This is a genomic window from Salipaludibacillus sp. CUR1, from assembly GCF_021028955.1.
Taxonomy (GTDB): Bacteria; Bacillota; Bacilli; order Bacillales; family Salisediminibacteriaceae; genus Salipaludibacillus.
This window is the reverse complement of sequence record NZ_JAIWPE010000058.1, coordinates 57,672-108,282: the sequence shown is the minus strand read 5'-3', so window position 1 is coordinate 108,282 and position 50,611 is coordinate 57,672. Positions and strand designations below refer to the sequence as shown.

Here is a 50,611-nt window from a genome sequence, read left to right as displayed (position 1 = left end):
ATAATTTAATTATTTTGTAATATAAAAACGTTATATTTAATAAAAGCGACGTACTACGAAGCACTTATATCTTTCATTTTTTTATGATACCTGTTATTCTTACAGAAACATACGTTTGCTTTCAGGAGGGAAAATATGAATTTTTTGGCAATAGATTTTGAGACTGCCTCCCGTCAAAGAGGAAGCGCTTGTGCAATTGGACTTGTCCATGTCGTGGAAGATGAAATTGCAGAAGAAAGATATTCATTAATTCGTCCGAGAGATCCTTACTTTGACCCTTTCTGCGAAAAAGTGCACGGAATTACATGGGAAGACGTTAAAGACTCTCCGACTTTCGAAGATCTGTGGCCCGAATTATCCGGCTACTTTCAGAATAATCTCGTTATTGCTCATAATGCCAGTTTTGATATTAGCGTGTTAAGGCATGCTTTAGATCAATATAATCTCGCTTATCCCGCTATGGAATATAATTGTACAGTAAGTATAGCGAAAAAAACGTGGCCTGAGTTTTTTAACTTTAAACTGAATACGATCGCCCACCATCTGGATTTACAATTTGAGCATCATCATGCGTTAGAAGATGCCCGCGTGGCGGCCCGCATTTTAATGAAAGCGTCGGAGATACACAATGCTTTTGAACAGGAAACTTTGTTGAAAAAACTGAACATGTGGAACGGAACGCTGGGGCCTGGCGGATATCTCACTCCAGGTATGAATAAAAAGAAACAGCTTGCCGCAAAAAAGGCAGCACGCCAAAGGTAAAGGCTCTTCCTTTTACGTGAAAGCAACCCTGTCGGCCTGTCTGAACTTATGGATTGGCAGACTAATCTATTTTTAAACAGCAATCACCTGACAATATGGAGGATAGTTATGAAGTTAACTTTTTTAGGCACAGGGGCAGGCGTCCCCGCTAAACAACGTAACGTCTCTTCGTTAGCCCTTCATCTTATGGATAAAAACAACACTATCTGGCTGTTCGATTGCGGAGAGGCTACCCAGCATCAAATTCTTTATTCTCCCGTTAAGGCAACTAAGATTACAAAAATATTCATCACTCATTGCCATGGTGACCATATCTACGGTTTACCAGGCCTCTTATCCAGCAGAGCTTTCCACGGTGCGACCACCCCTCTGACTTTGTATGGTCCGAAAGGGCTGAAAGATTACATTGACATATCTCTAAAAATAAGCGGAACCTTTCTTACTTATCCGTTAATTATTGAAGAAATTGATGGTCAGGGAATTTGCCACGAAGATGCAGAGATTACTGTTTATTCTGCCGAACTTAACCATGGCATCACCTCTTTTGGCTACCGCATCTCCCAGAAAGACAAACCTGGTCCTCTGCTTATCTCCAAAGTTAAAGAAGCTGGCATTCCCGAGGGTCCTGTTTTAAATAAATTAAAAAAGGGAGAAACGGTAAAACTTAAAGACGGACGAACTTTTAAAGGGACAAATTTTACAGGACCCCCTAAAAAAGGAAAATCTGTTGCTATTTTGGGAGACACAAGCCCTTCCATTAACGCCCTTCATCTGGCTGAAGGGGTGCATACATTAGTACATGAGGCGACTTTTGCAAGAAAGGAACACGACCTCGCATTAAAATATGGTCATTCCACCACTCTTCATGCCGCTGAAACAGCCAAAAAAGCTGGTGTTAAACAATTAGTTATGAATCATATCAGTTCAAGGTACCAGACAGCAGAGCAAAAGGAAAAATTAATTGCTGAGGCAAGAGCTATCTTTCCTGAAAGTGACATCGCTGAAGATCTTTCATCCTGTAATATATAATTGATTTGATTAATTTGCTTTCTTTTCCGGTCGGTCAAAAAACGCAAAAGTCCCAGTTAAAAACTGGACTTTTGCGTTTTTTTAATCTCATTAATTTGTTATTCCGGTCTGTTTCTTTAGACGGGATCCCTGGGTCGTTATTAAAACCCCTGATATCACAATAGCCGCACCGGTAATCTGCATAATAGTAATTGTTTCACCAAGCCACATATAAGCACCGAGCATTGTTGCTACCGGGAGAAAATTAAGAAAGACTGATGCCTTGGATGCCCCGAGTATACCGACTGCCCGGTTAAAAAATATTAACGCAATAAATGAAGGAAAAATTCCTAAATAAATCAGACCTGTCACTATGTCAGGCTCAAATAGCTGCGGCACTCCTGCCCACATCCATTCCGCTGCGACAAAAGGCAAAAGGACGATAAGTGACAGTCCTGTCATCACTAAAAGGGCTGCAAAGGCGGGGAATAGATGCATATATTTTTTTACGAAAATAGAGTAGGCAGACCAGCAAATAATAGCTCCTGTCATTATGAGATCTCCAGGGTTCCAGTCCATACGTGCAAGCTGAAAAATACTGCCGTCTACCACTACCCATACTGCCCCCAGTAAAGACAGCATCACTCCTGCCCATTGAATACGGTAAAGCTTCTCTTTTAAAATATATGCACTTAATACGACCGTAAGAGCTGGAATAAGTGTTTCCAATACTGCCACGTTAGTAGATGAAGTAAACTGCAATGAACCATAAATAAATGTATTAAAAAAAGTCACCCCTGATAATGTCATCCAGAAAAAAGGCTTTTTATATTTTATAAATATCTCCCTCTGTTCCCACGTTTTTTTCCACGCAAAAGGCAATACAATAAGAAAAGCGATCAAAAGACGAAAAAAAGCTATAGTAAAAGGCAGCAAATCATTAATTGCTTTTCCAACTAAAATATTTCCAGCATAAAAAATGACTACGAGGATCATAAGGAAATAGGCTGTCACCATCCGGCCCTCTCCTCCTCACACTTTATAATATAGAACATCTGAAAATTCTACCACAACTTCCTGAAAACTGCATTAGAGCACATACAAAAAGAGGCTGGACAAAACTGAAGACAAGCTCCTGGGCAAGCGTCCGCCTGGCGGACTGAATCACTCCTTTTCTCAAAAAGAACAGCCGAACAAAATTCGAAAATTTTGTTCGGCTTTCTTTATGATTACTATTCCTTTGTCCTAACTCCAAAGACTACATTTCTTTACACACTTTCTTTACTGGTTGTCTTTCAGCTCCTGCAGTTTTTGACGGGTTTCCCGTCTTAATTTCATATCCGTTAACTTTGAAACCTTTCTTAAGGAGAAACTTAGCCCCTATATTCAGTTCTGCTTTATCAGCGGCTACTAAATAAATACTGTGTTTGCCAATCTTCGCGTAATGCCTTTTAATGTAGGCAAGCGGCATATTAAGACTTCTGCTGACCGGATCATTATGAGCGGTATGAAATTGCCGGATATCCACAATAATACTGCCTGAATCTTTAAGCTGATCCGTCCTGACCTGACTCATCCCCCTAACAGGAACATAACGCCGGAAAACAAAGACAATCATAACTGCTATGATGAAACCAATAACTACATTCACCCATATCCCTCACTATCTGTTGTTTACCTTTATACTTTTTTGGCACTGTTTTAAGCCTACACCTATTATATACCCTCGCAGGTATATTCGTCAAAAATGTGATATGGGTAAGAGATTGAGACTATATAAAAAAACAGACCCTGTAAAAAACGAGAAACATATTTATATGTGAACCAAAATGAGACCTTACTTTTTCAATGCATGTCAGTTAAGTTTTAAAAGGCCTTCAGTGGTCTGAAAGACGGTTAAAAAACAGGCCATTCTTTTTTTTCAGCGATCTGTTTCATACTTTTATCAGGATTTACAACTACAGGGTTATTAACAAACTCAAGCAGGGGAAGGTCATTTTCACTGTCTGCGTAAGCCCATAAATCATCTGTATCAGCCTTTTTGTTATTCGAACTGAGAGAATTATTGCCAAGCCAGTCAACTATCCTTCTGACTTTTTCTTCTCCATTTACAATCGGCCCGGTTTCTCCCGTACACTGGCCTTCACTGTCAAATTCCAGCTCAGTACTGATAACATGCACTTCAAGATCCAATTCTTTAATAAACGCGTGAAGAAAAGGCTGCAAGGCACCGGATAAAATAATAATCTCATCACCTTCAGACTGGTGCTGGCGGATTTTTTTTACGAGGTCATAATGGATCTCATCGTATCCTTCCACAACGAGGGTCTTAAAAAAAGCATCCAGTTCTTTTTCAGTTTTTCCTTTAAAGGACCTTGCAAATGATTTGAAAAATGCCTGACGGAAAGCTTGTTTACCTTTAAATACCCCCAGGACGCCCGCTTTAATAAGCCCTCCGCTGACAACCATCCATTCTTTCCATGTAAATTCTTTTTTTGCTACTAAAAACATCGCTTTGAAAGAGTTTCCCTGATATAGTGTCCCATCAAAATCAACTGTTACAACCGCCATAGTTATCACCTCTCCCACTATTCTAATCCAGCGTCTGAAAATTGTAAATTAATAGAAAAGACTTATTTTTATACATTATTTAAGAATTTCTTCCTAAGGATTGAGAAAACTAGGAATTTCTGCTCCCGGAAGTATGGTATAAAGCACGCCACGTATGATAAGCAAGACGGTCAAGAAATTGAATAAACTGAACGGCGTTAATTCCTTCATCTACAGTAAGGTTTTCTTTTACTGTAGCTTCTAAAAGTTCCTGGCGGCTGTATCTTCTTCTATTGGCAATTTTCATTGAGCGTTCTTCTGCCATTTCAACTGTTTTGTCAGACGGTGCCTCACTATGGGCAATGACACTATTAAAGAGTTCATCTACGTCTCTCATGAATTTGTTAATTTTACTGTCTGGAATCCCCTGTATATAATGCTCAGCTTCTTTAAGTGCTTTTAACAACCGTCCTATATGGTCAACAGCATGAACCATTGCCACCTGCTGTTTATATTCAAGAGCGGATACAGATGTCTCATTTGCTCTAATGGTAGATAGAAACTGCTGAATTTCTGACAACCCAAAGGTCACTTGCTGAAATTTTACTCTATGGGAATCTTTAACCGTCCTGTCATCCAGAATTTCCTTTCCTGCTGCGGCAAGATCATACAGCATTTTCCTTAAAGCCCTTCTTACCGCTTCGAGAGCTACAGGCCCCACTGCTGCCACACTCTCATCAAGAAAAGTCATATAAGGTGTTTCCTTTTTCTCGGGTATAATCCATTTCACAGCTTTTTTGAACCATTTAAGGATTGGCAGTATAAGTAAAACACCCGAGATGTTGAAAAGTGTATGGAAAATCGCTAGCTGTACAGCCGGATCCTCCACTTGAAACGTTTCTGCAGTCCTCATGACAGCATAAATGAGCAGCGGTAATGCTATTACAGCGATCAGACCTGTAAAAAGATTGAATAAAATGTGCGCTGTGGCCGTCCGTTTAGCTGCCACTGTACCGCCGATCGCTGCCAAAAAGGCTTTAGCAGTGGTTCCAACATTCTGTCCTATCACTAATAAAGCGGCTTGATTAAAATCTATGGCGCCAGTATGTAGAGCCGTTAAAGTGGTAACTACTGCTGCGCTCGATGACTGCAGAAGGATAGTCATCACCGCTCCTACTATGACTAAAACTGGAAGCCACCACCATTCCTGTCCTTGGAATTGGGATAAATCAATAACCTCAGTAAAACCTCCCATACCGTTTTGCAAAATATCTATGCCTAAAAAAAGAAGCCCGAAACCTGTTATAGCCTGGCCTTGCGATGAAAATCTGTTTTTTGAGAGAAGTTTTAAAACAACGCCCGCTCCGATTAATGGAAGAGCCAGCATACTCATGTTTATTTGAAACCCGATAGCCGATACAATCCAGCCCGTGCTTGTACTTCCCACATTCGCCCCTATAATGACGCCAAGTGACTGACTGAATGAAAGCAAGCCGGCACTCACAAAGCCTATAGTCATAAAAGTTGTGGCACTGGATGACTGAATTAAGGCTGTCAAAACGGCACCGGAAAATATAGAACTGAATATCCCTCCTGTAAACTTTTTCAACCTGTCTTTCAATGTTTCCCCTGCCATTGATTTTAAGCCTTCAGTCATAAAATTCATTCCCAGCAGGAAAAGACCTATACCACCGAAAATTAAACCAAACGTTTCCAAAATGCCACTCAATCCTTCCCCTTGTCCCCAGGTAAGTATTCTAAATTTAAAATACCATATTTCATTATGAAAAGTTAATAAATGTCTGAATTCAATGGATTTTTTACAGTAAATTCCTTTTTCAGGCATAAAAATTTAAACGATCGTTTAAATTTCCAGTAAAGAAAAGCCCTGTTTATATAGCAGGGCTTTTCAAAAGTAACCTTTAGCGGCGAAAAAGTTTACGGATATAAATAACCGTCAAAGACAGAAGGATTACCGCTAAAGAACCGCCGCCTACTAAAGTTATGTCGTTCATATATGATTTACCTAATAAAAGAACTATCGCCAAATAACCCATAAGAGTCCCGGAAATGAATTTTAGTGCTTTCCCAGTCTCTTCTGTCATAAACGTTTTTTTCATCGTTATAACCATACCAGATACAACGGCTATTTCTATTAGCATATACATGGCTATGTATATTATCAGATAAAAAACATACGTTTTCGTTCCCACGCTCTGATCTGACATTATACCATTCCATATAACTGGGAAACCTGCTGTACACGGCAATTCAATTAAAGAAGCAAAAGTGCCGATTAAGATAGAAGCCATGATCAACGGACCGATTTTACCTGAGAAAATCATTTTTTCTCTTATAAGCTTTATAAACTGTTTTTTATTACTGCCGGATATTGAGAAAGTAAACTGGGCAGGACCTTTCATAACCCCTTCTTTTATATTTACTGCAGCAAAAGCTGAAGCGATTATAAACAGTAAAACTCTTATCCAGAAATAATCAATTATATTCACAACTATGGCAAAAGTTCCTAATATAAACATACCGTAAATAAATGAAACCGTTCCTACAAAGGTTAGTCCTGCAGCCAGAATTATTTTCCTGGAATTCAGTCTCACAATCATACTGATAAGAAACATTAATGCCCATAATGAACAAGGATTAAATCCATCTATTGCTCCTATAAGTAGAGTGGTCATTAAAAGGGAATAATCGGTAATGTTAAAACCGAATAATTCCATCTCTTTATCCTCAGTTTCTTTTTTTGAAAAAGTACAGTTGCTTTCTTCCTCCCCCGAGCATGTATCTCCGTCTTGAAATTCCGGCTTTTCATTTTCTTCCCCTTCCAGCAGAAGGCCATTTAAAGAACTTTTCACAATATCATTGAATCCGGTTAATGTTTTGCCCTTATATATAAACAAAGGGACTGAATGCGCATCTATTTCATAACGGTTTATTACTTCTATAAATCTGTCTCTTTCCTCATTAACTTCTATACGCTCAATTAAAATGCCGGTATGATCTTCAATCTCATCCAGATATTTGCTCGATGCTTCACAAACAGGGCACGTCTTGCTCCAAAGATAGAAGAGGATCTCTTCCTCTTCGTTTGCATGCGAACCCAGTGGCGATAAAAAATAAATGAGGAGGAAAAATAAGCTGCTTAAAACCAGGTTAATTTTCCTGACTATTCACTCCACCCCCCTGCTTGATTTATTCTCTGCAAATCTCTTGTACAGTTTATCAGTCCTAACCAGCATTCTGGCAGAAAACTGAAATAATTTGCATTAATTTCACAAAGGCCATCTGATAAGAGTGCATAAAATAACGGTCTGAAAACTGAAAGACAGTTTATTACTTTTTACCACCAGCTTGTGTAATACAACTTTTCATTACGGAAATCAAAAGTAGTGATAATATCCTTTAATTCATCTCTTGTCCGCTTAACTTCCTGGAAAAAATAAGTGTCATATTCTGTATTTCCAAAGAAAAACCCCTCCATAGTAGGGAGAATTTCGTGCGCTTTATGCTTCTGTCGCATAACTGAACGGCAGCAGCGGTAGAGGGTAACCAGATCCTCTCTGCTGACTTCATAAATATTACATTTATCTTCCCCATTTTGTATGTTTCTGACAAACCAGTTATGTATCTGGTTAGCCTTTCGCCAGTATAGAACCACATCATCTTCAGGTTTACCTGAGTCCTTTTCATTTTTCTTAATAAGGTACATATCCAATCCCATGATCACCATCTCCTTTAAAAGATCAAACCGTCTCTAAAGACTCCTGAAAGTCCTTTAGCTATGATGTTCGAACACACTTCAACAACCATATTGGCTCATGCATTTCCGCAGGATATGTATATGATAGGTCTGCACAAAACTAACTTAATGAAAAAAGGAGTCCCGGTAGATTTTAAGAGGTAAGTGTCTAATTAATGGAAAGCGCGGAGAAATGCGTCAAAAAATCAGGGTTATATTATTTATACAGAAGAGTCTTAAGCGAGGTTTGTTAAATAAAATTATAGTCGATAATCCTCACAAAGGGAATACTTGTTCGATTTTTTTAATTAAGAATTTAGTGTACCAGGCGAATTAAAAAGGAGCTGTCGTACAGGACAGCTCCGCAATAAAATTAAATATTATTTTTAAATTCCATATAAACAGTCTGGGTGCTAAGAAAATCTTCAAGGCCGTGCTTTCCGTCAGCTCCTCCGATGCCTGATTTCCTGAAACCTGCGTGGTAACCCTGGACAGCTTCAAAATTCTCCCGGTTTACAAATGTTTCCCCGAACCTTAGTCCGTTTGTCAATTTCATAGCTTCGTGGTAATTCTCCGTATAAACAGACGAAGACAAGCCATAATCTGAGTCGTTTGCCATATCAATGGCTTCATTTATATCTTTATATACTACAACAGGAAGCACCGGACCAAAAATCTCTTCCTGAATAACTTTCATAGTATGGGAGACATTCGTGAGCACTGTAGGTTTATAAAAATAGCCTCTCTCTCCTGAAGCCCGTTCTCCCCCAGTCGCTATTTCAGCACCTTCATTTACAGCCTCTTTAACCATCTCATCTACTTCTTCAAGACGGTCCCCGCTTACAAGGGGCCCCATATCCAGACTGTCATCCAGTTTAGGATCTCCATAAGTCACTTCAGACATTTCCCTAGTAAGTCTGTTTTTAAAATCTTCTGCCACATCCTCATGAACGTAAACTCTCTCTGCATTGGTACATGCCTGACCGGCATTAATGATCCGGCTTTTTGATATATTCTTAACTGCTAAGTCAAGATCTGCGTATTTTGTAACAATTGCAGGAGCTTTTCCGCCTAACTCGAGGTTCACTTTTGTAATATTCTGAGCCGCTGCTTCCATAACTTTTATGCCTGCCGGAATACTTCCAGTCATCGTTACCATGTCCACTTTTTCATGGGAAGCAAGGACATTGCCGATTGTAGAGCCTTTACCGGTAATGAAGTTATATACCCCTTTAGGAAGTATATCCATATCGTGAACCATCTTTGTAAAAGCTGCCGCCGTGTTAGGTGTCTGCTGACTCGGTTTAATAACAATCGTACACCCGGCAACAAGTGATGTCGCTACTTTACGGGCCAAAATAAACACAGGAAAATTCCAAGGTATAATACCAGCGACTACACCTATTGGCCGTTTGTGAATAAAAATGTTTTCATTAGGCCTGTCGCTTGGCAAGATCTCCCCTTCTATACGGCGGGCCCATTCAGACATGTACTGGAAGTAATCAATTGCGAGATCCACCTCGCCACTGGCCATTTCATAGCTTTTCCCCTGCTCTTCTATTAAAATTTCAATAAAATTATCTCTGTTTTCTTTTAACTTTAAGCCAATGTCCCGTACAATTTCTCCTCTTTCCACAGAAGGCGTTTGCCCCCATTCTTTCTGAGCTCTAAATGCAGCTTGTACTGCGTTGTCTGCATCTTCTTCCGAGCCTTCCGAAATTTGTGAGATTACTTGTTCAGTAGCAGGGTTTTCAATATCGATTGTCTTCTGTGATGTTGAATCCACATATTCGCCATTAATATAAATCTGATGTTTATGCATCAAAAAGCCTCCTTAAAAAATATTTCCAGTTGGCTTTTTCCTTTATTTTCTAAAGTCTAAACAGTAGATATGGCATTTTTTTTAAGAGCCCACCTTTTACTGTTCACACCTTAACTTGTTACAGATCTGATTGTCTGTTTATAAGGCTTCTTTAGACGCCGATTTTTCAGCAAATTCAGGCTGCTTTTGAGGAAGCAGAGAGGTGATAATCACACAAAGTAATGCAAGAATAAATAAAATCATAAATACAGACTGGAGACCAGCTGCAAGGATATCCGGTTCAACGTGCGTGCCGTTATTCGTCTGCCCGCCTATATGCTGGTTGAGAATGGCGCCTAAAACAGTGATACCCAATGTTTGGCCTAATGTACGCAAAAAAGCATTTGTCGAAGCTGCTGTCCCACGGTTATCCCATGTTACAGATGATTGAACAATAACTGTAAAAACGGTCATTGCCAATCCAAACCCTAACCCGACAAAAAACATGATAATAATAAGCAGGACATTAGGAGTTCCGCTGGTGATAAAAGTAAGTGCCAGTGTACCCAAAGCTATTAGGGATACTCCGGCAAGAGAAATCGATTTGGTTCCAAGCCTGACGATAAACTGGCCGCTTAAATAAGCACCTAAAGGCCATCCTAGAGACATAGGAATTAATGTAAGGCCAGATGAGGTTGCTGCTAACAGAAGGACCCCTTGGACCCATAATGGTAAATAAGCTGTCAGCCCTATTAAAATCCCGCCCATCAGCAAGCCGCAAATATTGGCTATAAGTAAATACCGGTTTTTAAATAAGCGGAATGGGATCATGGGGTCGGGCGCATTTAATTGAATCACAACAAAGAGACTTAAAAACACAAACGCGGTGCCAAACAAGTAAAACATCGCCTCGTCATTCCATGCTATGTCATTGCCTCCTGAAAGCAGCGCATATAATAAAGCACCAGTTCCGATGATAAAAGTAACAGCTCCGCCATAATCAATGGAACGCTTCCGCTTTTCTATCTTTTCCTCCAGATTTTTTCCAATTAGATACATTGCCAGAAGGCCGAATGGAATATTAATATAGAAAATCCAGTGCCATGTTAAAAAGTCAACAAAAAAACCACCTGCGAGCGGCCCGAAAATACCGGCAATGCCCCATATAGATCCAATTACTGCCTGTGCTTTCGCCCGCTTCTCGTAGGTAAATACATCCCCAACAATCGTAAAGGTCATGGGCATTAAGGCGCCGGCTCCAACTCCCTGTACAGCCCTGAACATAATCAGCTGTTCCATGGATTGAGACAGACCGCAAAGAGCTGATCCCGTTAAAAATAACGCTGCTCCGGTTATAAATATTTTTTTCCTTCCAAACAAGTCTGCGAGTTTACCGAAAATAGGAGTCATAACCGCATAAGTTAACAGATAAATAGCGAAGACCCAGCTAATGAGATCAAGACCTCCCAAATCACGGGCAATAACAGGCATAGCAGTGCTAATAACTGTTACTTCAATTGCAGCCAGAAAAGTCGCAATAATAAGGGCTGTGACAATTTTCTTTTGATATGTATCCATATGTGTTCCTTCTCTCTATTTCCAACATATATCTATTTAACAATATACAGCACTGGTCTGCCAAACAAAAAAACAGCAGATTGACTGTCCTTTGCTAAATGCTGCTTTATGCTGCGTTTCAATATAAAAACATCCCTCCAGCGGGCAAAAGGTTTAAAAACATTTTGCCGTACAGAAGAGATGTCCTTAATAAGAATAATTTCAGGTTAATTTTTCATCTTTGGATCCAATGCATCCCTTAAACCGTCTCCTATCATATTAAAACCAAGAACGACAAGCATAATTGACAATCCTGGAAACAGAACTGTCCAAGGGGCGCTTTGGATGTACTGTCTGGAATCAGAAAGCATCCTTCCCCATTCCGGTGTCGGAGGCTGAGCCCCCAGACCGAGAAATCCTAAAGCTGCCGCCTCCAGGATAGCTGTTCCAAATCCTAATGTTGCCTGAACGATAATTGGTGCGAGGCTGTTTGGGAGGACGTGGTGGAAAAGAATACGCCCATTTTTCATTCCCTGGGCTTTGGCGGCCATTATATATTCTTCCTGCCTGATAGAAATAACTTTAGATCTCACAAGACGTCCGAAAATAGGAACGTTTATAATAGCGATAGCTATAAGAGCATTTTGCAGAGAGGGGCCTAAAATAGCTACAATGGCTATAGCAAGCAAAATACTTGGAAAAGCGAGCATGATATCAAAAATACGGGAAATCAGCATATCTACCCATCTGCCGAAATAACCTGCCAGAATTCCAAGGAATGAGCCAAAAATTAACGCGCCTGTGACTGCGAAAAAACCAACCATTAAAGATATTCTTGCTCCATATACAATACGGGTAAAAATGTCACGCCCTAAATCATCGGTACCGAACCAGTATTGTGCAGAAGGGCCCTGCAACCTGTCTGCAGCATTTAAAGTCTGATAGGAATAGCTCGTTAAAAAGGGAGCGAAAATCGCTATCATTATAAAAAAGATAATAATGAAAAGGCCCACGATCGCAAGTTTATTTTTTCTAAGCTGCCAAAAGGCTTCTTTCCAAGGTGAAATGGATTCAGTTTCTGTTATATGGGGTTCCTGATTTTCAGGACCGGGCATTGGCTGCTTTTTTACAGGAGTAACGGATTCCATTATACACTCCCCCCTTTTATTAATATTTGATTCTAGGGTCAATATACGTATATAGAAGGTCGACGATCAGATTAATAAATACGAAAATAGTAGCTATGACAATAATACCGGATTGAATGACAGGATAATCCCTGTTTCCAATGGCTTCATATACGTATCTTCCTACTCCGGGCCAGCTGAAAATCGTTTCTGTTAAAATCGCTCCCCCCAGTAAAGTGCCGGTCTGCAGTCCTACAACCGTCAGCACTGGAATGACAGCATTTTTAAACCCATGCCGGTAAACGACTGATAAAGTATGAGATCCCTTTGCTTCAACCGTACGGATATAGTCGGAACGTAATACTTCAAGCATGCTGGATCGAGTCATTCTGGCGATAATAGCCATTGGTATCGTTCCAAGCGCGACTCCCGGAAGAATTAAGTGTTTAAAAGAAGTCCAAAGCTGGTCAGGCCGTCCGTTAATAATCGAATCCAGCAAATAAAAGTTGGTTACTGTCTCAACTGGATCCCGTGGATTTCCCCGGCCAAACGCTGGGAGCCAGCCCAGATTTTGAGCGAAAATCCATTGTTCTAATAAACCGAGCCAAAAAATCGGCATTGAAACCCCAATAAGGGCAATGAGCATACTCGTATAATCAAACAGAGAGTTTTGTTTCCAGGCACTGATAATGCCGGCGTTCACTCCGACTATTACCGCAAAAACCATGGCAAAGATGGTTAATTCAATAGTTGCAGCAAGATACGGCCATATCTCGGATGATATACTTGCTTTTGTTCTGAGGGACGTACCCAGATCGCCTTGCAATAAACCCATCATATAATTCCCGTATTGAACGAAGTAAGGTTCATTTAAACCCAGCTGCTCTTCAAGCTGTTCAATTGCCTGGGGAGTCGCCTGTTCACCTAAAATGGTCTGAGCCGGATTTCCGGGAATAAGGTGAATAATAGAAAATGTGATTAGTGACATGCCAATCAGCACAGGTATCAGCATAAGCAGCCGTCGTATTGTATAAGAAATCATTTAACTCACCTCCAGCATCGGTTAACAGTATGTATTAAAAATAACTATCTGCGTTACGAGCGTTTATAGTGATCCAGAAGAGAATAGGCCGATTAAAAAATTTATTCATTTCGCAAAGAAGCTATTTTATAAAAAAAGAGGACAGCAGAGAAGATTAACGGGAATACCCGACTATTCACTCTCTCAAGCTGCCCTCATGCTTTTTACTCAGCTAACTCTACATTTGTTAAAGGTTCACTTGTCGACAAGTGAGGGACATAATTCTTCACCCGTTCGCTGCCGGCTAAAACCGGTATTGAATGGACGAGAGGAATCATTGGTGCGTCTTCGTGTACAATTTCCTGAACTTCTTTGTACAGTTCTGCCCGCTCATCTTCATCTACACTGTTCTTAGCCTGATTTAACAATGAATCAACCTCGTCGCTGCGGTAGAAGTTTCTGTTTCCGCCAGGAATCGCACCTGAATGCAGGAGGTTACCGAAGAAATAGTCCGGGTCTCCGTTTGTACCAGACCAGCCGAGCATAAAGATGTCGTGCTCGCCCTGTTCCGTACGCTCAAGATAGGTGGCCCATTCCATAGATACGATATTGGCTGTCACTCCTACGTCTGCCAGGTTTGCCTGCATAACTTCAGCAGCCCGCTCAGGATCAGGCATATACGGACGGGCAACCGGCATTGTCCATAAATCGAATTCCAAACCGTCCCCAAAGCCCGCTTCCTCAAGCAGCTCCTTGGCTAAATCAGGATCATAAGCATATGGATCAATACTGTCATTGTATCCCATGTATGAAGGAGGAATAATATTTGTAGCAGGTTCTGCAAGTCCGGCGTAAAGTAACGAAATTAGTGTTTCTTTATCAATTGCATGGTTTAAAGCACGCCTTAAATCTGGATTATCAAATGGCTCTTTATCCAGGTTAAATCCAAGATAGCCGATGTTGTTTGTGTCCCTCTCAAAAACTGCAAGTTCAGGATCTGCTTCTATTTGTTCCACATCATCCGGATTTAAGCCATCCATTATATCAATTTCTCCTGACCGTAATGCCGTCAGGCGGGCAGAGTTGTCAGGGATAACCTGGAAAATGACACCATCCAGTTTCGGATATCCTTCCAGCCAGTAATCTTCATTTTTTTCAAGGACGATGCTGTCATCTTTCGACCAGCTGACAAACTTAAACGGTCCTGTGCCTACCGGGTTTTCGTTAATTGCGCTTCCATACTCTTCAAAAGCAGCAGGTGAAGTGATTGAGAAATAGCTCATACCCATATTTTGTAAAAAGGCACCAAGACTTTCATTTAGCACAAACTCAATTTCGTGATCACCAAGAACATTAATCTCCTCTATAACATGTCCATCATCACCTTTAAAGCCGCCGAACTGGGTGCCATAAACGCTGTAAGTGTATCCTTCATCAGCAAAATGGTACTCATGGTCAGGGTCTGCCCACCGCTCAAAGTTTATCTTTACAGCTTCAGCATTAAAATCAGTGCCATCATGGAATGTGACTCCTTCTCTCAATTGAAAAACAAAGCGGAGTCCATCATCTAAGACTTCCCAGTCTTCCGCCAAACCTGGTCCGATTTCAAAAGAGTCTTCATCAAACTTTAATAGAGATTCATAAATTTGCTCTGTTACTCTGGAAGATTCCCCGTCTGTTACACTTGCATAATCAAGACTGACAGAGTCCCCTCCGCGGGCAAAGATAAGAGTCTGATCTTCAGCAAGCGAATAATCCCCCTCGCTGTTTTCACCGGCTGCTTCATTCGCCTCGTTATTATTGCTTTCTGAGGTGTTATTTGTTTCTGCTTCATTATTATTTGTGCCCGCGTCAGCAGGTTCGTTGTTGCCGCCACATGCAGCCAGAACAACTACAAATACCAATGAAAGAAACAGTAACCAGGTTTTTCTTTCCGACATGTTTTTTCCCCCTTTTAATGTTTTAATTAATAAACTTGCAGTTTGCCAGTTATTTATCGTTAAATAAATGGCAAGCCACAAAATGGTTATCTGAATATTCTTTAAATTCAGGGTCTACTTCTTTGCATATATCCATACATTCAGGGCATCGAGTATGAAAAGCACAGCCTGAAGGCGGATTGGACGGGCTTGGAACATCCCCCTCTAAAATAACTCTGTCTGTCTTTAAGTCGGGATCCGGGTTAGGGACAGCAGATAAAAGCGATTTAGTATAAGGATGAAGCGGGTTACTGTATAATTCCTCATTAGGTGCCAGTTCTGCCATTTTTCCCAAATACATGACACCGATCCGGTGACTTATATGTTTAACTACACTTAAATCATGCGCAATAAATAAATAAGTAAGTCCGAATTGTCCCTGTAAATCTTCCATTAAATTTAATATTTGAGACTGTATGGAAACATCCAGAGCAGAAACCGGTTCATCACACACAATCAGTTTCGGATTTACAATCAGCGCTCTTGCAATCCCGATCCTCTGTCGCTGCCCTCCGCTGAACTGATGCGGGTACCTGGAAGCATGTTCGCCTGGAAGGCCGACTATTTCGAGGATTTCTCTGACTTTTCTCTTTCGCTCTTCTTTATCTCCAATTCCATGAATTAAAAGAGGCTCACTTAATATTTTTTCTACTTTATGCCTGGGATTGAGAGAGGCATAAGGATCCTGGAAAATAATCTGCATGTCCCTTCTTTTTAATCTCATCGCTTCTCTATCCAATTTAGTTATATTTTCCCCATTAAAAATGACTTCTCCTTCAGTTGGTTCGATTAACCGGAGCAGCGCTTTCCCCGTAGTGGATTTCCCACAGCCGGATTCGCCTACTATTCCAAGTACTTCTCCTTCATAAACCTCAAAGGACACATCGTTTACAGCTTTTACTTCTCCTACTTTTCTAGAAAAAATTCCTCCGGTAACCGGAAAGTATTTTTTAAGACCTTTAACTTCCAGCAAGGGCGTCGGCATTAACAAGGTCACCTTCTTTCTCATAGAGGAAACATCGGCAAGTATGTCCACCTCTCAATTCCAGCAGTTCTGGATTTTCTTCATAGCACCGGTTAAAAGCCTCGGAACAACGCGGTGCGAACCGGCATCCGACTTTTATAGATCCAGGTTTAGGAACGTTCCCGGGAATGGAATACAGGCGTTCCTCTCTTTTATGCATTTTTGGGAGAGATCGTATTAACCCCTGTGTATAAGGATGTTTAGGATCTTTTAAAATCGTTCTGACGTCTCCCTCTTCAACTACCTTACCGGCGTACATAACTGCTACCCGGTCGCACATTTCTGCCACCACACCTAAATCATGGGTGATCATCATTATGGCTGTTCCATTTTCTTCATTCAGCTTTTTCATAAGATCCAGAATTTGCGCCTGGATCGTGACATCAAGAGCAGTCGTCGGTTCATCCGCTATTAGTACTTCAGGGTCACAGGACATAGCAATCGCTATCATGACTCTTTGTCTCATGCCTCCTGATAACTGGTGCGGGTATTCATCTACTATTTCTTCAGCTCGCGGGATACCCACCATTTTAAGCTTATCAATAGCTATTTGCCGTGCTTGTTTTTTCGTTACTTTTTTATGTTTTTTTACGGCTTCCATTATTTGAAACCCAATGGTAAACAACGGATCCAATGAGGTCATAGGTTCCTGAAAAATCATTGCAATCTGATTTCCTCTAATTTGCCGTAACCTTTTTTTCTTTATTGTCACCAGATTTTCTGAGTGTTCCTGCCCGCCTTCCTGCTGCCTGAAAAGAATTTCTCCTCCTACTATTTTCCCTGGCGGGTCCGGAACCAGACCCATAACAGAGAGGGAGGTAACACTTTTCCCGCAACCTGATTCTCCGACAATACCGAGAACTTCCCCTCCATAAATCTTTACACTGACATCATCGACTGCCGGGATTTCTCCCCTGTCAGTAAAAAAGTGTGTTTTTAAATGGTTAATTTCCAAAACTGGTTTTTTCATCAGCGCCTCCTTAAAACAGCTTAGCAGACTGAAACCGTACTCCTCACTTAATAGTGAAAGAATATTATTGTAAAATATGTACTAAATTTTCAAAATATTATTTCTACTCTCTATGAAATAAAATACTATAGACTTATAGTAAAAGCAATTAAATTTTTTGAAAATTAAAAAATAAACTATTTTCATCATTTATTTCCCCGCTTTCATAGCGGGAGGACCTGACGTCATAATTTTAGAACCACTAAGTCCACTTCAGAAAAAAATGCAATGCAGGAGCTTACTTAATTTAAAGTTTATTTTTAAAGACTAACGGACTCGGTCACTAAAATTTATTCAACTTTTCCCCCTGAATATTCAAAACCCCCCTCTATTTAAGAGGGGGGACGGTAAATGTAACGATCAGCTTTCTTTTTTAGACAGCTTTAATGCCTGTTTTATTCCTTTTTTAAATGAAAATTTTCCATACATCAGAACACCGCCTTTATATATACGGGCGGCAATTATATTTATCAAAACAGCACTAATTATTAATAAAGCTGAGATAACGGCTATTTCCCAGACAGGCACTGTGCCCATACCGATTCTGAGAAACAAAAGCTGTGGTGTGAAAAAAGGAACATAAGACAGAACTCTGATAAAAATGGCATCCGGAGCATTTAAACCGTAGAGGGACACAAAAAAAGCAATCATTGCTAGAAAAATAAGCGGCTGTATAGCCTGATTCACTTCTTCCGCCCGGCTGACGAGAGCTCCCAGCATCGCCGCCACTCCTCCGTAAACAAAATAACCAAGGATTATAAACAGCAAAGCATAAATTATTAACGAATAGTCAATCACCTCAGTGAAAATGTTTGTAAAAAAATCTTCGCCGCTTAGATAAGAACCAGCAAAGGCCGCTAACACTAAAACTGATAAGTTTACTAAACCAGCTAAACCAATTCCCATTATTTTACCCAGCATTTGAGTGACTGGGTTCACGCTTGAAACAATCAGTTCCATCACTCTGGACGATTTTTCTGTCGCTACTTCAGTCGCTATCATTGTCCCTAAAGTAACCACTATTAAATAAATCACAAACACAAGGCCATATACCATCCAGTAAGTCTGCATATGAGTTTCTGCAGTCTGAACTTCCCCAGTTCCGCTTAATGGCTTCTCATTGAAGGAGACGGGATTAAATATTAACGCCAGTTCTTGTTCATTTAAGTCAAGTGCAGACGTAGCTAACGTTTCTTTAGTACGCTGGACGTCCTGCTGTACTTCCTGCCCGGTTCTGAAATCAGTCCCTTCTCCGTAAAATTCTGCCTGAAGAGCATCCAGAGTACCGGTTAATTCAAGAACATAAGTAAAGTCATCGTTTTCTGCGTCACTAAGGGCTTGCTCAACATCTCCGCTGTAATGAATGTATTCGAAACTGCCTTCAGCAGCAAGCGTTTTCAGCATTTCGGCGAACTGCCCTTCCTCTGAAGTCTGATCCACCACTGCAACAGCTGGCTCATCTTCTGCTCCATCTCCTGAAAAGGCCTCCAGAATAGTATTTAAATTTATGAGAGAAATGATAAACAGCGCCATAATAGAGGTTGTTATTATAAAAGTTTTTGATTTCAGCCGCCTTCCCGCCGTATGTGTAAATGTCGTCCAGAAATTATTCATGTGCCGCTCCCCCTGCTTTGTCAATAAAAATGTCGTGCAGCGATGGCTCTTCCAGTTCAAATTTTCTTACAAACCCTTTAGAAGCCAAGCAGCTGAAAATAGTTTCCGCGGCTTTTTCATTTTCTACTTTTACATCAGCGCCGTCTTTTTTTTGTTCTATTTTTAAGACCCCTTTGACGTCTTCCAGGAAGGCTAAGTCATAATCAGCTTTAATACTTATATTCTTCATGTCATAAGACCGTTTAATTGTTCTAAGGTTTCCCTGAAGTACTGCTTTTCCTTTTTTTAACATAATCAGATCTTCGCATAATTCCTCTACATTGCTCATCTGATGACTCGAGAAAACAATCGTTGTACCTCTTTCCTGAAGGTCTTTCACCGCATTTTTCAGCATATCTGCGTTCACCGGATCCAATCCGCTGAAAGGTTCGTCAAGTATGAGCAGCTCAGGCTTATGTAAAACTGCAGCTATGAATTGAATTTTCTGCTGATTCCCTTTTGAGAGCTCCTCGATGACTTTGTTTTCATATTCCGGTACTCCAAAACGGTCAAGCCATAACCGCATTTCTTTAATAATTGACTGTTTGTTCATCCCTTTTAATTTCGTTAAATAAACGAGCTGGTCTTTTACAGTCAATTTAGGGAAAAGCCCTCTTTCTTCAGGTAAATAACCGACGAGCTTTGTTCGTTTATATGTGATCCGCTCTCCTTTCCACCTGACGTCCCCTTCTGTCGGGTCAAGGAGCCCGAGAATCATCCTGAAAGACGTCGTTTTACCTGCACCGTTCGCCCCGAGCATTCCAAACATCTCACCCTCATTTATAGTTAGGCTGATGCCGTCCACTGCTTTGTGTTTGTCAAAAGTTTTCTTTAAGTTATTAATTATTAAGGTCATCATTTACTCCTTTCTGGTGCGCCCCTGTTATTAAGGTTTGGTCTGCTGCCTTATTTATACGGCATTACACCCTAAAAGTTTCAAAAATAAAGCAGCTTTCCGGCTAAATCAAGCCTCAAGCTGCTTTATCTCAAGTATATCCTTTTTAAAGTTCCTTACTTTTAAGAACTAACTGTTTTGTTCTCAAACTCATGACTCATTTCTTCAGATCTGTGCATAGCCTCTTTAACCGCTGCTTGTATTGCTTCTCCTGCTCCATGAAAGGACAGGGCTTCAAGTCCGCAAGCTGTCGTACCGTTTTTAGACGTAATATTTTCTCTTAACTGTGCTGGACTTTCATCTCTGCTTAAGATCATTTTTGCTGCGCCCAGCAAAGTCTGGGCTCCAATTTCCCTTGCCTTTACAGCATCCATTCCATTTTCTACAGCAACTTTTTCTATATTTTCCATTAAATAATAGAAGTACGCGGGTCCGCTTCCAGCGATCCCTGTAAACAAATCCATCTCATCTTCTTCTATTACATATACTTTTCCAATAGCTTTCAGAAGGTTTTTAGCTGTTTTAACGTTTTTCATTGTTACATTTTCGCCAGGTGCAATGGCTGTTGCAGATTCCTGTATCATACTGGACGTATTAGGCATGATACGGATCACTTGCTGTCCTGGCTGCAGATGGCGTTCCATAAATTGCGCAGATATGCCGGCCATAACGCTCATAACCATCTGATCAGGCCTTAACCGGTTTTTAAGTGACAGGAGACACTTCTCTGCATCTTTAGGTTTCATTGCCAAAACGATAATGTCTACTGACTCAATAGGGAGACGATCCTGAACCATCCCTTGGACGCCGTACTTATTGTGAAGGTCTAATAGACGCTGCTCATTACTCCGGTTTGTTACTATAATTTGCTGCGGTTCAAGTGTAGCAGTATTTATTACTCCAGAAATAATTGCTTCTGCCATGTTGCCCGCACCTATGAATGCAATCCTTAAATTAGTTAACATATATATCAAACTCCTGTGTGTGGCTTTGTAATACAGTTACTAATGGTAACATTCTCTCACACGAGTTCAAGGGTGTAAGATGAAGTAACGAGAATAAAGAGGAGAAACTTCGTGAAAGCGCCCCCATTTGCAGATTAATGCAGTGTACAGGTCAAATACAGCATCTTAACGGCTGAAAAAGACTAAAATGAAAATTCAATTCGTAATAAAAGCAGTGGTTTTTAAACCACTGCCTGCTTTTGCACTTAATTCAATCTGTTATCCTTCTCTGTCCGCTCGTCCAAACCCTGCCAGCCGAAAGCCAGTTCATTTAGTGTTTTTCCACCCACTGTTGTTTTTTTATGGTAAATCTGCTCGCCTCCCAGATGAGTAAAAAACTTACAGGATTGAAGGTCTTCGAAAACCCAAAGTGCGACCGATGAATGCCGCAGTGAAGAAAGATGGTGAATGACACTGTCAAAGAGTTTTCTCCCTATTCCCCGTCCCTGGAATTCAGGGGATACATAAAGAGCATAGAGCTCACCAGTATATTTTATCCTTAACCTTGGATCCCTCATTGTTCCCCCAAGAGCAAATCCGATAATTTCACCGTTTGAATCTTCAGCGACAAACGTCATTGTCCCTCCGCTTGTAGAGTCAGGAAGGTTTTTTTTCCACCGTTCTTCTCTGTCGCTGTAATTAAGCTTGTTTATTATGTGAGAGGGAAGAACATGTTTATAAGCTGATTTCCAGCAGTCCACATTTACTCGTGCCATCTCCTTGGCATCATCCACTGATGCTTTTCTTATCTGCATGTTATAACCCCTTTCTAAAAACCAGTTGTGACCTATGTTTATTCTACAGTCTTTCACAAGTCTGTAAAGGGATCTGAGCAGACTAATCAAACTTATACACTTACCCGGCCTTTGGATTATCCGCCCCCCTTTTTTTTAGCCTTGAATGGCCGTAAAGGCCCAATGACAAGCCCCTGCCACTGCATTGAAGGCGCCACCTCCGTTTAACGGGCCAGAATTTCCTGTATGATATGAGACGTGGCTTCCGGCTTTTTCAGGAGTCGAGCCCCGGATTTTAAAGTTTCGTACATACTTGCTTCGTACAATACTTTTTCAATCATTTGAGGTAATTCTTTATATCGCGTTGTTCGTATGGCTGCTCCTGCAGATGTTAAATAATCTGAATTATGTTCTTCATGTCCCGGAACCGTGCTGAATATAACAATAGGAATTTCACAGGCAAGAGCTTCAGCCATTGTAACGCCTCCTGCCTTGGAAATTAAACCGTCGCTTGCTCTCAGATATAATAGAAATTGGTCTGTAAACCCAATGACCTTTACTTTATGCTTACTTTTCTGATTTATAATACGCTGTTTTACTCCCTGATTATGGCCCACCATACATAGAATCTGGACAGGTTCAGGCAGAGTTTCCAATGCTTTTAATATGTTTACGTAATTCGTTAAGCCCATCCCTCCCCCTGCAATTAGAAGGGTTTTAATATTTTTGTCAAGCCTTAATTGTTCTCGTGCAGCAGCTTTAGGAGTCTGCAGACAGTGATTCTTTAAGATAGGAATACCTGTTGAAAAAAAACTGTCCGGAGAGACTTGATGCATCGCTGCAAATTCATCAACTTTATGAGAAGCTGTAAAATAACCGTCGATTTCCTGTCTAAGGTAAGCAGGATGCAGGACAAAGTCTGTAATCACTGTATATAAAGGGGCTTTAATTTGTTTTTTTTGTTTTAATTTTGATAAGAAAGCTGTCACAAATGGATGCGTTGAAATCATAAACGGACAGGCCCTTTCTTGGACCATGGCGTAAAGCTGGTCAACAAACAAGGACCCAAATTGGTCCAGCAGCAGAAAAAGAGGGTAGTCTTCCGCATAAAAATACATTTTCCTCCACACGCCGGGGCTTATTTTGAGTAACCTTAAATAACTATGCAATACAAAATGATGAAGATAAGGATGAATGGCATGAAAAGTGTCAACCACTTCAGCATTCAAACCCTTAATCAATAACTCTTCTTGCAGAGCTTTAGCTGCCTGGTTATGTCCGTTCCCGATGGATGCTGAGAAAATTAACGGTTGACCTTCCATTTCCTTCCTCCTCCTTTCTCTCATAAATTCATTACTCTCATATTTTCCTGCCTCATGCCTTTAAGACATTTGTAACCGGCGACTCTCTTCTGTTACATAGTCAGGACTTTTTATTTACATAATAATCTTAGGAAGCAAGTCAGAATATTTATCTTTATTTTCCACCTAATAAATCTGAAAAGGATGATAGCAGTGAATCAAACGGAAAAGCGCATGGTTATGCTCATGCTGGATACTTTAATGGATAAACCTCTGCAGCAGGCGTTAAAAAATGAACATATCCCTGCTATCAAGTATTTTATGGAACATGCCGAATATTATCCCGGAGTGGTAGCCCCTTTTCCTACCATGTCAGTAAATGTTGAGAGTACGCTGTTAACAGGGCACTACTCAGACCGTCACGGCGTGCCAGCTTTAGTCTGGTACAAAAAGAATGAAAACAGAGTGATTAATTACGGAACGCATGTATTTGAATTGGTCAAACTCGGTTTAACAAAAAGCCTTTATGATGTTATGTACCGGTTAAACAATAAACATTTACGGAAGGATGTCAAAACGATACATGAAGAATTACAAGCGGCCGGGAAAATTTCAGCGTCCATTAACCCTCTTGTCCACAGAGGCCATACTGTGAAGGAAATAACAGTTCCAGGGCTGATGCGTTATTTTATTAATATAAACAAAACAATTAAAACAAGGACCAGTGACACATTTGTATATGGACGATTATCAAGTCTGAGTACTTTAAAAAAACACAGTTACATTTGGAACAAATACGGTTTTAATAACAATTTTTCTGTGCAGGAATTTTCTTATTTAATTAAAACGAATAATTTGCCTCATTTCTCACTTGTTTACTTCCCAGATCACGATAAAAATGTTCATAAAAAAGGACCTATTGATTTGGAAGGCATTAAAGAAATGGATAAGCAGCTTCAGACCATACTGGAATCCTTCCCTACATGGGAAGAGGCTCTTAAAAACAACATATGGATAATAATCGGCGATAACGGCCAGGCAAGAGTAGGAAAAAATAAGCAGAGCGCATTAGTGGAGATACGGAGATTATTAAAACCGTTGAGAATTACAAAATTACGAAAAGGGGTGCGAAAAGAGGACCAGATCGTACTGGCAAACAATTTGAGATCATGTTTTGTATACACCTTAAACCATGAAGAAGTTCCTTTAACGGAAATTGCAGAAAAGCTGAAAAGAGACGATCGCATAGATATGATTGCATGGAAATCCAACGATTGGATTTATGTCACCTCTGGCGGAGATGGCGGAGAGTTTAAATTTAAACAGGGAAATGATCTGAAAGATGAATATAACCAGTCATGGACGATTGAAGGAGAAGCATCAGTGCTTGATGTGAAGATTCAGGGGAAAGCGGTAACTTATGGAGATTATCCAGACGCTTTACAGAGGCTTTACAGTACGCTTCACTCCCATGCAGGAAATTTTGTAGTAACCAGTGTGAAACCAGGACACGAATTTATTACCGAAAGCTCCCCGTCTCATCCAAAAGGGGCAAGTCACGGGGGGTTTCATAAAGGTGACTCCCTAATTCCGATGATTGTCACCGGAACAGATTGTTCACCGGACTTTTTGCGTATTGTAGATCTAAAAAACTGGATTCTAAACCTGCTTATTCCAAAAGAACGTAATAATTGACTATTAAAAAGGAGAGTAAGGCAAATGAAAACTAAAATTGATAAACTTCAGCATCTTATGTGTGAATTTGTTCACTCACTCTTTTTCCTGGAATACGAGCATCTTCTGACCAAAGAGGAAAAAAACAACTTTCATGGAAGAAACAAAAAACAGTAATCAATGAAGCAGGCCCTTATCTAATTGAAAAGGGCCTGCTACACAACTCTTATAGCGTTTTTTTCGACACGTATATAAACCGGGCTTTCCATAAACTGTTCGCCATCGCTTTGCACAAGAACAGGAGGATTGGAAGAAATGTACACTTCCTCTCCCTGTAATAAAGTAACGTTATTAATATGCCTCCCTTTATAGGCCTGGGGAAATAACCATAACAACTCCCATTTTTTTATTCCATGGACTATACAGAGGTTTAAGAGCCCATCATTATATCGGGCCTCAGGGCAAATATGAATTCCCCCTCCATAATTTGGTGAATTAGCCACTGCTACTAACCATACATCTTCAAATATCTTTTCAACTCCGTCAACCGTCACATGGACTCTGGTCGGCTCATAAGTCGTTAATGTTTCCAGCATACTTACAACATATGACAGGCCCCCGAGACGGAATTGATTTAGAGGTTTCTTATAAGGGGCTTCATTAACTGTTTTTGCTACTTGGCCATCAAACCCTACTCCCGTCACCGTCAAGCAATATCGGCTGCCGAGGTCCAGTAGATCAACCTGTTTAGAATCATTAATAAGAATTCTTTCAAGCGCCTGCAGGGAATCCATCGGGATACCTAAACACCTGGCAAAATCATTCCCTGACCCTGCAGGAATAACCCCGAGAGGTATATTACAGTAAACAAGCCCGTTAGCAACTTCATTAATTGTCCCATCCCCGCCCAAAACAACCAGTGCTTTAATATTCTCTCTTAAAAGTCCGGGTACTAGTTCCATAGCATGCTGCGGCCCTTCCGTAAATCTTGCTGAATAAGGCAATTTTTTTTCTTTAAGAGCTTTTTCTACGCGTGCCCACACTTTTTCTCCCCTTCCATTTCCGGAAGTTTTATTTATTATAAATCCATGCATATTCACTTTTCCTCCTGAAAGTCAAAAATAGATTTAATATCATTCTGGTAACATTAGATTTTTTCAAGCGGAGGCAGGGAACCTTTCTGCGGCAAGATGGCTTCCCCGCTGTCCTTTTTTGCTAATTCTCTGGATTTCTGCATTAACCGGTTTGCAATAGCCTGGTAATCCGGATTTTCAGATTCAGCGATTTTGATAAATTCTCCTATGCTAACCATTACTTTTCGGCGGAAACTCATTTTTGTCCTGCTGAAAGTAATAGAAACCGGTAAAACAGGAACGCCGCTTTTTACAGCAAAAAAAGCTACTCCTTTTTTAGGTTCTTGTATCTTTCCCTCTTTTACTCTTGTCCCTTCAGGAAAAATTCCTATGATCTCACCTTCTCTTAGCAATCTCAGTGTTTGTCTGACCGGTCTGATCGCTGAACCGGAATACCTGTTAACCCGTATCATCTCCAGCTCGTTAAAAAACCAGCTGCTCACTGACGTTTGAAACAATTCCTGTTTGGCTAAGAAATGAATGTGTCTTTCGAATAGAGATGCAATAATGACAGGGTCAGCACAGCTTAAATGATTGGCTGAGATTATAAAAGATCCGGCACAATGTAATTTCTCTTCCCCTTTTATTTCAATTTTATAAATCAGCAGCAAAATAATTTTAGCAATTCTGCGCAGGAAAGTGTAGACCACTTTTCGTCCCCCCTTTACTTATCTCTGAATAATTTTTGTTAATTCGAAAATAATATTCCTGAAGCTTGGTAATTTTTTCTCAGTTCCTATATCTTTTAATTATGTAAGTGGAGGGATCGTAAATGAGCACATTTACTTGCACAGGAGAACCAGTAGACCCGTACTCGGAATGGATAGTGGACGGTATAAGGAGAACTTTTTCGAATCAAGGATATGAGTATCTGCCTAACCCGAAAGATGACATTAAACTTGCCTTTCACTTTGTAGATCGTGACTCGCCAAGGCCTTACCGGAGAAAAGCCCAGGGCACTTTTGTCGTTTCCATCGTGGAATCCCGCAGCACCCCCCGTGAAGTGAGGAAAGAGGCTTATCCGTATTTAATAAGAAGCCTCGCCAACCATCTCATGTATGTTTGCCATGGGGAGGAAGAAACACAACTGTATTTTTTAACACCGGAACAAGGGAACTACAGTATCACGTTTGATCCTAAGAAAAAAGATGATAAGATTTTTGATAAGATTTACGAACGGCTTGAGCCTCTCGCTTCCTCCCAACTCGTGATTAACAATGATTTTTATGAGAATTTACCTGAATCTCTCTGGTACGGCGATGAGATAACGAAGTCTTTAAGTGTTTCCGGAAAAAAATTAGATGAAATGAATCTTCTGCCAGCGCCTTTCCCTCTTAAAGAAGTACTGCCGGAACGGGATATTCGCCACCTTAATAAGTTATACGGAATTGGGGGTTTAAGTTACGGGAACCTCAGTGCCCGGAAGAATAAAGATCATTTCTGGATGAGTGCAAGCGGTATCGACAAATCCAAAATGTCTGAGGTTGGAAAAGATTTTCTTTATATAACCGGGTATGATGTTAGCAAAAATGCGATGAAAGTAAGTATTCCTCCAGGTATCAAGCCTAAACGGGCCTCTGTCGACGCAATTGAACATTGGATGATTTATCAGGAACACCCTGAGGTTGGGGCAATCGTCCATATTCATGCCTGGATGGACGGCATTGAAGCTACCGAAATTAATTATCCTTGCGGAACAGTGCAATTAGCAGAATCAGTGGCTAATCTTGTAAAACGAGCCCCTGATCCGGCCCGGGCCGTTATTGGGTTAAAGAATCATGGGCTGACTATCACCGGCACCAGCCTGGATGATATTTTTGCACGAATTGAGGGAAAAATCATTCCTGAAGTGCCTATGCGATAACCTTAAATAAGATTGGAAGGCTATTCCATACACCTGTCCCTCTGTATTTTAAGCTTATATTCAAACTGAGTAAGGCAGCACGAAAGAGGCATGAATCCAGTAAAATACTGGTTTCATGCCTCTTTAGATGCCCGCTTTACTTTCAGGGCTCCTTTAAAGTTTTTACACTTTAAAGATCTTTACAAACTCCATAATCTATTAAAGCTTGTCTTAAATTGCTGACTATTTTGAAATGCTTTATTTCAATACCTAATGACACGATTGTTTGTGCCGTTTCCGGTCTTAAACCGCTAAGAATTGGAGTCACCCCGAGAATTTTTAAAGTTTTCATAAGGTCAGACAGCCTGCTGGCAACAAAAGTATCCATTACAAGTACTCCGGATAAATCAATAAAAATAAGTTCAAGTTTGTGGCTCATCGCATCCCTGACAACTGTATCCATCAATACAGCCGATCTGTCTTCATCGAGATGTCCGATAAGTGGAAGTACAGCAATCCCTTTAGAAATGGGCACAACGGGAGCTGACAATTCTTTAATAAAATCGTGGGAGGCATTTATTTTTTCCTCATGATCTTCGATAAATGCGGCTGTAAAAGCGTACGCTGCCTCATCCAGAAAGTCATTCAGAATAAGTGAAGCTTTAAAAACCGTATCAGAGGCTACATTTCTCTTTTTTGAGAAATCTTCTATAAATTCCCATATTATTTTCCGGTAAACTTTTGTCACTGGTAAAAGATCAGTCAGACTTGCCCCTTTGGAAACCCCATATTTACCGAGTTTTTTAGCCCACTCTTCAACCAAATAACTGCTTCCATTATCAGAGAAAGCCTTCCCGCAAATTTCGATTACTTCAAGCCTTCTTTCATACAGTTCTTCCTCCAGAGGGGCATGTGACGCCTTTTCTGAACCTGAATAAGAAAAAAGTGAATCGACGATCAATTCTTTATTTCCTCTTATCTCCTTTCCAATCTGCTCCAGATCTTTAATGACTTGAGCGTTTTCTATATTGTATTTATTCATAACAGCTCCAACTCCTAAAATTAAACACGTTCTTTAATTTCAAGTAAGTTATTTTTTGTAAAAACTTCTTTCTGATCCCCTTCTATACTCTTTTCACAGAGCTCATTCTACTAGTAATCTAAAGCCTTCGCAACTTCTTTCACACATTTGTTTCTTATAAAATGCCTTATTGTTCAACCCACTGACATATTTTGTTTAAATTTTATGAAACTTTTGTGAATAATCATCTAATATTAATACCTGATACTAATTTTACCGGTAATTATGCCCCTTTATATGGTACACTTTAGTCGTTCTTCTGATTAATTAACAGCAAAGGGTGAGTTAAATGAAGTTACCAGAACTTAAAATTGCACATATGAGACCGAAACTGCCAATTCTTCAAGGCGGAATGGGAGTACGGGTGTCTCTAAGCAATTTAGCTTCAGCGGTCTCAAATGCAGGGGGAATAGGGATCATTTCAGGCACCGGTATTTGTGCTGATGAACTGAAAACACATATTCGTAAAGCAAGGGAAAAAACAAAAGGGGCCGGCTATATTGGAGTCAATGTCCTCTACGCGATGACTGATTTTGCAGAAACTATGAAAGCCGCTATGGAAGAAAAAGTGGATTTTATTATTTCAGGGGCTGGAATTTCGAGGGATATGTATAATTGGGGAAAACAATCTAATACTCCTGTGATATCAATCGTTTCATCGGCTAAATTAGCTAAAATGTCCCAGCGGCTCGGGGCTGCAGCTGTAGTAGTGGAAGGAACAGAAGCAGGCGGCCACCTTGGAACAGATCGGCCTCTATTTGACGTTTTACCTGAGGTCGTAAAAGCAGTTGACATTCCAGTCATCGCTGCAGGAGGTATAATAGACGGTAAAGATGTCCGGCGGGCTATTGAAGCCGGGGCTTCAGGTGTGCAGATGGGTACACGCTTCGTAGCCAGTGAAGAGTGTGATGCTCCTCTTTCATTTAAAGAAAAATATTTGAAAAGTAAAGAAACGGTATTAATTGATTCAGTTGTCGGTCTTAAAGGCCGCGCTGTACCGAATAATTTCACTGAAAAAATAAGCAATCAACAACGTTTGAAAATCGATAAATGCGTTTCTTGTTTAAAAAAATGCTCGCACCGTTATTGTATTTATGATTCGCTGCTTAAATCTGTTGGCGGTGATGCAGAGGAAGGCCTTATCTTCAGCGGCGCCCGGGTTGGCGACATTAAAGACATCCTCCCTGTCGAGAAGATCTTAAATAATATCCAAAAGGAATTTTATCAGGCTCAAACTGTTTAAGTGTAAAGGAAACACAGTTGCCGAGACCATTGGAAGCTTTTGAAAGACCCAAGACCTTCTTATAGGAAGAGTTTAAAAAAAGATTTTTTTGGAAAAAAACTAATTTACAGCTATCTTTATGACTGAAGGCATGCTATACTAGGAATCACTGGTTGACGTTCGGATATGACTGATAGAGAAATACTTTAACGAGTGATTTTCCTCTTGAACGAATAAATGAAGAGCTCAATAGTAATAATTCGCGGAAAAATCCGCACAGGAGGAATTTCTAATGACACAAGGTACAGTAAAATGGTTTAACGCAGAAAAAGGTTTCGGTTTCATCGAAGTTGAAGGACAAGACGACGTATTCGTTCACTTTTCCGCTATTCAAGGTGAAGGTTTCAAATCACTTGAAGAAGGTCAAGCTGTAACTTTCGATATCGAACAAGGACAACGTGGCCCACAAGCTGCTAACGTTCAAAAGTAATGATATAAAAGGCCCCCAGCAGGGCCTTTTTATTTTGGTTATTTATATGCCCCTTCTTATTTCCCCTTTACTCCTGTATTTCCCTATATTTATATCCTGCTGATAATAATTTCGCTCTGCAATTCATACGTTTTAAAATAATCCTACAGCAAGGGAGATTAATGTATGAATATAAGAGTACGCCGCGGCGATAATTTTTGGTATTACAGCCAGCTTTTCGATGTCCCGGTAAATTTGATTTCCGATTCAAATCCGGGTGTGTCGCCCACCGCTTTGCAAATAGGACAAATAGTCAGGATTCCAGGCTATTATGTCACATTTTACACGATAAGACCTGGTGATACTTTGTGGAGACTTGCTAGTCAGCTGGGTTTGAACATTGATGCGTTATATCTCTTAAATCCAGCAGTTAACCCGCTTGCCCTTCAGGTCGGCCAGGTCCTTAACGTGCCTGTTAGAGTGGTAAATCCGGTTGTAAGAGGCAGAAGGCCCTATACTTCTGCTGCTTTAACGGCTGATATCAGCCAGCTTATTGAGATTTATCCTTTTTTAAGATCGCGTATTATTGGCAATTCTGTTATGGGTAAAAACCTGTTTGAACTTCAAGTGGGCAAAGGAGCAAAAAGAGTTCATATGAACGGTTCGTTTCATGCAAACGAGTGGATAACGTCTCCTATTTTAATGCAAACCTTAAACACATATTTATTAGCACTGACTAACAGAAGCGACATACGAGGGCTCTTTGTTTCTCCTTTCTATGAATCTGTCCTGTTGTCAATCGTACCTATGGTGAACCCCGACGGCGTTGACTTAGTTATAGAGGGAGCACCTCCGCAGGAACCCTATCGGACGAATGTGTTAGCAATAAATCAAGGTAATCCCGATTTTTCAGGATGGACTGCAAATATTCGCGGAGTAGATTTAAATAATCAATATCCTGCTCTGTGGGAGGAAGAAGCAGCAAGAAAACCAGACCAGCCTTCTCCAAGGGAATTTCCCGGTGAAGCCCCTTTAACTGAGCCGGAAGCTATTGCACTAGCTGAATTAACAGCTGAATCTGATTATGACCGGGCACTAGCCTACCACACACAAGGCAAAGTTATTTATTGGGGTTTTCAAGGGCTTGAGCCGCCTGAGTCACAAATACTTGTCAATGAATATGCCCGGGTGAGCGGGTACCGCCCCATCCGGTATGTTGACAGTTTTGCAGGGTTTAAGGACTGGTTTATCCAGGAATGGAGGCGGCCCGGGTTTACCGTAGAATTAGGCAGGGGAGTCAACCCTTTGCCCCTCAATCAGTTTGATCAAATATATGAAGAAAATCTGGGGATATTTCTTGTTAACTTAATCAGGTAATTTGATAAGGAATAAAGACTTCGTGGTGCACTCCATGGAGTCTTTATTTATGAATAATATATAAAATGCATTCTTTTTCTGAAATACATCCCAATGCTGAGTGGTTTAGGATTACCTCTCATACCTGCCGCACCTAAACTTTTAGTTTTATAGGTCACCATAATATGTAAAATTTATGTGGTATGATAAGGAAAAGGCTTATACAAGGGAGTTATCTTTATTATGAAAATTTTTATATCTTCGGATATTGAGGGCGCTACAGGTGTAGCCACAAATCACCAGTTAACTAAAAACGATGAATATCAGCGTTTTAGAAAAATGATGACTAATGATGTCAATGCTGCTATTGAAGGGGCCTGTGAAGCCGGTGCTACTGAAATCTTAGTCGCTGACGGGCATGGTAACATGTCTAATATTTTCATTGAAGAACTCGATCCAAGAGCGCGGCTGATTAGCGGCAATAACCGCCTGATGTGCCAAATGGAAGGCCTGGATGAAAGTTTTGACGGTGTATTTTTTATCGGGTATCACGGACGTGAAGGAGGATCTGAAAAGGCGGTAATTAATCATACATTGGCGGGTATATGTGTTTGGGAAATTAAAATTAACGGGCAGCCTGCAGGAGAAGCAGAAATGAACGCAGCTTTGGCTGGCCATTTCAATGTGCCTGTTTTGCTTATATCCGGAGACGATGCGGTAGCCGAAGAAGTAAAGAAAAACCTTCCTCGTATTGAAACAGCTGTAGTAAAACGGGGGTTGGACAGGATAGCCGCTGACTTAATGCCCCCTCTTCAATCAGCTGAGCTGATTAAAGAAAAAGCCAGAAAGTCGGTCAAAAGAATTGGAGAAATAAAACCTTTTAAAACAGCACTTCCGGTAATATTTGAAATTACTTTTAAACGGACAAACCAGGCATACATGACTACTACTATACCTGGAGTAGACTTGATTTCTCCTAAAACGATCCGGTTTACTTGTGAAGATTACGTAACAGCTTATAAACTTATGTGGGGTTGTGTCATTATTGGAATGGCCTCTACAGACGGGGTTTTGGGCAGAGTTAACGCCTAAAGTAGCGGTTTGCTAAAGATTGGCTAACTGTATTATTTATTTCCCCCTTTTAGAAAATACCCATTACAAGACTTGATTAATGTTTAATCAAACCACTCCGCCGCATTCAGCCTGTAACATTTCTCCAGGCCGTTTAGGCGGAGCAAATTTATGATTTTCTGTACCAATGACGATAGAGAAATTCATATCCATTTTCAGGGTCTAATATGAACATGCCTCTGCACAATCTTAGTTACTCATATAAATATTATGTTAACTTATCGTTACTTCGAGAGCAGTGAACTCAAGCATAAGTTACCACGCAATACCAGTTTTAAAAATATAAAGTTTATATTCCATCCTTTATCATTCTCTTTTAAAAGCACGGGTGGCACTTCTCACTGAAAACGCAACTGTCACTGCACACACCGCACCTATCACTGCAAATCCGGAAATAATCGGACCCATTACCCATCCATCGATCAGTACGGCCCTCATACTTTCAAATAAATAGGTTGTCGGATTAATTATTGCAGCTGCTCTTAGCCATTGTGCCTCAATAAGTTCAAGAGGGACGAATGTTGTGCTTAAAAAGATCAGCGGGAAAAAAATCAAAGTTCCGGCCTGTGCTGCTTGGGCGTTTTTTGTTTTAAGAGCAATTGCAACAGAATAACCAGCAAATGCCAGGCCCCAGCCTACTGTCAGTAACAAAATGACAAGCACACCCCCTGGACCGGCCTCTACTTTTAAACCAAGCAAAAATGCTACTCCAAGTATAATCAGTGTCTGTACGATTAACTGGAGCATACCTGCAATGGTAGGTCCCAGGACTATTGCGAGCCTCGTCACAGGTGTTTGAAGCAGCCTGGCAAAATAACCCGATTCCAGATCACGAACAAGGGACTGACCGGCCCCGCCGGCTCCTCCGACTGCTGCCGAAACAATTGAAACTGGCAGAATAAAAGATAAGTAATCAGCTCCTTCAAACTGTGGAAGCTGGGCTATTCCGCTTAAACCTCCTGTATAAACAAGAAGGAAAAATAAACTGATAAACAAGTTTGGGATGAAAGTAAACGGGTTTCGAATCAAAACGATTAAACTTCGTTTTGTTAAAATCCAAGTATGAATCATAAATGCCTGTACGAGATTCATTCTTTTTCCTCCTCTGCCGTTACCCGTATAAACACATCATCCAATGTAGGAGAAGTAACATCCAGTCTGGCAACTTCAATTTGTTCCCTGGACAGTGCTCCCAGCAGTTGAACCACATGCCGGTCAGCTTCCTGTATCGAAACGGTCACTATTTTTCCTTTCTGATAGTCTGCTTTACTTGACTTGCCAAGTAACCAGGCTGCTTTTCCAGCCTCTTCTTTATTTTTAAATTCAAACGTGATTAAATCAGCTCCAACTGACTCTTTTAATTCTTCAGGGGGCCCTGAGGCGACAATTTTCCCCTCATTTATGATACTAATATAATCCGCCAGCTGATCCGCTTCTTCCAGATATTGTGTAGTTAAAAAGACTGTCACACCCTCTTCTTTATTCAGCCTTCGTATTTCGTTCCACATCGCTTTCCTATTTAGAGGATCCAGCCCTGTTGTAGGTTCATCCAGAAACAGGATTGCCGGTTCATGTACAAGAGTAACAGCAAGATCGAGCCGCCTGCGCATCCCCCCGGAATATTTCTTTATTTGCCGCTTCCCCTCATTTTCCAGACCGACCATTTCAAGTAAATGAGTTGCTCTTTCTTTCGCCATCCTCCTGGTCATATGAAAAAGCCTGGCTTGATATTCAAGTATTTCTCTCCCTGTTAATTCTTTATCTAACCCTGTTTCCTGTAACACGACACCAATTTCCCAGCGCACCTTATCAGGATCTGTTTTCACATCAAACCCGCCCACTTGAACAATACCTGATGTAGGCTCACTAAGAGTCGTGAGAATTTTTACAGCTGTAGATTTACCGGCTCCATTAGGCCCTAAAAAGGCGTAACATTCCCCTTTGTCAACTTTAAGAGAGATACCATTTACTGCCGTGAATCCATCTTTATATACTTTTACAAGGTCTTTGATTTGAATCGTTCCTTCCCCCATCCGTCTCCCCCCTTTATAATCAGCTTAATGTCGATCCATTTAACCAAGTTTCTTATTATATTACATGGAAATTCTGCTCTTACAACAAGTATTCACCCATGCTCGTATAAATACAATATAATTTACAAATTATAGTAATTTTATTTGGCTGATTCACTCCCTGCGAAGGCTTACACTATAGGCATAAATACAACAATGAGTTAGCAGGATAGCTGTCACCTGACTGAAATCACATATTTTATGCTTTGTCAGAGTTACCTTCTTTGAGTTCAAAAGCGAAAATCCGAAGAAATATCTTAATGATATCCCTTCGGATTTTCTTAATGGCTACTATTCTTTTCTCTCAGCCTTAATGTCTATTATTAAATCTCCAGTCGGTCTGGCCTGGTTAAAAAAGAAAAAAATACTGAATACACAAACACACAATTCTTCACAAGAATTGTGTGTTAACCGGTATTATTACTGTTCCCGATCCTCTTTGTCCTTATTTGTCAGCCCTGTTCTGCCTCTCAGCACGTAATCCGTCTTAATCGGCAACCCGGATTTAGTTCGGCTTTCCTCACTCCGGATCACTGTTGAACGATCTTGCATTTCCAAATCGCTCAACAGTCTTTTAATATCTTTCAGCACATCTTTTTTATTCATTCAGATCACCCGGCTTTCTGCAGAAAGTCTGAATTAAATTTAGCTTTCTGTTTCAGCTTTCTCACCTAAATGCTCTTCAAGCTGCTGAATACGGTCGTGCAGCTGATCGTTTTCTTCCTTAATCTCTTCAATTCTTTGTCCTTTTGAAGAATAGTGAGGATCTGTTTCCCACCAGTCCATTCCAATTTCTTTTGCCTTATCTACTGAAGCAACTAATAAACGGATTTTAATAGTTAACAATTCAACGTCTGCTATATTAATCTGGATATCTCCTGCTATAACTACACCTTTGTCAAGAACTGTCTCCAGTACGTCGACAAGACTATTAGACACTGTTGATTGTTTAATAGGTTCATTATTATTCATTCTTTTCCTCCCTCTGAAATCAGCTCACTTAAAAGCTCTCTTCCGGAAAACGATTAGAGCAGGTTTCCAAGTGGTCCAAGATCTATATTCAAATCGTCGTCGTCGAGACCGAAAACCTCTTTTAATTCTTCCATTTTTTCCTCCAGGTTCATCAAGGCCACTCCTAATTGTTCTTCTTCTTCGTCAGTAAGTGTGCCTCCTTCTACACGGCGCATAGCCTGGCGTTCAACAAGTTGCCTGAGAAGTTCGATGACGGTCATAACAAGTTGTGCCAGCCCTTCTTCAGCCTTTTCGGGATCAAGAGCCACTTTTCCAGTTGGACGGTGTCCTTCAGATCCTGTCGTGGTCACTAGTTCCTGTTTCGGTTGCATTTATAACACTCTCCTTTCGGATTTATCCATTTGCTGTTCGAGCTCTTCCACACTCGGTTTTTCTCTCGCCTCCATCAACGTTTCAACAGAAGATAAAAGAATGCGCAAATCAAGATAAACAAGGTCTATGCCGGCGATGGAAATAGTAATATCTCCCTGGAGAACTACACCTTTATCCAGAACGGCATCCAGTATATCAAGCAGTGAGACGTCTCTGTTTTCTAATGTTTCTGTCTGCAATAGATTTCCCTCCAGATCAAAAAATGTACACTTCAGCTTTCAACCTTTGGCGATTTTGATTTGAAATTGGCAAAGTGATATGCCGGCCAAGGCCCGGTGGACTCAAAACGTAACCCTTCATTCTCTTCATCAGATTTTTCCTGATAAGATCTTAAAATTTGCTTAAAGGAATTTACGTCATCACCAGTTTCCAGAAGGTAGACACAGTTCCATGCCATATCATCTTCTCTGCCAGTGATTTTCTGGTCCCAATTTTTCTTCACTTCCGCATTCTTGCTTAGCTTTTTTAGTTCTTCATGAATCGTTTCGGTTTTCCTTTTAATATGAGCCTGAATTTCATCATTAATAAACTGATCGAGTTTCTTTCTCGCAAAGAATTGTTTTCCTTTTGAGAGATTGGAAATCTCTCTCTTTTTTTCTTCAATAACCTGATTATTTTCCAGGACACTCTTAGAAAAAACATCTCTGTCGGCAAATACTTTTAGATTCCACTCTTCTTTTCCTTTCACTTCTTCAAGGATGACCTTCATTTGGCTGTTATACGTTTTCATCACTTCAGAAAGCCGCTCGTTATGCTCATAAATAGTTCCAAATTTTAATGGTAAGACAGTAAACACCTGATGTAATCTGTTCATAAGCTCGTGATGATGGTAGGCACGCTCCTGAAGCCACTTCATATCCTCTACATTACGTTTAAAATTATCTTCTGAAAAATCATCGGCAGATACCTTGCAAATAACCGCGGCGAGTCCTTCTGTAATATAAAAATCTATTTCATGTTGGGGATCAATGCCTTTTAACTGGCCAAGCTTCTCTTTTGAAGCTTCATCTGCTGGTACAAAAGCATAAACATATATTAGTTCATTGGTTTCTGGTGTGGTCAATTTTTATTCACTCCTTCGGCTATACCTTGAGGCGGTTAACGTTCATCTTCAAGAGACTGCCTTAATTGTTCCTGTTCTATTTCTTTAGCGGTCCGGTACCTTACCATTAATTCGTCATATTGGTTTTCATAAGCTTCCTCTGAAATTTCATCCATTTCGAACATCATTTCTAAATGAACGAGTTTCTGCTGGATGTGGTCCACGTCATACAATTCTTTATCCACTTCTTCTTTAACTTTTTCACCAACAAAGCGGACTGTATCAAGCGGCCATGTAAATAATTTATGAATCATGAGGCATCTTCCGCTTTAATCTTTATATCTATGAAATTATAAGCGGGCCAAGGACCAGTGTACTTGAACTCAGTACGATCCTTCCATTTTTCATAAAATTCATTTACTTTTTCATCGAACTCTTTTTCTTTAGAAAGATCAACCAGAAATGACGCATTTAACACCATCCGCTCTCCGATCACTTCATTGCTTTTAGCTGCATCGGCTATATTAGCCAGTGGGCGGAAGACTTCACGCTCAAAGTCCAGGTGAATGCCCTGGACAAATTTTTGAGCGGCTTCACCGGCACGCATTTTATCATAATGAGTGGCCGACTGTTTTGTATCTTGCAGTGCCTGCTTCATTTTAGCTAAGTCTTCCTGATTACCCGCCTGCTCTTTCATCCAATCTTTGTTCCCGATAATTTTTAATCCAACTTCTATTTTATTTTCAATCGTTGGGAAGATTTTCTTAAACTTATCATAAAGCCGTTTAATAAGGATTTCTGCATCTTCATCCGATTCTAAAACATTTCCAAAACTCATAGGGATAACGGTTGTGTAGGTCATTAATTCCGCTACCACCTGCTGATGAGTTTTTAAGTTCTCCCGGGTAGGATCGTAAATTTTTACAGGTGCTTGAGCAACTACCATCGCCTGGTCCTTATAAGGCACCGTGTACGTCTTAGTTGTATTGCCGTCCAGTTTAATCTTTTCCTGCTTAAAATCTGCATCAGCTTTAATTACCCCGAATAAATAAACTCCCTGATCCATACTCATCTCACTTCTCTCCTTTGCCTTACTTATTAACTTATTTCATCTTGAAGCCACTCTTCAGCTTCTTTGGCTGAGTTTACATCTGCACACTTTATAACATGCGGGGAAAGCACATCCATACAGACTCTTAGAAATTGTTCATTATCCTTTGAAATAGGAATATCAGATTTTTGACATACCGTCGCAATCATTAAAGAAGCACGTATACTTGGCCCGTGCTTACCCTCATTTTCACATGCTTTTCTCACTTTCACGACGTTTCTTAATATGAGGTCTGCTTCTTTTGCCAGAACTCCTGTTTTTTCCCTGAGTATAGACCTCTCAGTTTCCCGATCCTGATCCATCTCTATGGTGATGAGGCGGTCCATAAGAGCATCCTGAGTATCAAACACGCCTGCATATTCTTCAGGATTGGATGTAAATATAATTCTGAAATCCTTATGAACTCTCATAAATGACTGTTTCTGTTTTGTACCGTAAAGAGGAAGCACACCTTCTTCAAGTACTGATAAAAACAAATTGTTTGTTTCCGGCGACGAACGCGAAAATTCATCGTATATGACCGTATAGCCTTTTTGCACGGCTTCTACAAGACGGCCGGGATGCCATTTTTCTTTTACTTCCACTTGTTTTTTATAGACTTGCCGTACAAAGTTATCAATTAGTTTATCACTTGTAAACCCTGATATGCCGCCAAGCAGATCGACGTTGTTCATCTCATGGTTTCCATGCAAAAGAGTAACCGGTCTGTCAAATTGAGCGGCAAGATGGAGAGCCATGGCTGTTTTCCCTACTCCGGTAGGACCGGTTAAATGAAGGGGGTAACCTGCCTGTAAATAAGGTTTCATGCGGCTAACCAGTTTTTTTACTTTTTCAGTTTCCACAAAACCCGACCGGTCAAGGGGATCACTGGCTGTGCTTTTATTTTTTGCCGGGACCTCTTTTTCTTCCGTTTTTCTGGCCGGCACTTTAGTGTCAGATCTTTTTTTCAATCTGTCCCCACGGGTACTAAGTGTTGATTTATTCGGACGGCTGGACGGCGCCTTTTTCCGCGATGTTCGTGCAGGCTTATTAGTGTTGTCTGATCCCGCCCGGCTTCTGTTTTGTTTTTGCTGTGACTGAGCTGCTGTGTTAGCCAACCGCCTTACCTCCCTTCTTCTTCCTCACTCTTAACAGAGGTGCGTTGTCTTAATCGTATACGTTCAAATGAGATAACATCCATGTCTTCATCCAATTTGGCTATATACTCACCTATCAGCTGATCTCTTCCGTACCTTTTCATATATTCTTTTTCTTCTATTACTTCAACCCCTACTTCCCACTGCTCTTCTTTTTCCTGGACTGAAGTAATCCGGTGCACCGGTCTGACATGCTTTTCAAAAAAAGAACTTACTGTATCCATTATTTCTTCTAGTTTCATATATTTTCCCGCCTTTTTTTAAAGAAATAGAAGCGGACATATGCGTAACACATATGCCGCTTTTCTGCTATTTAACTCTTAACTATGCGAAATTCAACTGTTCCTGTCCTCTTCCTTCTTCAGAGGTTTCTAAATCTATTTCTCCTTGAACTTCATCTCTTAAGAGTCCTACAGCTTCTGCATAGCGTAACCAAGTATCCACACTTGCAATAACTACCCGTGCTTCAATAGTAATTAATTCGATACCCACTAAAGATATACGGGCGTATAAATCAATTACAATTCCTTTATCTAAAATACGGTCAATTACTTCCGCCAGGCTGGATGAATCTGTACTTTTTTGAATAGCCATTTTTACATCGCTCCTTTAAGGTTTCTTTATTTGGTCAACACCTTTAATGTCACTCGCACCTTTAATATTTGAATACCCTTTTACTTCCGAGTAACCTTTTATATCACTGGCTTTTTTAATGCCATCGCCAGAATTCCCTGATCCTCCGCTCGGATTTGTCAGTTCATTATCCTTGACTTCTTCTTTGGCATTTTCAGCCTGATCTTTAAGAGTGCCTTTTATTTCCTGGCCTCTCTCTTTTGCTTCTTCAGCTTTTTCTTTCAGCTGTTCTCCAGCTTCTCCAAAGTTTTCTTTTATTTCCTCTTTGGCATCGCTCATTTTTTCAAACGTATCATAAAATTTTTTACCTATTGCTCCGGCCGCCGCTGCATTTTTTGTTTTTGGCATATCATCAACGACATCTTCAGCTTCATCTTTAGCTTCATCTTTCACTTCCTCTTTCACTGCTTTGAAAGATTTTTTAACTTTTTTCCGAATATCGTTGTTTACCATTAATGCGGCACTGCCGGCAAGTCCTGCCCCTCCCGCGACTAATGCTTTTTTTGCTGTATCGCCGGAAATAACAGAATCCTGATTATTTTCTTGCTCTGCCATTTATAAGAACCACCTCTCTTTTAAAATGCAGGTCATTCACCTGATATTATGATGAATGATATTGGTGACGGGTGGTATCTATAATGCACCTCTACCCTTAAGAGAGGCGCACTTAAACATCCGAATCATTCAAGATATAATTATTCATCCTTAAAACTGCTATTCGGCAGTTACTTTTCCTAAAAAGAAACCGTCAATTTCTGTTAATTTCCCTCTCCATAAGACAGCTCCTTTTGAAGGTAAGGATTTACCTGACTCACTGAATAACTTTGCATTTTTTAAATGAACGTAATTGGTGGCAGGTGATTCCTCTTCTTTCAAAGAATCTGCTGCTTCTTCCAGTTGTTCCCTTATGGCGTTTTCTCCGTCATCTTCCTCAGAAAACTGACCAGACATTTCTTCCAGATATTCTGCAGCCGAAATAACTGTCCCTGTTACAACAGACCCTTTAACATTCAGGGTAATTCCTGCACTGTATTCCTCGGTATTTGCTTTTTCGGTAAGCAGTTGCAGGATAGGATCAACTTCCTGCTTTTTGGATTTCTCACTCATCTTTTCACCCCTTCTGTGGCAAATTTGCTAGCCTCATTTAACTGCGGCTTATTTGTTAGATTTAGAATTACTGTTCTGTTTACGTCCTGAACCGGATTTCTTTTTCGGTCTGCCTGGACCTTTTTTAGAACCTGAGGAAGACTTTCTATTCGATGAAGAATTACTTTCTTCTTCATCTTCATCATTATTGTTGTCTTCATTTTCCTCTTCATTATCTTCATCTTTTTGTTTTTCATCTTCTTTTTCTTGTTCTTCTTTTTCTTGTTCTTCTTTTTCTTGTTCTTCTTTTTCTTGTTCTTCTTTTTCTTGGTCTTCTTTTTCTTGATCTTCTTTTTCTTGATCTTCTTTATCATCATCTTTTTTGTCATCTTCCTGGTCTTCTGAGCCAGAAGACTTACCGGAAGTACCAGTTTCTACTTTTGTCTCGTTGTCTTCTTCCTCTTCTTTTTCTTCGCTCTTTTCTTCAGAAGACTCCTCTTTCTTGTCCTCATCAGATTGTTCTTCTTGCTGATCTTTATCTTCTTTTTCTTCTTTTTCTTCTTTATCGGAACTTTCGTCAGATGAGTCTTTATCTTGTTCCTCTTCTGATTCCTGGCTCTTGTCAGAGTCCTTTTCTTCCTGGTCTTTCTCGCTTTCCTCTGATTTCTGCGAGTTTTCAGCGAGTTTACTGATCATGTCTTCGATTCTGCTTAGTCTGTCACCCAGAGCTTTATTTTCTTCTTTTAATTTTTCATAGTCCTCAGAAGATTGCTGATCTGACTGTTCATCTTGTGAAGATACTTGTGTTTCAGTTTCTTCCTGTTCAGCCTCTTCTTCAGATTCTTCATTTCCTGATTTTGAACCAAACAAACTTCCACTCTTGGTCTTAATTGTTTCGGCTGTTGATAAAGCTTTTTCTTTTGCAGACTGACCGAAGCTTTTTCCTTTCGTTTTCCATTGTTCAGTATCGAAGTTTTTCACGCTTTCTTTAATTTTATCTCGGTTTTCTGGTGTAATTGCATATCCAACCGCGGCTCCAACGATAGAACCTGTTACTGCGCGCTTCATTGGTCCAAAGCCGCCATTTTCGCTTCCATTCTCTTGCTCGTTACCGTTATTATCGCTTTCCTGCTCATCAACTTGGGTGTCTTTTTCTTCTTGTGCCATTAATAATCCCTCCATATAAGCCTGAATTTAATAGTTTTTTATAAGCTTATTATTTTGATTCTGCCAATTCTGATAACATCTTCTCGATTCTATCAAGACGTTCATTCATACTTTCGTTTTCCTCTTTAAGCTCATCGTATCCGCTTGATTCCTCTTCATTTGACTCCTCTTCTTCTGCTTCTTCAGAAGAGGCTGCTGCTTCTTCCTCACCGGTATACTCCTCTTCCTCTTCTTCCGGATCCTCACTGTGTTCTTCAGCCTGAGCTGATTCTTCCCCGGATTGCTGTTCAGACTCTTCCTCTGACGCTCCCTGGTCAAGACCTAATTCTTCCTCGATCTTACCCGTTACTTTTTGACCGCCAGGTACTTTATCTTCAACTTTATTGAGATAACTTGAAATCTGCTTTTTCACACTTCCTACAGCTTGTTCCGTAACCATATCCTGCACAGACTTTGTCAGTTCCTGACCAACAATTTTCATAACTTGGGAACCGCCTACTGATTTTAATACTTTTCTTCCTTTTTCAGAGCTGGATAGCAGCCCTGCACCTGCTCCAACAGCACTTCCTATAAGTACATAACCTAAGGTTGATTGCCCGTTGTTTGATTGTTCATTGTTTGATTGTTCATTTTTAGCCATTATAAATCACTCCTTAAATTAATATCTTGCCTATACAAAAGCGTATAATTGGCTATACCACAACAAAAAACGTTCAAACACTGGATGTATTTTCCTATTAATAACTTTTAATTGGAAAGTGAATAAAACGTCTCACGAAAGAGAGGAAATTAATGTATATACGAACCATTTAATGACATAATAACTAAACAAAAAGGCCTCGGAAGAATGTTATTCTTTCCAAGACCTTTCCACAACTAGGTATTATATCCTTTTTAAACTGCTAAACTATTTGTTTATTAACATGAACTCATAAAAAACAGTACTGGTTGTATCTCTTAAATTCGTTGAAAAAGTATGTTTAAAACAATTGCGTAATAAGAATATAGGCTCCTGCCAGGAGCCAAAGCCAGACAGCCGGTCACAACCCTGGAAGTTTAAACTTCTTTTGGCGTGACTCAAGGCCGGCTTGATCTGTAATTCCTCAATTGCCATCTTGCCTGCACTGTTTATTCCTCGGTTCCATCATAATCCCTCCTCACATTCACTATACCCTAAAAGGTATTTGAAGTTCAAATATTCAATTCTTATTACTTTATTTTCATCCGACTATTATCTACACGAAGGTGCATCTTTCGAATGATTTTTATTTGTAATTGTGATGATTCCTTGAAAAATGTTAAAAAATTAAAAAAATTGTGGTAGGGTTTCACTAAGTGAGCAACTGATAGACGTCAGACAACTCACTTTCTATTTTTTTAAAAGGAGGCGAGCTGGACTAACAATTAAAACATAATGGAGGGATTTGATGAGAGAAAAAGCATTTTTCCGGACAGTTAAACGTGCAGCTATTATTGGAAGCGCTTTTATGTTGTTTTCTCCCGTAACATCATTCGCAGAAAGTAATGATCAGGAGTCCCATGAACTCACAATTATGACTACAACGGATATCCATTCCTATCTTATGCCTTATGACTACATGAATGACGAAGCCGTAGATGATTACGGGTTTGTAAAAGCAGCTACACTCATTGAACAAGTCAGGGCGGAAAATGATAACACCATTCTTTTTGATAATGGGGATATTTTTGAGGGAAGTATGCTTGGAGAGCTTGAGACCTTCATTGATCCTTTAGAAGAAGGGGAAACGCAGGCAGTCATTAAAGCTCTGAACGAACTCGATTATGCAGCAGCATCAATTGGTAACCATGAGTTTAATTTCGGTTTGGATTATTTGGATGACGCCATAGAATCTGCTGATTTTCCCTGGTTAAGCGCTAACGTCTACAAAGCAGGCACAGACCGGGAAGAGCATTATTATGAACCTTATACAGTAATTGAGCATGAAGTGGATGGTAAGAGCATTGATATTGGGGTTATTGGATTTGTGCCGCCTCAAATAATGAGCTGGGATAACCTTCACCTTGAAGGAAATGTGGAAGTGCGTGAAATAGTTGACTCGGCTCAGCGTTATATCCCTGAACTGAAAGAACAATCTGATATTGTTGTCGCTCTTGCCCATACAGGGGTTAATACAGGCGACCGGGAAACAGAGCACGCAGCTGTCACTCTCGCTGAAGAAGTGGATGGGATAGACGCACTGGTTATGGGACACGCCCACCAGACTTTTCCTGGTAACACCGGTTATGATGAAGTTGATGGTGTAGATGATGAGAACGGGACTATTCACGGGATTCCTGCCGTTATGGCTGGAAACTGGGGAAGCCATTTAGGAACGATCACCCTGGAAATGACTGAAGAGGATGGAGCCTGGAATATAGTAAGTTCTTCTTCAGAAGTTACTGGAGTAGAAGGTGTAGAAGAAAATGAAGATATTGTTAATTTAATTTCAGATGTTCATGAACGAACCATGGAATATATTTCGACTGTGGTAGGATCGATATCAGACGGTATTAACACCTTCTTCTCACTCGTGATGGATAATGAAGTTACTCAACTCGTTAATGATGCCCAGCTATGGTTTGCAGAAGATTTCTTTAGTGGGACTGAATATGAAGAAAGAAAACTTTTATCTGCTGCAGCACCATTCAGAGCCGGTTATAGAGGCGGCTATACAGAAGTCGATGCCGGAGACGTAACTATCGGAAACCTTGCAGATATTTATGTGTACTCCAACACCCTTCAAGTGGTCGATGTAAACGGTGATGAACTGACAGAATGGCTGGAACGGTCTGCAGAAAACTTTGAACAGATTGATCCTGGCGCCGAAGAAGAACAATCTCTTCTGGCCAGCTTCTCAGCTTTCAATTTTGATGTCATTGAAGGTGTGGACTACTATCTTGATGTGACACAGCCTGTAGGCGAACGTGTGACCGATCTGACGTATGAAGGTGAACCTGTCACTTCTGACATGGAATTCCTTGTTGTTACAAACAACTACCGTGCAGGCGGAGGCGGAGACCATCTGGAGGATGCAGACCTTGTCGAAGAGCTTATTGATTTAAACATTCAGAACCGGGAAGTAATCGCGGATTTCTTCAGGGAGCAAGAAGGCGATTATCATCCTCACAGTTCAATGAACTGGGCGCTGCTTCCAACTGAAATTGACAGCGAAGTAACCTTTACCAGTTCTATTGATGGAGCTGACCATATTGACAGACTCGGGCTAGAACTGGTCAGCTTTACAGGTAATTTGACTGATGACGACGATGGCGCTTACTATGAATATCATTTCGATGAATCAGCATTGGAAAGTGAAAGAGAACGGGCTGATGGTGACGAGCTGCCTGCTACAGCTTCGACTGCCCCTCTTTATACATTGATAGGAATAACAGTCTTTATTGGAGCTTCTGCGTTACTCTTTTTCCGCAGACGCCAAACAGCTTAACAGTTAAAAAAGAAACTGCCTCAGGGCAGCTTCTCGAGGCCGGGACAAAAGAATAGCGAGCATAAAGAAAACCGAACAAATCTTATGATTTTTGTTCGGTTTTTCGCTTTTGTACTTAACTCTGATAAATAGTAATGGCAGTCATTTCAGTCCGCCAGGCGGACGCTTGCCCAGGGGCTTGTCTTCAGCTAAATTCAACTCAGCCTGGAGCTTCGTTGAATTGGATCTTCAGACAGCGCTTAATCCCTGTGGCGTCGCCGCCTTTTGTTCTTCAATCAACCTAGAACATCCCTCGTTTCTATTTAGGATGTCTTTCACCTGAAAAAGCTGCCTCAGGGCAGCTTCTTTTATTATTGCTAATAAGATTTTATGAAGTCTTTCGAGTAAGACGTTTCCAAAGAGACGGCTTATCAGCTTCTTTTTGCAGTTTTTCTGAGTCAGCATTTTTATAGAGAAAGCCAGCTATTACGGCTGTTAATGGTATAGCATAAATTAATCCTATGCTTCCGGCCATAATTCTTATAAGTTCAGTCGCCATAGCTTCCATATTAATAACCCGGTTAAACGACACATTATGGGCGTTTAAAACGAGCAGCAAGGACATGGAAGCCCCTGTATAAGCCAGTATAAGGGTGTTGGCCATTGTTCCCATTATGTCCCGGCCGAGATTCATTCCTGATTTTATCAGCTGCCTTGCGGTAATAGCCGGATTGCTCCGCTTTAATTCATCTACAGCTGAAGCAATTGACACGCCAACATCCAATACCGCCCCTATTGCTCCAATAATCATTCCTGCAAGAAGCAGACCTTGAAAATCAAAGTTGGCATTTGGCACATACATAAGCATTTGAGCTTCTTCCCCGCTGAAACCTGTTAACCTGGTCAGCCTTGTCATCACCGTTGCAAGTACACCGGCTAATATGACTCCCCCGATTGTTCCTAAAATCGCTGCCGCCGACTTCCGGTTAAAACCGCTTATTAACAGGACAGAAACCACTGTTATTATCGAGGCGATGACAATAGTTACAAACACCGGCGGCAGCCCGCCTAAAATGAGGGGTATCAAAACTTGCATAATTAGAAAGATGGTAAAAGCCAATGATATAACTGTTTTTATACCTTTTAAACCACCTATTAAGATTATTGACAAAGCGAAAAAGATCCCTAAATATGTAAGATAGTGATCCCGTGCCAGTTCTCTGACAAGAGCCCTTGAGATTGTACCGTTTTCACTTTCAATCCAAACCAGCACCCTGTCGCTTTCGTTAAAGTAAAAATCCTGCGCCTGATTCCCCGACAATGAGTGCTCCACCGTCACGGTCTCCCCTCTGAATTCCCCCTGTTCAATTCTAATTTCCATTCTTTGAAGGCCTGGTGTATCCTCTTTCATTTCGACAATTTGCCCACGCACTGTTTCCCGATGAGGGCTGCTTTCAGCATTAGAAGCAATTGGCAGTAAAGCAGAACATAAAAAAATAAAAACAAGTAAACTAATAATATATTTCATTTTAGACTCCTTTATTAAGCCGGTCTCTCTGTTATTGTAACATAGAGAAAGTCTGCTTTGAGCCAGCAGTCCCATGGGTTTTGAAGAAATTTTTTTGAAAGATTTCCCGCTTCTTACATTGCCGGAATGAGTGAGTCCAGGAGAAAACTACCGACAGGTTTGTAAAAGACGCCCATTAGTTTATCCTTTTAATAAATGAGCTGCTCAGGGGTCTTCAGATACCAAAGAGAGACATCCAAACAACATTCAGAAGTTGTTTGGATGTCTGTAAGATCACTACTCTTTATCTCAGCCTTTATGCTAAATATAAGGCCCTCATTTTTCTTATTACCGTTTAGCTTTTGTTTTTTCAATCTCTTTATTGTGGGAAACAGGGTGTACTTCCTGACGGTCAGGCAGACTCTCATCAGGTGTTTTGTTATTAGTCTCAGCCGCGTTTTTATTTGGTTGGCGCTTTTTCATCGCTTCTTCCTCCTTCGCACTTTTATTGGCTTAGTTTGAAAAAGAAAGTCTGATTTTATTCCCGACATTAATGGTTACATTTTGAACGGCTGCCGTTTTCCATAGGTTAAACTGCGCCAAATCCATTCCGCAGGTCCAAACCGGTATTTTTTTATCCATTTATTACTCACCCATATTTGGCCTGCAAATAACACCGCTGCGATCACGAGCCATATCAAAGGGCCAACTTCTCCATAAAGCCCCAAACCGTAGTTATAAAACAGCGAGGTCGCTATAATAGACTGAAGAAGATAGTTGCTTAAGGCTGTACGTCCCACAGCACGCAAAGGGTTGAATAGGTTTATCCATTTTTCTTTCCGCATAAGTAATATGATTGAAGTCATATAAAAGAAACAAAGTGCAGGCCCTCCTATGGCCGATCCTATAAAATAAGTCATCATATAGACAGAAACTTCAGCCCCCTGCTCAAAATAACTGTAAACAAACATTACATTAAAAGGCAGGCCGACAGCCAGGCTCCACTTCCAAACTCTCTTAAAAAACGGTATCTGTGTAGGTATGTCTTTATATTTTTCAGTTTTCGCAATGTAAACTCCAAATAAAAACATCCCCAGAATGATAGGCATCATAAAGATATAATTACTGAACATAAAAGAATAATCAGCCGCCCTCTGGCTGAATATGTCAGCCGTATTCCCTGACCCGTATGCCGCAATGGACTGTTCAAGCATTTGCATGCCTAAAGCCATACTTTCTGCATCAGCAGGGAGGAGATCTCCTGCCATAAAGATGAGAACAGCCATTAAAGAAATGAATGAGACAGGAATAAGGATTAATAAGAACGCCCAAACAAGAACAGTTTTTGGTGTACTTTTATAAAACAACAGTAAAAAGAAACCTGTAAGAGCGTAAATAATCAGGATATCCCCGTACCATATTCCAAAAGCGTGAATAATACCTATTATGAGCAGAATAACCAGACGCTTTATAAACAGGCCCTGAGGCTTTGCTGCCTTCTGTTCCGCCCTTTGAAGAAAAATTATAAAACCGAGGCCGAATAAAAAAGAAAACATAGTAAAAAACTTGGATGACGCAAAAAAATGAATAACAAATTCAGCAAACACATTCCAGCTTTCAGTCCACCAAACCACATTAGTCATTGTTAAGTAGACTTCGGGAGACGCAAAATAAGGCATATTGGCAATTAAAATACCAAGCAATGCAAAACCCCGGATGATATCAAGTTCATGAACCCGTTCTTTTGCCGGCAGTGGGTCTGAAAAGACGTTTTTTGTCATACTACCTCTCCTTATTGCTGTTTAGACGAGAAAGTTTTGACCACTCTCCTTAGCAACGTTTAACCGGTTGATGAGGACCGGAAAAGTCCTTGCTGTTTGGATATTTTTGTATACAGATCTTGAAGCGTCCCTTCGTCGTCCACCCTGTAATCCGTAGTCCCCCGGTCTATAACACACCCTTTTACAAGGAATGTCTTCATGCCTGCCTGTTCGGCTGCCATGTCTTCCTGTTTGTCATTACCCGCCATGACACACTCTTCCGGCTGCACTCCCAACTTTTCACTAATATGCCTGTAATACTGGGGATGCGGTTTAGTAAAACGGCTTTCTTCATATACAGTAACCAGTTCAAAAGGAATATCATTCAAACCGGCCCAGGACAAGCGGTGATAGATTGCTGTTTTAGGAAAAACCGGGTTAGTTGCGACCGCTACCCGGTACCCTTGTTTAATTGCTTCTTCCACTACCTTTCTCCCTAACGGAGTAGGTTGGCACAAATACGAAAAAGTAGGAAAGACGGTTTCATAAAAGTCATCTAAAACAGGCCAGATTTTATCTTTATCCAGATCCGCCATTTTTAAGAAGCTCTCCTCAAACACCTGCTCGTTCGTTTTCTCCGGATCAATATTGGTCATCATTGATTTTGTACCGCCCCATAACGCTTCTACAAATGTATCCGGTTGTACAATATGTGACACTCTTCCTGCAAGCTCTTTTATGTATGTTTCCACAAACTTATCAGTATCCATTGGGAGCAGGGTTCCGTCCAAATCAAATAATATTACTTTCGCCATTAGTCATTCCTCCGTTATTTAACAGTTTTCCCATATAGTATTCATCAACAGCCCGGCCTTTAATAAAAAAAGAATGCCGTTTTAAGCCTTCTACCTCGAAACCGGATTTCTTATATAACTTTAAAGCCGCCTCATTGTGGATCATCGTAGTGAGTTCGAGTCTTCTTAACCCTTGGTTAATAGCCCATTTTTCAACTGCTTCCAATAAAAGGGTGCCAGCCCCTTTTTTTCTGCTGTTTTTACCGACACCCAATACAAGGTATGCGGAGTGTTTATTTTTCTTTGCTTTTCCCCCAACTGCCATGAGATACCCTGTCAGTTTACGGTTTTCTTCAGTTATT

General features: G+C 40.5%; 52 protein-coding genes (1 of these 52 running past the window's edge). 10 read left to right on the top strand and 42 right to left on the bottom strand.

Features of this window, described 5'->3' with window-relative positions:
- Positions 1–135: 135 nt before the first annotated feature.
- Positions 136–762 carry a 3'-5' exonuclease gene (locus tag K8O68_RS12815; protein ID WP_230897268.1) on the top strand — a complete coding sequence of 209 codons (627 nt, stop codon included), beginning with the start codon at positions 136–138 and terminating at the stop codon, positions 760–762.
- Positions 763–870: 108 nt separating this feature from the next.
- On the top strand, positions 871–1,791 hold the full coding sequence (rnz, locus tag K8O68_RS12810; RefSeq protein ID WP_230897267.1) for a ribonuclease Z: 921 nt from the start codon (positions 871–873) through the stop codon (positions 1,789–1,791).
- A gap of 90 nt (positions 1,792–1,881) precedes the next feature.
- Here the strand turns inward: rnz and K8O68_RS12805 are convergent, their stop codons facing one another.
- The 18 genes from K8O68_RS12805 to K8O68_RS12720 all read right to left on the bottom strand — a co-directional run bounded on the left by K8O68_RS12805 (position 1,882) and on the right by K8O68_RS12720 (position 23,203).
- Positions 1,882–2,787 (bottom strand): DMT family transporter, encoded by a 906-nt coding sequence (locus K8O68_RS12805; protein WP_230897266.1) that lies wholly within the window; start codon positions 2,785–2,787, stop codon positions 1,882–1,884.
- A gap of 241 nt (positions 2,788–3,028) precedes the next feature.
- Positions 3,029–3,421, bottom strand: coding sequence for a sulfurtransferase (locus tag K8O68_RS12800; protein WP_230897265.1), 393 nt, complete (start codon positions 3,419–3,421; stop codon positions 3,029–3,031).
- A gap of 245 nt (positions 3,422–3,666) precedes the next feature.
- Positions 3,667–4,341 (bottom strand): HAD family hydrolase, encoded by a 675-nt coding sequence (locus tag K8O68_RS12795; RefSeq protein WP_230897264.1) that lies wholly within the window; start codon positions 4,339–4,341, stop codon positions 3,667–3,669.
- Positions 4,342–4,450: 109 nt separating this feature from the next.
- Positions 4,451–6,049, bottom strand: coding sequence for a Na/Pi cotransporter family protein (locus tag K8O68_RS12790; RefSeq protein ID WP_230897263.1), 1,599 nt, complete (start codon positions 6,047–6,049; stop codon positions 4,451–4,453).
- A 193-nt stretch (positions 6,050–6,242) separates the two neighbouring features.
- Positions 6,243–7,193 carry a hypothetical protein gene (locus K8O68_RS12785; RefSeq protein ID WP_230897262.1) on the bottom strand — a complete coding sequence of 317 codons (951 nt, stop codon included), beginning with the start codon at positions 7,191–7,193 and terminating at the stop codon, positions 6,243–6,245.
- 485 nt (positions 7,194–7,678) lie between these two features.
- The gene (locus K8O68_RS12780) at positions 7,679–8,059 is read right to left on the bottom strand and encodes a hypothetical protein (RefSeq protein ID WP_230897261.1); all 381 of its coding nucleotides are present in this window, start codon (positions 8,057–8,059) and stop codon (positions 7,679–7,681) included.
- Positions 8,060–8,450: 391 nt separating this feature from the next.
- Entirely contained in the window at positions 8,451–9,899 is a 1,449-nt protein-coding gene (gene aldA / locus K8O68_RS12775; protein WP_230897260.1) for an aldehyde dehydrogenase, read from the bottom strand.
- Between the two features lie 138 nt (positions 9,900–10,037).
- Positions 10,038–11,456: an MDR family MFS transporter gene (locus K8O68_RS12770; RefSeq protein ID WP_230897259.1), complete on the bottom strand. Its 1,419-nt coding sequence runs from the start codon at positions 11,454–11,456 to the stop codon at positions 10,038–10,040.
- A gap of 206 nt (positions 11,457–11,662) precedes the next feature.
- On the bottom strand, positions 11,663–12,550 hold the full coding sequence (nikC, locus tag K8O68_RS12765; RefSeq protein ID WP_230897273.1) for a nickel transporter permease: 888 nt from the start codon (positions 12,548–12,550) through the stop codon (positions 11,663–11,665).
- 52 nt (positions 12,551–12,602) lie between these two features.
- Positions 12,603–13,604 (bottom strand): ABC transporter permease, encoded by a 1,002-nt coding sequence (locus K8O68_RS12760; protein WP_230897258.1) that lies wholly within the window; start codon positions 13,602–13,604, stop codon positions 12,603–12,605.
- 203 nt (positions 13,605–13,807) lie between these two features.
- On the bottom strand, positions 13,808–15,523 hold the full coding sequence (locus K8O68_RS12755; protein WP_230897257.1) for an ABC transporter substrate-binding protein: 1,716 nt from the start codon (positions 15,521–15,523) through the stop codon (positions 13,808–13,810).
- Between the two features lie 49 nt (positions 15,524–15,572).
- On the bottom strand, positions 15,573–16,547 hold the full coding sequence (locus K8O68_RS12750) for an ABC transporter ATP-binding protein (protein ID WP_230897256.1): 975 nt from the start codon (positions 16,545–16,547) through the stop codon (positions 15,573–15,575).
- Positions 16,522–17,556, bottom strand: a complete 1,035-nt coding sequence (locus K8O68_RS12745) for an ABC transporter ATP-binding protein (protein ID WP_230897255.1) — start codon at positions 17,554–17,556, stop codon at positions 16,522–16,524. Before K8O68_RS12745 ends, K8O68_RS12750 begins: the two co-directional genes overlap by 26 nt.
- Before the next feature lie 399 nt (positions 17,557–17,955).
- Positions 17,956–19,209: an ABC transporter permease gene (locus tag K8O68_RS12740; protein ID WP_230897254.1), complete on the bottom strand. Its 1,254-nt coding sequence runs from the start codon at positions 19,207–19,209 to the stop codon at positions 17,956–17,958.
- Positions 19,202–20,104 carry an ABC transporter ATP-binding protein gene (locus K8O68_RS12735; RefSeq protein ID WP_230897272.1) on the bottom strand — a complete coding sequence of 301 codons (903 nt, stop codon included), beginning with the start codon at positions 20,102–20,104 and terminating at the stop codon, positions 19,202–19,204. The genes K8O68_RS12740 and K8O68_RS12735 overlap by 8 nt, the downstream gene beginning before the upstream one ends.
- 161 nt (positions 20,105–20,265) lie before the next feature.
- Complete coding sequence (gene proC, locus K8O68_RS12730) at positions 20,266–21,108, bottom strand: pyrroline-5-carboxylate reductase (protein WP_230897253.1); 843 nt, start codon at positions 21,106–21,108, stop codon at positions 20,266–20,268.
- Positions 21,109–21,353: 245 nt separating this feature from the next.
- On the bottom strand, positions 21,354–21,902 hold the full coding sequence (locus K8O68_RS12725) for a GNAT family N-acetyltransferase (protein WP_230897252.1): 549 nt from the start codon (positions 21,900–21,902) through the stop codon (positions 21,354–21,356).
- 203 nt (positions 21,903–22,105) lie between these two features.
- Positions 22,106–23,203, bottom strand: a complete 1,098-nt coding sequence (locus K8O68_RS12720) for an MGDG synthase family glycosyltransferase (RefSeq protein ID WP_230897251.1) — start codon at positions 23,201–23,203, stop codon at positions 22,106–22,108.
- A gap of 183 nt (positions 23,204–23,386) precedes the next feature.
- On the opposite strand from K8O68_RS12720, the gene K8O68_RS12715 reads away from it, so the two are divergent.
- Positions 23,387–24,877: an alkaline phosphatase family protein gene (locus tag K8O68_RS12715; RefSeq protein ID WP_230897250.1), complete on the top strand. Its 1,491-nt coding sequence runs from the start codon at positions 23,387–23,389 to the stop codon at positions 24,875–24,877.
- A 24-nt stretch (positions 24,878–24,901) separates the two neighbouring features.
- Positions 24,902–25,033, top strand: a complete 132-nt coding sequence (locus K8O68_RS21465; RefSeq protein ID WP_255717190.1) for a hypothetical protein — start codon at positions 24,902–24,904, stop codon at positions 25,031–25,033.
- 38 nt (positions 25,034–25,071) lie between these two features.
- On the opposite strand, the gene K8O68_RS12710 is transcribed toward K8O68_RS21465, so the two are convergent.
- Entirely contained in the window at positions 25,072–25,950 is an 879-nt protein-coding gene (locus K8O68_RS12710) for a diacylglycerol/lipid kinase family protein (protein ID WP_230897249.1), read from the bottom strand.
- Positions 25,951–26,003: 53 nt separating this feature from the next.
- Entirely contained in the window at positions 26,004–26,639 is a 636-nt protein-coding gene (locus tag K8O68_RS12705; protein ID WP_230897248.1) for a lysophospholipid acyltransferase family protein, read from the bottom strand.
- Between the two features lie 122 nt (positions 26,640–26,761).
- Between K8O68_RS12705 and K8O68_RS12700 the strand changes: the two genes are divergently transcribed.
- Complete coding sequence (locus K8O68_RS12700; protein WP_230897247.1) at positions 26,762–27,853, top strand: class II aldolase/adducin family protein; 1,092 nt, start codon at positions 26,762–26,764, stop codon at positions 27,851–27,853.
- Between the two features lie 169 nt (positions 27,854–28,022).
- On the opposite strand, the gene K8O68_RS12695 is transcribed toward K8O68_RS12700, so the two are convergent.
- Positions 28,023–28,874, bottom strand: a complete 852-nt coding sequence (locus tag K8O68_RS12695; RefSeq protein ID WP_230897246.1) for an STAS domain-containing protein — start codon at positions 28,872–28,874, stop codon at positions 28,023–28,025.
- A 328-nt stretch (positions 28,875–29,202) separates the two neighbouring features.
- Between K8O68_RS12695 and K8O68_RS12690 the strand changes: the two genes are divergently transcribed.
- The 4 genes from K8O68_RS12690 to K8O68_RS12675 all read left to right on the top strand — a co-directional run bounded on the left by K8O68_RS12690 (position 29,203) and on the right by K8O68_RS12675 (position 33,052).
- Positions 29,203–30,156, top strand: a complete 954-nt coding sequence (locus K8O68_RS12690) for an NAD(P)H-dependent flavin oxidoreductase (protein ID WP_230897245.1) — start codon at positions 29,203–29,205, stop codon at positions 30,154–30,156.
- Between the two features lie 271 nt (positions 30,157–30,427).
- The gene (locus tag K8O68_RS12685; RefSeq protein WP_093046995.1) at positions 30,428–30,625 is read left to right on the top strand and encodes a cold-shock protein; all 198 of its coding nucleotides are present in this window, start codon (positions 30,428–30,430) and stop codon (positions 30,623–30,625) included.
- A gap of 165 nt (positions 30,626–30,790) precedes the next feature.
- Positions 30,791–31,981 carry a M14 family metallopeptidase gene (locus tag K8O68_RS12680; RefSeq protein ID WP_230897244.1) on the top strand — a complete coding sequence of 397 codons (1,191 nt, stop codon included), beginning with the start codon at positions 30,791–30,793 and terminating at the stop codon, positions 31,979–31,981.
- 222 nt (positions 31,982–32,203) lie between these two features.
- Positions 32,204–33,052 carry a M55 family metallopeptidase gene (locus K8O68_RS12675; RefSeq protein ID WP_230897243.1) on the top strand — a complete coding sequence of 283 codons (849 nt, stop codon included), beginning with the start codon at positions 32,204–32,206 and terminating at the stop codon, positions 33,050–33,052.
- Between the two features lie 345 nt (positions 33,053–33,397).
- On the opposite strand, the gene K8O68_RS12670 is transcribed toward K8O68_RS12675, so the two are convergent.
- The 16 genes from K8O68_RS12670 to K8O68_RS12595 all read right to left on the bottom strand — a co-directional run bounded on the left by K8O68_RS12670 (position 33,398) and on the right by K8O68_RS12595 (position 43,382).
- A complete protein-coding gene (locus K8O68_RS12670) occupies positions 33,398–34,183 on the bottom strand; it encodes an ABC transporter permease (protein ID WP_230897242.1) in 786 nt (261 codons plus the stop codon).
- Complete coding sequence (locus tag K8O68_RS12665; RefSeq protein WP_230897241.1) at positions 34,180–35,124, bottom strand: ABC transporter ATP-binding protein; 945 nt, start codon at positions 35,122–35,124, stop codon at positions 34,180–34,182. Before K8O68_RS12665 ends, K8O68_RS12670 begins: the two co-directional genes overlap by 4 nt.
- Before the next feature lie 459 nt (positions 35,125–35,583).
- Positions 35,584–35,769, bottom strand: coding sequence for a hypothetical protein (locus K8O68_RS12660; RefSeq protein ID WP_230897240.1), 186 nt, complete (start codon positions 35,767–35,769; stop codon positions 35,584–35,586).
- A gap of 39 nt (positions 35,770–35,808) precedes the next feature.
- Entirely contained in the window at positions 35,809–36,135 is a 327-nt protein-coding gene (locus K8O68_RS12655; protein WP_230897239.1) for a gas vesicle protein, read from the bottom strand.
- A gap of 53 nt (positions 36,136–36,188) precedes the next feature.
- Complete coding sequence (locus K8O68_RS12650) at positions 36,189–36,506, bottom strand: gas vesicle protein K (RefSeq protein ID WP_093047000.1); 318 nt, start codon at positions 36,504–36,506, stop codon at positions 36,189–36,191.
- Positions 36,507–36,746, bottom strand: coding sequence for a gas vesicle protein (locus K8O68_RS12645; RefSeq protein WP_230897238.1), 240 nt, complete (start codon positions 36,744–36,746; stop codon positions 36,507–36,509).
- A 32-nt stretch (positions 36,747–36,778) separates the two neighbouring features.
- Positions 36,779–37,630 (bottom strand): GvpL/GvpF family gas vesicle protein, encoded by an 852-nt coding sequence (locus K8O68_RS12640; protein WP_230897237.1) that lies wholly within the window; start codon positions 37,628–37,630, stop codon positions 36,779–36,781.
- Positions 37,631–37,665: 35 nt separating this feature from the next.
- Positions 37,666–37,923, bottom strand: coding sequence for a gas vesicle protein GvpG (locus K8O68_RS12635; protein WP_230897236.1), 258 nt, complete (start codon positions 37,921–37,923; stop codon positions 37,666–37,668).
- On the bottom strand, positions 37,920–38,681 hold the full coding sequence (locus K8O68_RS12630; protein ID WP_230897235.1) for a GvpL/GvpF family gas vesicle protein: 762 nt from the start codon (positions 38,679–38,681) through the stop codon (positions 37,920–37,922). The genes K8O68_RS12635 and K8O68_RS12630 overlap by 4 nt, the downstream gene beginning before the upstream one ends.
- 26 nt (positions 38,682–38,707) lie before the next feature.
- On the bottom strand, positions 38,708–39,817 hold the full coding sequence (gene gvpN, locus K8O68_RS12625) for a gas vesicle protein GvpN (protein ID WP_230897234.1): 1,110 nt from the start codon (positions 39,815–39,817) through the stop codon (positions 38,708–38,710).
- A gap of 5 nt (positions 39,818–39,822) precedes the next feature.
- Entirely contained in the window at positions 39,823–40,098 is a 276-nt protein-coding gene (gvpO, locus tag K8O68_RS12620) for a gas vesicle protein GvpO (RefSeq protein WP_230897233.1), read from the bottom strand.
- Between the two features lie 82 nt (positions 40,099–40,180).
- Complete coding sequence (gene gvpA, locus K8O68_RS12615; protein ID WP_093047006.1) at positions 40,181–40,450, bottom strand: gas vesicle structural protein GvpA; 270 nt, start codon at positions 40,448–40,450, stop codon at positions 40,181–40,183.
- A gap of 15 nt (positions 40,451–40,465) precedes the next feature.
- Positions 40,466–41,044, bottom strand: a complete 579-nt coding sequence (locus tag K8O68_RS12610; RefSeq protein WP_230897232.1) for a YtxH domain-containing protein — start codon at positions 41,042–41,044, stop codon at positions 40,466–40,468.
- A gap of 159 nt (positions 41,045–41,203) precedes the next feature.
- The gene (gene gvpU, locus K8O68_RS12605; protein ID WP_230897231.1) at positions 41,204–41,596 is read right to left on the bottom strand and encodes a gas vesicle accessory protein GvpU; all 393 of its coding nucleotides are present in this window, start codon (positions 41,594–41,596) and stop codon (positions 41,204–41,206) included.
- Positions 41,597–41,644: 48 nt separating this feature from the next.
- Positions 41,645–42,742, bottom strand: a complete 1,098-nt coding sequence (gvpT, locus tag K8O68_RS12600; RefSeq protein ID WP_230897230.1) for a YtxH domain-containing protein — start codon at positions 42,740–42,742, stop codon at positions 41,645–41,647.
- A gap of 49 nt (positions 42,743–42,791) precedes the next feature.
- Positions 42,792–43,382, bottom strand: a complete 591-nt coding sequence (locus K8O68_RS12595; protein ID WP_230897229.1) for a YtxH domain-containing protein — start codon at positions 43,380–43,382, stop codon at positions 42,792–42,794.
- A 787-nt stretch (positions 43,383–44,169) separates the two neighbouring features.
- Between K8O68_RS12595 and K8O68_RS12590 the strand changes: the two genes are divergently transcribed.
- Positions 44,170–46,209, top strand: a complete 2,040-nt coding sequence (locus K8O68_RS12590; protein WP_230897228.1) for a bifunctional 2',3'-cyclic-nucleotide 2'-phosphodiesterase/3'-nucleotidase — start codon at positions 44,170–44,172, stop codon at positions 46,207–46,209.
- A gap of 367 nt (positions 46,210–46,576) precedes the next feature.
- Here the strand turns inward: K8O68_RS12590 and K8O68_RS12585 are convergent, their stop codons facing one another.
- The 5 genes from K8O68_RS12585 to K8O68_RS12570 form a co-directional block, all read right to left on the bottom strand.
- Positions 46,577–47,716: a YibE/F family protein gene (locus K8O68_RS12585; protein WP_230897227.1), complete on the bottom strand. Its 1,140-nt coding sequence runs from the start codon at positions 47,714–47,716 to the stop codon at positions 46,577–46,579.
- Positions 47,717–48,043: 327 nt separating this feature from the next.
- The gene (locus K8O68_RS21460) at positions 48,044–48,178 is read right to left on the bottom strand and encodes a hypothetical protein (protein ID WP_255717193.1); all 135 of its coding nucleotides are present in this window, start codon (positions 48,176–48,178) and stop codon (positions 48,044–48,046) included.
- A 74-nt stretch (positions 48,179–48,252) separates the two neighbouring features.
- Entirely contained in the window at positions 48,253–49,476 is a 1,224-nt protein-coding gene (locus K8O68_RS12580; protein ID WP_230897226.1) for a DUF418 domain-containing protein, read from the bottom strand.
- A 59-nt stretch (positions 49,477–49,535) separates the two neighbouring features.
- Entirely contained in the window at positions 49,536–50,270 is a 735-nt protein-coding gene (locus tag K8O68_RS12575) for an HAD family hydrolase (protein ID WP_230897225.1), read from the bottom strand.
- A protein-coding gene (locus K8O68_RS12570; RefSeq protein ID WP_230897224.1) for a GNAT family N-acetyltransferase crosses the window boundary here: on the bottom strand, positions 50,248–50,611 show its 3' portion. It continues 176 nt past the right edge of the window; 364 of the gene's 540 nt are visible here — the last part of the coding sequence; its start codon lies off the right edge, out of view — the gene reads right to left on this strand; it ends in the stop codon at positions 50,248–50,250. The genes K8O68_RS12575 and K8O68_RS12570 overlap by 23 nt, the downstream gene beginning before the upstream one ends.

Bases quoted from the DNA above. Each gene is read 5' to 3' on its own strand.
- K8O68_RS12675 (WP_230897243.1), top strand. From the start codon at position 32,204: ATGAAAATTTTTATATCTTCGGATATTGAGGGCGCTACAGGTGTAGCC.
- K8O68_RS12670 (WP_230897242.1), bottom strand. From the start codon at position 34,183: ATGAATCTCGTACAGGCATTTATGATTCATACTTGGATTTTAACAAAA.
- gvpT (WP_230897230.1), bottom strand. From the start codon at position 42,742: ATGGCACAAGAAGAAAAAGACACCCAAGTTGATGAGCAGGAAAGCGAT.
- K8O68_RS12595 (WP_230897229.1), bottom strand. From the start codon at position 43,382: ATGGCTAAAAATGAACAATCAAACAATGAACAATCAAACAACGGGCAA.
- K8O68_RS12710 (WP_230897249.1), bottom strand. From the start codon at position 25,950: ATGCATGGATTTATAATAAATAAAACTTCCGGAAATGGAAGGGGAGAA.
- K8O68_RS12700 (WP_230897247.1), top strand. From the start codon at position 26,762: ATGAGCACATTTACTTGCACAGGAGAACCAGTAGACCCGTACTCGGAA.
- K8O68_RS12585 (WP_230897227.1), bottom strand. From the start codon at position 47,716: ATGAAATATATTATTAGTTTACTTGTTTTTATTTTTTTATGTTCTGCT.
- K8O68_RS12715 (WP_230897250.1), top strand. From the start codon at position 23,387: ATGATAGCAGTGAATCAAACGGAAAAGCGCATGGTTATGCTCATGCTG.
- K8O68_RS12635 (WP_230897236.1), bottom strand. From the start codon at position 37,923: ATGATTCATAAATTATTTACATGGCCGCTTGATACAGTCCGCTTTGTT.
- K8O68_RS12760 (WP_230897258.1), bottom strand. From the start codon at position 13,604: ATGATTTCTTATACAATACGACGGCTGCTTATGCTGATACCTGTGCTG.
- K8O68_RS12650 (WP_093047000.1), bottom strand. From the start codon at position 36,506: ATGCAACCGAAACAGGAACTAGTGACCACGACAGGATCTGAAGGACAC.
- K8O68_RS12695 (WP_230897246.1), bottom strand. From the start codon at position 28,874: ATGAATAAATACAATATAGAAAACGCTCAAGTCATTAAAGATCTGGAG.
- K8O68_RS12665 (WP_230897241.1), bottom strand. From the start codon at position 35,124: ATGGGGGAAGGAACGATTCAAATCAAAGACCTTGTAAAAGTATATAAA.
- rnz (WP_230897267.1), top strand. From the start codon at position 871: ATGAAGTTAACTTTTTTAGGCACAGGGGCAGGCGTCCCCGCTAAACAA.
- K8O68_RS21465 (WP_255717190.1), top strand. From the start codon at position 24,902: ATGAAAACTAAAATTGATAAACTTCAGCATCTTATGTGTGAATTTGTT.
- K8O68_RS21460 (WP_255717193.1), bottom strand. From the start codon at position 48,178: ATGAAAAAGCGCCAACCAAATAAAAACGCGGCTGAGACTAATAACAAA.
- K8O68_RS12740 (WP_230897254.1), bottom strand. From the start codon at position 19,209: ATGAATAATTTCTGGACGACATTTACACATACGGCGGGAAGGCGGCTG.
- K8O68_RS12690 (WP_230897245.1), top strand. From the start codon at position 29,203: ATGAAGTTACCAGAACTTAAAATTGCACATATGAGACCGAAACTGCCA.
- aldA (WP_230897260.1), bottom strand. From the start codon at position 9,899: ATGCATAAACATCAGATTTATATTAATGGCGAATATGTGGATTCAACA.
- K8O68_RS12805 (WP_230897266.1), bottom strand. From the start codon at position 2,787: ATGGTGACAGCCTATTTCCTTATGATCCTCGTAGTCATTTTTTATGCT.
- proC (WP_230897253.1), bottom strand. From the start codon at position 21,108: ATGTTAACTAATTTAAGGATTGCATTCATAGGTGCGGGCAACATGGCA.
- K8O68_RS12795 (WP_230897264.1), bottom strand. From the start codon at position 4,341: ATGGCGGTTGTAACAGTTGATTTTGATGGGACACTATATCAGGGAAAC.
- K8O68_RS12630 (WP_230897235.1), bottom strand. From the start codon at position 38,681: ATGAGTATGGATCAGGGAGTTTATTTATTCGGGGTAATTAAAGCTGAT.
- K8O68_RS12750 (WP_230897256.1), bottom strand. From the start codon at position 16,547: ATGCCGACGCCCTTGCTGGAAGTTAAAGGTCTTAAAAAATACTTTCCG.
- K8O68_RS12780 (WP_230897261.1), bottom strand. From the start codon at position 8,059: ATGGGATTGGATATGTACCTTATTAAGAAAAATGAAAAGGACTCAGGT.
- gvpA (WP_093047006.1), bottom strand. From the start codon at position 40,450: ATGGCTATTCAAAAAAGTACAGATTCATCCAGCCTGGCGGAAGTAATT.
- K8O68_RS12660 (WP_230897240.1), bottom strand. From the start codon at position 35,769: ATGAATAAAAAAGATGTGCTGAAAGATATTAAAAGACTGTTGAGCGAT.
- gvpU (WP_230897231.1), bottom strand. From the start codon at position 41,596: ATGAGTGAGAAATCCAAAAAGCAGGAAGTTGATCCTATCCTGCAACTG.
- K8O68_RS12680 (WP_230897244.1), top strand. From the start codon at position 30,791: ATGAATATAAGAGTACGCCGCGGCGATAATTTTTGGTATTACAGCCAG.
- K8O68_RS12815 (WP_230897268.1), top strand. From the start codon at position 136: ATGAATTTTTTGGCAATAGATTTTGAGACTGCCTCCCGTCAAAGAGGA.
- K8O68_RS12610 (WP_230897232.1), bottom strand. From the start codon at position 41,044: ATGGCAGAGCAAGAAAATAATCAGGATTCTGTTATTTCCGGCGATACA.
- K8O68_RS12770 (WP_230897259.1), bottom strand. From the start codon at position 11,456: ATGGATACATATCAAAAGAAAATTGTCACAGCCCTTATTATTGCGACT.
- K8O68_RS12655 (WP_230897239.1), bottom strand. From the start codon at position 36,135: ATGAATAATAATGAACCTATTAAACAATCAACAGTGTCTAATAGTCTT.
- K8O68_RS12725 (WP_230897252.1), bottom strand. From the start codon at position 21,902: ATGCAGATAAGAAAAGCATCAGTGGATGATGCCAAGGAGATGGCACGA.
- K8O68_RS12755 (WP_230897257.1), bottom strand. From the start codon at position 15,523: ATGTCGGAAAGAAAAACCTGGTTACTGTTTCTTTCATTGGTATTTGTA.
- nikC (WP_230897273.1), bottom strand. From the start codon at position 12,550: ATGCCCGGTCCTGAAAATCAGGAACCCCATATAACAGAAACTGAATCC.
- K8O68_RS12745 (WP_230897255.1), bottom strand. From the start codon at position 17,556: ATGAAAAAACCAGTTTTGGAAATTAACCATTTAAAAACACACTTTTTT.
- K8O68_RS12735 (WP_230897272.1), bottom strand. From the start codon at position 20,104: ATGACCTTAATAATTAATAACTTAAAGAAAACTTTTGACAAACACAAA.
- K8O68_RS12580 (WP_230897226.1), bottom strand. From the start codon at position 49,476: ATGACAAAAAACGTCTTTTCAGACCCACTGCCGGCAAAAGAACGGGTT.
- K8O68_RS12685 (WP_093046995.1), top strand. From the start codon at position 30,428: ATGACACAAGGTACAGTAAAATGGTTTAACGCAGAAAAAGGTTTCGGT.
- gvpO (WP_230897233.1), bottom strand. From the start codon at position 40,098: ATGAAACTAGAAGAAATAATGGATACAGTAAGTTCTTTTTTTGAAAAG.
- K8O68_RS12720 (WP_230897251.1), bottom strand. From the start codon at position 23,203: ATGGAAGGTCAACCGTTAATTTTCTCAGCATCCATCGGGAACGGACAT.
- K8O68_RS12590 (WP_230897228.1), top strand. From the start codon at position 44,170: ATGAGAGAAAAAGCATTTTTCCGGACAGTTAAACGTGCAGCTATTATT.
- K8O68_RS12575 (WP_230897225.1), bottom strand. From the start codon at position 50,270: ATGGCGAAAGTAATATTATTTGATTTGGACGGAACCCTGCTCCCAATG.